The following is a 56735-nucleotide window of genomic DNA, read 5'->3' on the forward strand; positions in this document are numbered from 1 at the left end:
AGGGGTTCGGCTCGTGGTAGCGGCCGCGCAGGTCCACCGCCATCATCAGCCGGTCGCCGGGCCGCGCGTCGAAGCTGGTCAGCAGCGGGCCGGCGCGCCCGATGATCGATACCGCCAGCTGCGGCCGGTCGCAGCGGGTGTTGGAATGGCCGCCGACGATGGGCACGCCGTAGGCTTCCGCCGCCGCGCGCAAGCCCTCCAGGATGGGCTTCGCCTCCGCGGCTCCGTCGCTCCACAGGGCGTCGACCACGGCGACCGGCCGGCCGCCCATGGCGGCGATGTCGCTGATGTTGACCATCACCCCGCACCAGCCGGCGAACCACGGCTCCGCGGCGACGAAGCCGTTCACGAAGCCCTCGATGGCGAACAGCAGGTGGCCGTCGCCGTCCGGGATGGCCGCGCAGTCGTCGCCGACGGGGACCGCGGTGTCGGGCTGCCCGGCCAGGGCCAGAGCCGACACCACCGGGGCGATATCGCGCTTGTGGGCAAAGCCGGGGCTCGCCCGCAGCGTTTCGACCAGTTGCAACAGGCTCATGCCGCCCTCCGCGGCAGCGCCATGAAGCCCAGGGAGCCGTCGTGGATCGGCGGGTAGTGCGCAAGATCGGCCTGCATGTGGTGGTGCGGCATGCCGTGCAGCAGCACCTCCTCCACCGTCTTCCAGCGCATGCGGCGGAACAGCAGGGCGTTCTGGCTCTGCACATGCGCCGAGAAACGCAGGCATCCCATTGCCGTGGCGGTGCAGACGGCCATGCGGATCAGGGCCGGCCCCAGCGTTCCCGCCCGCCGGTGCTCCTCCGCCACCGCCAGCCGCGAGCCGATCCAGAAGCCCGGCTGCGGCTGGTGGATGCGCACCGTCCCCACCACCGCGTCCGGCATTCCGCAAAGGTCCGACAGCGCGACGATGGTGGTCGCGACATCGTCGATTGCGTCGCGGTCGCTGCCCTGGAACAGCCCCTGCTCCGTGCAGAAGACTAGACGGCGCAGGGCGGCGGCGCCGGCCTGTTCCCAGGCCTCGGTCGCGTGCTTGATGCGGTAGGCGCTTGTGACGAACGGAAACGGGGGGCTCTCGACCATGGAACACTCCCTGGGGGTGGGCGCAAATTTTCCCCTCTCCCAGCCCCGCTGGGAGAGGGAGGGACCCGCCGAAGGCGGGAGGGTGAGGGCTTGGTTTCTCGGGATGACCTTGCCCTCACCCTCCCACGCCACAGGCGTGGGCCCCTCCCTCTCCCGCCGGAGGCGGGCGAGGGTAGTTAGGCGGCGGCGGACTTGCGGGCGTGCAGGCGTTCGCTCATCACCCCGGCCAGGAACTGCGCGTCGTCCGCAACGCCGAGGAAGCGGCCCGACCCCCAGGTGTTCAGCCAGGGCAGCCCGATGAAATACAGCCCCTCCACCGGGGAGACGCCGCGCGTGAACTTCGGGGCGCCGCGCCCGTCAAAGGCCGGCAGGTCGATCCAGGCATAGTTGGGGCGGAAGCCGATCGCCCAGACGATGGCGCCGATGCCCGCCGCCTTGGCGTCGATTTCCGTCGGCGTGTCCCGCGGTGTCCAGACCGGGACGAAAGGCGGTTCCTCCGGCGCGTCGATGCCCTGGGCGGCGATGTATTTGTCGATGTCGCGGCGGATGGAGACGTAGACCTCGTCGGCGTCGTCCAGGTTCTTCGCCAAGTCGTCGGCGAAGCGGATGGTGGCACCATCCATGCCGGCGATGCTGCCGTACAGCTTGACGCCCTGGAGCGCGAAGCGGCGCAGGTCGATCTCATGCCCGCCGGCACGGCCGGACATGTAGTGGTTGGTCTTCTCCTTGGCCTTTTCGCCCTGCGGGTGGCGGTCGATGGTCAGCTCGTAATAGCCCATCTCCATCAGCCACTCCGTGGCGTCCTTGCCGCGGTACTGGCGCGGCGAGCGGGGCGCCGGGCCGACGCACAGATGGACTTGGCGCCCGGCGAGGTACAGATCCTCCATGATCTGAACGCCGGACTGGCCGGAGCCGACGACCAGCACCTCCCCCGGCGGCAGCTGGTCCGGGTTGCGGTAGTCGACGGAGTGGATCTGCGCCACGTCCTTGGTCAGGGCGTGGGCGTAGGGCGGGACGATCGGCACGTCGTAGCCGCCGGTGGCGACCACCACATGGTCGGCGGTCAGCCGGCCCTCGCTGGTCTCCACCTCGAAGCCGCCGCGCGGCCCCTTGCCGACGCGCGTCACCGACACGCCTTCGCGGATCGGCGGGTCGACCATGCGGGCGAAGCCCTCCAGATAGGCGACGATCTCGTCCTTCAGCATGAAACCCTTGGGATCAGTGCCCTGGTACGGGTAGTCGGGCAGGCGGCACTGCCAGTTCGGCGTCACGAGGCAGAAGGTGTCCCAGCGGTCGTTGCGCCAGGAATGGCCGACGCGGTTCTTCTCCAGCACCAGATGGTCGATGCCGAGCTTCTTCAGGTGATGGCTGACCGACAGGCCGGCCTGGCCGCCGCCGACGATGACGACCGGAACGTGGGTGGTGTGGGACGGGGCATTCATTGGGGGACTCCGGGGAATGCGGGGGTGGAGGAGGGGAGGGTCACTCCTCGAAGCTGGACAGGGCGGAGCAGGCGCCGCATTTGCCGCAGCCGGCCTTGCTGTCGGACGCGCGCATGCCGGCCCGCTTCAGCATGCCGCCGATGGCGGACAGCAGGTCGTGCATGAAGGCCGGGCTGGGGGCGGGGTGGTCCTCCAGCGGCGTGCCGGAGACGGGCACGAAGGGCACGACGAAGGGGTAGACGCCCAGGACGATCAGCCGCTCCGCCATCTCCAGGATCGCCTCCCGGCTGTCGCCCAGGCCGGCGAGGATGTAGGTGGACACCTGTCCGCGGCCGAAGACGGGGACGGCCGCCTCGAAGGCGCTGAAGTAGCGCTCCAGCGGCACGCTGGCCTTGCCGGGCATGACGCGGGCGCGCACCTCCGGCGTCACCGCCTCCAGATGCATGCCCAGCGTGTCGATGCCGGCCTCATACAGGCGGGTGAACCAGGCGTCGCTGTCCGGCGGCTCGCACTGGCCCTGGATCGGCAGGTCCACGGCCGCCTTCACCGCCTTGGCGCTCTCGCACAGGATGGCGGCACCACGGTCGGGGGTGGACGGGGTGCCGGTGGTCATCACCATGTGCCGCACGCCGTCCAGCAGCACCGCAGCGCGCGCCACCTCGGCCAGCTGCTCCGGCGTCTTGCGGGCGATGGTGCGGCCGGCCGCCAGCGATTGGCCGATGGAGCAGAACTGGCAGGTCTTGGTCCGGCTCTGGTAGCGGATGCAGGTCTGCAGGACGGTGGTCGCCAGCACGTCGGCCCCGTGCAGCACCGCGATCTTGGAATAGGGAACCCCGTCCATGGTCTGCAACGCGTAAAAGCGCGGCACCCGCGGGAAACTGACTCGGCCCAGCGCCACCCCATCGCGGCGCACGATGCTGGCGCCCTCGGCATCCGGCGCGTCGGCCATGTAGGGGGAGGCGAAGGCCCCGGCCGTGTGGACCGGCACCATGACGGTACGCCCGTCCACGGTGACGGCCTTATGGTCGCTGGGCCCGGCACCGCCGCGGCGGCTCGGCGCGCCGACGCGCGGGTCGGCCAGCCGGATGCCGAAGGACTGAAGCTCCGTGATCAGCCGGCTAGCGGGCAAGGAGGAGGGCATCGTCATGCTCGGCGTCGTCCTTCTGCGGGAGGGGGGCGGTCGGCAGGGTCGCGGCCATGGGGGCCGCCGGCCGGTTGTCCAGGCGCAGGGACAGAAGCTCCGGCCGCGCGTAGTGGCCGACGGAGTCCATCATCCGCTTGCGCTTGGTGATCAGGGCCATGTCCAGGTCGGCGACCAGGATGCCCTCGCCGGAGGTCAGCGGCGGGACGACGTGGTTGCCTTCCGGCGAGATGATCGCGGTCATGCAACCGCCGCGCAGCGCCTTCTGCAAGCCGGCGTCGGGCGTGATGCCGGCGATCTGCTCATCCGTCAGCCAGCCCGTGGAGTTCACCACGAAGCAGCCCGACTCCAGCGCGTGGTGGCGGATCGACACCTCGATCTGGTCGGCGAAGATTTGTCCGACCATGGATCCGGGGAACTGCGCGACGTGGATCTCCTCGTGCTGGGCCATCAGGGCGTAGCGGGCGAGCGGGTTGTAATGCTCCCAGCAGGCCAGCGCGCCGACGCGGCCGACAGCGGTGTCCACGACGGCCAGCCCGCTGCCGTCGCCCTGGCCCCAGATCATGCGCTCGTGATAGGTCGGGGTGATCTTGCGGCGCTTCAGGACCAGCCGTCCGTCGGCGTCGAAGACCAGTTGCGTGTTGTAGAGCGACCCGTGGTCGCGTTCGTTGACGCCCAGCACGACGACCACGCCGTGGGCGCGGGCCGCCGCGGCCACCGCGTCGGTGACCGGGCCGGGCACCACCACCGCCCGCTCGTAGAGCTTCAGGTGGTCGGCCCCGGCCAGGACGGGCGGACGCACGAAGGAGAAGTAGGGGTAGTAGGGGACGACGGTTTCCGGGAAGACGACCAGCGTCGCCCCCCGTTCCGCCGCGTCCGCGATCGCCCGGCACACCCGGTCGACCGTCCCGTCGGCGCTGTCCAGGTCGGGGGCGATCTGGACCGCCGCGACCCTGACCGTTCGTTTCTCCGTCATGATCCGCCCTCCGATCCGGCCTTACAGGGTCCAGGTGTTCAGGATGAAGGCGTTCGCCTTGCGGTGCAGGAGGACGATGTCCAGCACGTCGAGCGGGCTGATCGGGCGGATGCCGGGGATCAGCGCGCCCTCGCCGTGGCCGTACAGCGCCTGGAGCGCGAAGCGGCAGGCGTAGACCTTGCCGCCTTCCTCCATGAACTTGACGATCTGCTTGTTCATCGCCTGGTGGCCGGGGAAGGCCTCGTCGCCCAGCGTCGGGAAGCCGCGCTGCACGCCCAGCGTCACGCCCGGCCCGTAGAGTAGGACCGACGTCTCGAACCCCTTGCGCAGAAGCCGCGTGGCCTGGAGCAGGTTGACGAGGCCGATGGAGCCTTCGAACGCCACGGTGTGGAAGGTGACGAGCGCCTTTTCGCCCGGCTCCGCCTTCACGTCCTCGAACACCTTCTCTTCGTAATCGACCAGGACATCGCCCTTCTGGTTCTGCGGCTTGGTGACGGCAGGCATGTCTCGCTCTCCTATGGGATCGTGAATGCCGCATCCTTCGCAAAGCGCGTGCCAGTCACTTCTCTGGACAGGTGAATGGCGCAATACCGTCATTTTGCAGTCAATATGCGATCAATCACCACATTCAGTGTGCGGTCATGACAATCCTAAGCGCCCATTGAACGGGCGTGTGGTGGCAAGTTTTTCATCATTCTGGGCGAATGATTATGTCTTGTGCAGCAATTCGGCCCCGTTGCCGGTTGCCGGCAAAAGCGTTGGAACGGCTGAACGCGGCCCTTTACGCGCCTTGCGGACGGGGCGGAGACTCTGCCGAAAGTGGCGGGATTCCGCGGTGCCGTTACGGTTTCACGCCGCCGCTGCGGTCATTCTTGCCAGGGAAGGCAGGGACGCATAGGATGCGCCTCCAGGGACGGGAAGCGACTGCTGAAGGAAGAGGCGCTGCCCATTTCGGATCCATGCGTCGGGCGCCCATTGAATGCAGTCTTTGAAGGCCAATATCCAGTCAATGCACCAGTCCCCGCACCCCTGGCATTCCCCGATCCACAGCAGCGACAAGCCGCTCTATCTCGCCATCGCCGACGCGATCGCGGACGACCTGCGCGGTGGCCGGCTCGTGCCCGGCGACCGCCTGCCGGCCCAGCGCGCGCTGGCCGAGGCGCTGTCGCTGGACTTCACAACGGTGGCGCGCGGCTACCAGGAGGCGCAGCGGCGCGGCCTGATCGAATCCCGCATCGGCGCCGGGACCTTTGTGCGCGATGCCGCACCGGCGCCCGCCGCTGCACCACGCCCGGAACCGTCGGTCCGCAACGCCCCGGCGCGCAGGCGGGCCGATTTCTCGATGAACCTTCCCCCGGAGATCGAGGATCCGGTGCTGGTCGCCCGCATGCAGGACGGTCTGGCGGAGGTCGGGCGGGACCTGATCGACCTGCTGCGCTACCAGGAGTTCGGCGGCTTGCCGGAGGACCGGCAGGCGGGCGCCGACTGGCTGGCGCGGCGCGGCCTGCCCGTGCCGGTGGACCGGCTGCTGGTCTGCGCCGGCACCCACAGCGCGCTTCAGGGCGTGCTGGCGTCGCTCGCCAAGGCCGGCGACGTGATCTGCGCGGAGGCGCTGACCTACCCGGGCCTGCGCGGGCTTGCGGCGCAGCAGGGACTGGAGGTCGTCGGGCTGGCCATGGACGAGGACGGCATCCTTCCGGACGCCTTCGAGGAGGCGTGCCGGACGCGCAGGCCGAAGGCACTCTACTGCAACCCGACCCTGCAAAACCCAACCACCATCACGGTGCCGCTGGAACGCCGCCGCGCCCTGCTGGAGGTCGCGCGGCGCCACGGCGTCGCGGTGATCGAGGACGACGCCTACGGCGCGCTGCCGGTCGACGGGCCGCCGCCGCTTGCGGCGCTGGCGCCGGAGCTGGTCTTCTACATCGGCGGGCTGGCGAAGGCGCTGGGGGCCGGCCTGCGCGTCGCCTATCTGGTGGTGCCGGAGGCGCGGCGCGTCTGGCAGTTGTCGGCCTATCTGCGGGCGACGACGGTCATGGCCTCGCCGCTGACCCTGGCGCTGGCGACGCGCTGGATCGTCGATGGCACCGCCGACGCCATCCTGGACGCCGTCCGCGCGGAATCGGCGGCGCGCCAGGGTTTCGCGCGCAGCATCCTGCCCCACGCCGGCCAGCGGTCGAAGCCGGAGGCCTTCCATTTCTGGCTCCGCCTGCCGCCGGACTGGAGCCGGTCGAGCTTCGCCGCGACCTTGCGCGGTGCCAACCTCGGCATCGTCGTCAGCGACGCCTTCGCGGTCAACAACCCGCCGCCGGAGGCGGTGCGCCTGTGCCTGGGCGGCTGCGACGCCGTGGAGACGCGGCACGCGCTGGAGATGATCGCCCACACCCTGTCCCAGCCGCCGGCCTTCGCCGCCGCGTTCCTTTGAGGGGCGGCGATCAGGGAAGAATACGCTTCCGTTTCAGGCTATCGATCGCGGAGATCGACGAGGCGGCTCCCACGCGGTCGGCCTGCTGGCGCACCTCGTTCGCCAGCGGGTGCAGGGACGCCGACGGCGCGTCCGCCACGAGGCTGTAGCCGATGCCGCGGTCGGCCCAGGCGTAGCCGGCAAGCGGCCCCTCCCGGTGCGGGGACATCGGCGTGTCGCCTTCCACCTCCATCGGGCGCACCAGGACGGCGACGCGCGTGCCGCGGTCGTCGTCGTAGAGGAACAGGGCCGCGGCGCCGTGCGGCGTCGCCACCAGCCGGCCGCCCATGAAGCGATAGCCCGACCGCGACAGGTCCGGAACGGCGACGGGGTGCTTCAGTCGCTGCGAGATCCATGTCACCAGCTCCTCGCGGTCGCCGGCGCGGAGTTCGACCGGACGGATGTGGTCCGCGGCGTAGACCTGGTAATTGGCCGCCGCTTCCTCCTTCAGCGCGGCGATGCCGCTCGCGGCCGGTGCGGTCCCGCGAGCGAACCAGCCACCGATGCCCCCCAGCCCGACCATCAGGACCGCCGCGGCGGCCGACCGCCAGGTGGGAACCCACCGGCTGCGCCAGCGGGACTGCCGCGCCTCGATGATGCGGGCGAGGCTCAGCTCCGGCGGGACCGGCTCCTCGGCGACGGGCGCCAGCGCGGACCGCAGGGCGCGGCGTTGCGCGGCCATGGCGGCGACGCGCCGTTCGACCTCGGGGTGGGCGTCCAGATAGGCCAGCACCTCGCCCCGCCGTGTGGGGTCCAGGGCCTCGTCGATGTAGGCGTGCAGATCGTCTTCGGTGATCGGACGGCCGGTCATTTCACCCTCCGCAGCCAGGGGCGGGGCCCGGTGGCTGGCGCCTTCTCCTCCATGGCCGCCTCTGTCGCCCGCAGCAGTTTCTCGCGCGCCCGCGACAGGCGCGACATCACGGTGCCGATGGGAATGTTCAGCACGCGCGCCGCCTCGGCGTAGCTCAAATCCTCCACCGACACCAGCAGGAGGACGCTGCGCTGCTCCTCCGGCAGGGTGTCGAGCGCGCGCATCAGGTCCTTGTGCATCACGCCATGCTCCTGCGTCGGCGGGGCGGCGGTCGCCGCCTCGTCGGCGTCCTCCAGCGCGACGTGCCAGCCACGCCGGGAGCGGCTGAGCCGCGTCATGGCGAGGTTGTGCAGGATGGAGAACACCCAGGTGCGCGCGTCGCCGTCGGCCCGCCGCTGGTGCCAGCGGGCGACGACGCGCTCCAGGCAGTCCTGCACCAGATCGTCGGCCCCGGCCCGGTCGCGCAGCAGCACGCGCGCGTAGCGGCGCAGTGCCGGGATCAGGGGCTCGACGAGGAGCATCATGTCCTTCATGCCTAACGGCCTCCGCGGCCGGGCTTCACCGGCTCTGGACCTGGACGGGGGCGCCCGGCTGGTCCGGCGTGCCCAAGGCGATCACCAGATACCGGCGCTCGTCCTTGGCGTTGCCCTGGACGATCTGCCGGATGGGGCCGACCGCGTTGACGATCGCCGAGCCCGCCGGGTTGGTCATGAAGGCGGTCAGCGGTTCCACCTTGCCCTTGCCGTCGGGATGGTCGGACAGCGCCAGCACATAGGGGGTCTTCGGCTCCAGCCCGGTGACCGAGGCTTGCAGCACCTGGGACAGGCCCTGGCTGAACAGCGACACGTTGGTCGGCGGCGTGCCGTCCTTCGCGGTCTTGCCGGCCATTGTATTGCCAACCGGGCCGAGCGTCAGGTGCGCGACGTCGCCCGCGACCCCGAGTGGCTGGAGGTTGGCCCGCCCGTCGCCCTCCGGCACCGCGTTGGGGACGTAGACGACGGCCTGCGGCGCCTGTCCGATGGGAGTCGTCGCGATCACGCGGTTGGTCAGGGTGTCGATGGCGGCCATGGCGTCGGCGTTCTCCAGCCCGACATAGATGCGGCTGCCATCGCCGGACGGCCACAGCCCGTGGGGCAGATTGCCGACGGGGATGGTCGCGACCTGATCGAACGTGTCGGTGCGGAACACCTTCACCTGGTTCAGGCCCCCGACCGTCACGTAGGCGAAGCTGCCTTTCGCGTTGCGGACGATGTTGACATGGTTGGTGATGGGGCCGGTGTCGATCGTCTTCAGCAGGCCGAATGGCGGCCGGGCGTCGAAGACCTGGACCTTGCCGACGTCCTTCAGGGTGAACCACACCTGGTCGCCGTCCGGCGTCGCGGCCAGGTCGGGGCAGAAGGGGCTGGCTTGGCGGACCTTGCCCACGATCTGGTGGTCGGCCACGGAGACGACCACCGTCTCCGGATTGAAGGACGAGCAGACATAGCCGTACTTGCCGTCCGGCGAGAAGATCTGCATGCCGGGGCCGGCCGGCACCTTGATCCGCGTCTTCTCCTCGAAGCTGTGGCCGTCGAGCACGGCGACGTAGTCCTCGCCGCGCACGGTCACCCAGACCTCGCTGCCGTCCGGGGTGAAGAAGGCCTCGTGCGGCGCGCGGCCGACATAGGTGACGTGCCTCACCGCGTTGGTGGCGGTGTCGATGAAGCTGACGGAGTTGGTGCCGATGGACACCACCGCCAGCGTCCGGTGGTCGGGCGAGAAGCCCATGCCGTGCACCAGGACCTGCCCGCGGTAGAGCGGGCTGAGGTTGCCCGGCTGCGGGTCGCCCAGCCGGATGACGCCGAGAAGCCGGTTGTTGGCCGGATCGGTCACCGACACGGTGTTGGAGAACTGCTCGGCGGCGTAGACGCGGTCGCGGTGGCTGACCGGTATGTCGGCGTCGGAGGCGGCGCCGGGCGCCTGTCCGGCCCAGGCGGCGCCGAAGGACAGGAAGGTCGTGGCGGCGAGCGCCGCGGTGAGGAAGGAACGGGGCACGTCAGGGCTCCTGTTGGGCGGAATGGGAATGATGGTGGGCGGCCATGGCGTCCGCCGACGGCGGGGGCACGTCCGGGCCGGTTTGCGTGGGGCCTGTTTGCGTAGGGACCGGCGCCGAGGGGGGCAGGGGAGCGCCGATCGCGAGCTTCATCGCGGCGATCTCCTGCTGCTGTTCGACGATGATCTCCTGGGCGATGCGGCGAAGCTGCTCGTTGCGCCCATGGCGCAGCAGGGCCAGCGCCATGTCGATGGCGCCCTGGTGGTGGGCGGTCATCATGGCGACGAAGTCCTGGTCGACGTCGCCGCTCGGCTTGACCGCCATGCCGTTCATCATCGTCGTCATGGCCGCGTCGTTCTCGGCCAGGAAGCGTGCTTCCCCGCTGTCGTCGGCGAGGGCCGGGGCAGCGCCCGCAAGGGCGAGGGCCAGCGAGGCGGCCGCGACGGACGGTAAGGATCGCGCGATCCTGCGTGGCGAAGGGAACATGCTGTCTCCGGTAGGCTTTCGTTGTCCGGTGTGGTGATGACTCGCCACCGGCGGACTTATTCCGATCCCCTCGGCGCATTTTTTCGCGGTGCCCGCCGCCACCGGAGGAATGTCCCAAACGGTGGCTTTAAAGTCCTTTAAGCCGTTCCGGGGGCGCCGTACCGTCCGCGCTGCCGCTTTCCGGCTTCCGGCATACTGAACGGACAAACCCCGATGAGCCTTTCGCTTTACAGAACTTCCGTCCCGGTCTTCGTCCGTGGGCTGACCATCCTGTCCACGCTGCTCGACAAGGGGGCCGGGCACGCGGCGGAGCAGGGCCTTGACCCGTCCCGGCTGATCGACCTGCGCCTGGCGCCGGACATGTTCCCGCTGACCGGCCAGGTGCAGCGGGCGAGCGACACGGCGAAATTCGCCGTTCACCGCGTCACCGGCCTCGCCGCGCCCCGCTTTGAGGACAATGAGGCGAGCTTTCCGGAACTGCAGGAGCGTGTGGCGAAGACGATCGACTTCCTGCGGTCGGTGGACCCCGCCGCGGTCGAGGCGGGCAAGGACCGGGAGATCACGCACCCGTCCGGCGCGCTGCTGCGGGCCGACGATTACCTGCTGATGCACGCCCTGCCGAACTTCTTCTTCCACATCACGACGGCCTACGACCTGCTCCGCCACGCCGGCGTCACGCTGAGCAAGACCGACTACCTCGGCTCCTTCGCGCACGAGGACGGGGCGGCCCGTTAACGGGACGGCGTGCCCACCCTATCTTCTGGCGTGATGACCAATCGTAGAGTGGACGAGCATGGATTGCTTTGCCGTGCCGGGTTCCGGCCTTCTGCCCCTGGACGACGCGCTCGCCGTGATCCGGGAGGGCGTGCGCCCGGTGGCCGGCGCCGAAACCGTCGCCCTGCACGACGCGCTGGGCCGCTTCCTGGCGGAGGACGTGACGGCAGGCGTCAACGTGCCGCCGATGGCCGTGTCGTCCATGGACGGCTGGGCCTTCCGCGCCCCGGCGGACGGATCGCCGGATGAGCCGCGCCGCCTCGCGGTGGTCGGCCGCGTTCCGGCGGGGACGGTTTTCGCAGGCACGGTCGGGCCGGGGGAGGCGGTGCGCATCTTCACCGGTGCCCCGCTGCCCGACGGCGCCGACACCGTCGCCATGCAGGAGGAGTGCGAGGCCGGCGACGGCACCGTCCTGGTGCCGCCGTTGGAGCGCGGCAGCAACGTGCGCGCGGCCGGGGAGGACATGCGCGCTGGCGCCGTCGTCCTGGCGGAGGGACGGCGGCTGCGCGCCCAGGAGGTCGGCCTTGCCGCCGCGGTCGGGCGCAGCACGCTGCGGGTGCGCCGCCGGCTGCGCGTCGCGCTGTTCTCCACCGGGGACGAGCTTCGCGAGCCGGGCGGCGGCAAGCCGGACGGCGCCATCTTCGACGCCAACCGCTACACGCTGGCCGCCCAACTGCTGGCGCTCGGCGTCGAACTGCGCGACCTCGGCATCCTGCCCGACCAGCCGGACGCGGTGCGCGCCGCGCTGGCCGCCGCCGCTGACGAGGCCGACCTGATCGTCTCCTCCGGCGGCATGTCGGTGGGGGAGGAGGACCATGTGAAGGCCGCGGTTTCGGCACTGGGTTCGCTCCACCTGTGGCGCCTGGCGCTGCGCCCCGGCAAGCCGCTCGCCCTGGGCCAAGTCGGCCAGACCCCGTTCCTCGGCCTGCCCGGCAACCCGGTGTCGGCGATGGTCACCTTCATGCTGGTTGGGCGTCCGCTGGTGCTGCGGCTGTCCGGCGGCGAGTCCGTGGTGCCGCGCAGCCTCGTGGTGGCCGGCTTCTCCTTCACCAAGAAGCCCGGCCGGCGGGAGTTCCTGCGCGCCCGGCTGGAGACGGGCCCCGACGGCCGCCCCGTCGCCCGGAAGTTCCCCAACAACAGCTCCGGCGTGCTGACCTCCATGGCGGAGAGCGACGGGCTCATCGACATGGCGGCGGACGCGACGGAGATCCGGGCCGGCGATCTTGTGGACTTCCTGCCCTTCACCGGCCTGCTCGGCTGAGGCGGGCGTTACGACCGGCTGTAGGGGGTCGTCTCGTCGGCGGCCGGCCCGCGGGCGGTCTTGAAGGCCGGGTCGCTGACCGGCCTTCCGCTGACGCGGTCGACCAGGATGGGGTCGGCCTCTTCGCCCGTGTCGGTGTTCATCAGGACGACCGCCTTGCCGTCGGGGGCGAAATGCCGGTTGCCCCAGGCCAGCATGGCCAGGATCACCGAGCGGAAGTCGCGGCCGATCTCCGTCGGCACATACTCGTCGCGCGGCGGCGCGTCGCAGTAGCGGCGCTTTTCCAGCAGCCCGTGCTCGACCAGATCATTCAGCCGGCGGCTAAGGATATTCGGAGCGATGTCGAGACTTTTCTGGAATTCGTCGAAGCGCGAAAGGCCGCGCAAAGCATCGCGCATGATCAGAATGCTCCACCACTCGCCCACGCGCTCCAGGCTTTGGGCGACCGGACATTTCATCTCGCTGAAGCTCTTGCGCCGCATGATCGGGCCGTACCTGACGTTTGTGGAGTTGCACCGCTGCCTCGCTCGGCTGGCTGATATAGGCGCCCGCAGGGAGGCACGCAATCCGATTCCGCCAGCCAGCAACTTGCATGATAATAGTTAACATATTGCAAGATCGATGTCATGCGCGGAGGCAGGCACCCACTTGCGTGTTTACCAGGACAGCCGTGTTCACACGCCGACGCCGTGAGCCGTCTTCTTTCCCTGTGGAGACATCGACATGAGTCTTGAACGCGCCCGCCAGATCGTCCTTGCGTCCCGGCCACAGGGACGGCCCAGCCTCGCCGACTTCCGGCTGGAGGAGACGCCGATGCCGGAGATGCCGCGCGGCGGCCTGCTGCTGCGCGTGCGGACGCTGTCGCTCGACCCCTACATGCGCGGCCGCATGGACGACCGGAAGTCCTACGCAAAGCCCGTGGGCATCGGCGAGGTGATGGAGGGTGAAAGCGTCGCGGAAGTGCTGGAATCCGATCATCCCGGCTTTGCCCGGGGGGAGCTGGTCCTGGCCCGGACGGGGTGGCGCACCCACGCGCCGTCCGACGGCCAGGGCCTGCGCAAGGTGGACCCGGCGCTGGCGCCGCCGTCCACGCGCCTCGGCGTGCTCGGCATGCCTGGATTCACCGCCTATTCCGGCCTGAAGGTGATCGGCAAGCCGCGCGCGGGGGAGACCGTGGTCGTCGCGGCGGCGAGCGGGCCGGTCGGGTCGCTGGTCGGCCAACTCGCCAAGATGGCCGGCGCGCGGGCCGTGGGCATCGCCGGCGGGGCGGACAAGTGCCGCTACGTCAAGGAGGAACTGGGCTTCGACGAGGCGCTCGACCACCGGGAGCCGGGGCTGCCGGAGCGCCTTGCCGCCGCCTGCCCGCAGGGCATCGACGTCTATTTCGAGAATGTCGGCGGGGCGGTCTGGCAGGCCGTTCTTCCCCTGCTGAACCGCTTCGCCCGCGTGCCGGTCTGCGGCTTGATCGCGCAGTACAACGGCGTCGCGGACAACCCCACCGACGCCCTGCCGGCCACCATGCGCGCGATCCTGACCAAGAGCCTGACGTTGCGCGGCTTCATCAATTACGAGTTCGAGGCCGAGCATTACGGCGACTTCCTGCGCGAACTGGCCCCGGCCGTCGCCGACGGCCGCATCCGTTACCGCGAGGACGTGACCGAAGGCTTGGAGAACGCGCCGGCTGCATTCCTGGGCATGCTGGAAGGCCGGAATTTCGGAAAGGTGCTGGTGCGGGTCGACGCCTAGCGCTGGTCGGCCGGTAGCCTTCATTACGAAATCAACCTAAGCAATCACTTTCATTGTGAAAGCCATGCCGCTGGGCGCGTTTGGGGCCCCCTGCGCCAAAGGGCATAGGTCGGGCGTCATGGCCTGGGTCAAGCGGGCACGGACCAAAATGCAGGTACGCCGCTCCACCGCCTAGGCTGGGGCGGTAACGCCCTTTCGCAGGGATGAAAATCGACGCGGGATACGTTCGCCGTCGCACTGGAACGGCCTGGGGGAAACGCGCCCGGCGAGCGCGGACAGAACGCGAAGGGGGAACGGAATGACGGCGCTGAAAGCCGACGCGAGGCAAGGACTGGGGGAAACGCTGGATCGGCTGCTTCATGGTGGCACCGACCGGCCCATCGCCATCCGGCCCACCGGAGTTGCCGCCGGTGTTCCGGTGATCGGGGCCTACGGCAACGCGCGGGACGGCGTGTCGCGCCTGCACCGGTTCGATGCGTCAGCAGATCGGGCGGCAGATCGGGCGGCGGACCGGACGCCTTCCGATCTCCGCCGTCCCGACCTTCTGCTGGTGGATCTCGCCGGGACGACGATCGATGCCTACGAAAATTTGCGCTGTCTTTGCGCCCGTGCTCCCGGCGCCCGTCTGGTCGTGCTGGAGGAGCGGCTGTCGATCCGACGGCTTTGCGCGGCGCTGCACGCGGGGGTCAAGGGCTACCTGCTGAAGGACACGGCGCCCGACGCCCTGATCCAATCGCTCAGCGTGGTCCTGGCCGGGGAAACCGTGTTCCCGACGCGCCTGGCGGACTGGCTGCGGACCAGCGACATCGTCGCCCCGGATCCCGACGCGGCCGTGGAGAGGGCATCCTTATCCTGGCGCGACACCGATTTGCTGCATGGATTGCAGTCCGGGAAATCCGTCCGCGGCATCGCCGAGGATCTCCACATCTCCGAGACGGAGGCCAGGGCGAGCCTGCGCAGCCTGCTGCGCCGGCTCAACCTGTCCAACCGGACCCAGGCGGCGATCTGGGCCGCGAACAACGGCATCCGGCCGTCGCCGCACCCGCCGGCCGGAAGGATCGCGCGGGTGTGACGCGGGCATTCCCCGCGTCACATCCGACTTCCGATCAGCCGCGAGGGCGGTGCAGGGCGAGCGCGCTGCGGTCCTTGCTCTGCGGCGTCGCCCCGGCAAAGTCCTCCGCCTCCTTGCGCAGCGCGTCGATCAGCTGCGCCGGGGTGGCGGACAGCAGCGCGTCCAGCCGCTTGCGCAGGCGGTTCTCGCCCAGCTGGGCCGCGGACGCGTCGGTGGTCTCCGCGAATCCGTCCGTCAGGACCAGCAGCGTTTCACCCACATTCACCTGGAGGGGGTGAGTCGTGTAGACCGCCTCCGCGTAGGCACCGAGCGGACGCCCGCGCGGGGCCGACACCGGGGCCACGCCGCGCGCCGGCCCAAGCGCCAGGGGATCGGAGAAGCCGGCGTTGGCGATCTGCACCGCGCCGCTTTGCGGGTCGAACAGGCCGAACAGCGCCGCGACCGTTCCGGCCGGCGCCCCATCCTGTTCGCCACCCTCCGGGTCGGCGAACAGGGCTGCGTTGACCCGCTGGAGCACGGCGTCGGGTTCCGCGCGGCCGCCGGTCAGCGCGGCGTCCTCAACGGCGGCACGGACCAGCGTGCGGACGCGCGCCACCGCCAGCGTCGCCGAAACGCCCTCGCTCCCGGCTGTCGCGGCAAGGAAGGCCACGCGGCCGTCCGCGGTGCGGAACAGTTCCACCAGATCGCCGCCGATCGTCGGGGCCGGATCGTGGCCGAGCGCGCAATCGCAGGGAAAATCCGGGGCCTGCGGCGGCAGGCTGGCCGTCGCCATGGCGCCGAGCAGGGCCCGCGCGGCCTTGCGGTCGCGCTCCTCCCGCGCGGCGGCGGCCTGCGCTTCGCGGCGCAGGCGGTGGCGTTCCAGGCAGTCGTTCACGCGGCCTTCGAGCAGGCGCACGTTGAAGGGCTTCGGCAGGTAGTCCTCCGCCCCCAGGTCCAGGCACTGGACCGTTTCCTCCATGTTGGTGAGCGAGGAGATCACGACCACCGGCGTGTTCGTCAGATGACCTTCCTTCTTCAGCCGGCGCAGCACGTCGGTCCCGCTGATGCGGGGCAGGTTCAGGTCAAGCAGGACCAAGTCGTAGTGCGCCGCCTTCGCCAGATCGACGGCCTGCCGTCCGTCCGTCGCCGCCGTGATGTCGTGAAAGCCGGCCTTGCGCAGATAAAGGGCGATCAATTCCTGGCTGAACGGATCATCTTCGACCACCAGCAAGCGCTCGTTGCGTGAACCGTTGGTGGACTGCGTCATGATTTTGAAATCTCCATCGGTCTCTGGGCATGAGACGCGCGCACGCGCGCAGAATCTGTGAAGCGTGGAATCAAGTTTTTCAGCGGATTTCTCGTCGCGTGCGTGAGCCAGTGGGCAAAGAGCACGATTGTATGACCAACCGAAGCTCGTGACGCGATTTCAGAGGCATGTATTCTAGGCTAGATTCTCATTGCGAGCAATCGACAAATTTGACACTCTCGACAGCTGAGCGCATGGCAACTGTGCGTGCATAAACCTTGAAAAACGTACAAGCGCTATCGTTCCGATTGTAAGCTGCCGGACGGCACCATCGGGAGGCGCAGAATCCACATGACCAGCTTTGCAACGATCATCCGGGCGACCTTGACCCTGTTCGCGACGCTCGCGGCGATGGCCACCGCCATGCCGGGCCCGGCCTCGGCCGGAACGGTGCGGGAGTTGAGCCTGGCCTCGACCACGCTTGGGGCCGAATACCGCTACACCGTCTACCTGCCCGACGGCTACGGCGACGACGGGACGACCTACCCCGTCCTGTACCTTCTGCACGGTTCCGCCGGCAACGAGCGGGACTGGCTGGACAAGGGCGGAGTCGCCGCGACGCTCGACCGGCTGATCGCCGGCCGCAAGGTGCCGGCGACCGTGGTGGTCATGCCCGGCCACCGCGCCATGTGGTGGGTGGACGGCCACGCCGGCAAGTCGGAAACCGTGCTGCTGAAGGAACTGCTGCCCGAGGTCGAGCGCCGGTTCCACGTCTACGCCGACCGCACCGGGCGCGCGTTCGGCGGCCTGTCGGCCGGCGCCCATGCGACGATCCGCCTCGCCTTCACCCGGCCGGACCTGTTCGCGGCCGGAATCGCGCTGAGCCCGGCAATCTACAGCCCGATGCCGCCGCCGAACTCCTCCATCTGGAAGGACCCGCCCTTCCTCAAGGACGGCCGCTTCGACGAGGAGATGTGGACGCGGCTGAACTGGCCGGCTCTGATCGACGGGTACCGCGCCCAGCCCCTGCGCATCCCGCTCTACCTCAACAGCGGGGATCGCGACCGTTTCGAGATCGCCTACCACGCTGCGGTCCTGCACCGCGAGCTGTTCCGCCTGCAACCGGACGCCGTGCGGTTCCGCATCGTCGACGGCGACCATGAATGGCGGGTGTGGAACCAGACCATCGGCGACGCGCTCGAATACGCGCTGCCCTACCTCCGGGCTCCGGCCAAGGCGGAAGGCCTGCCCGCCCCGGCAAACTGACCGTCCCAACGACAACCCCGACAACAACCCCAACAACAACCGTGGAAGCAACGCCCATGCCCGCCAATCCGGCACCCGTCGATTTGAACAACGCCGATGATTTGACCGCGGAATTCTTCGTCCGCGCGCGGATGCACGCGCTCTATCAGATCATGAACAGCCCGGTGCGTCCCTGGCCGCACAAGCACCTGATGATCGAGAACGTCTTCCCCGACGACTTCTACGCCGAACTGCGGCGCTGCATGCCGGAGCAGGGCGCCTACACCCCGCTGGCCAAGACGGGCAAGGTGGCGAAGGGCGATTACGAGATGCGGGCCGGCTTCCTGCTGAACGAGGACCACCTGTCTCGCGTGCCGGCGCGCGTCGCGCGATTCTGGACCGGGCTGTTCGAGGAGGTGCTGAACGCGGAATTCGCCGAGGTGCTGATGGGGCGGCACGCCGCGGACGTGCAGGATCGCCTGGACCGCGAAGGCGCGGTGCTGACGGAACCGCCGCGCCGCGACATGATCCTGGTGCGCGACGGCACGTCGGATGGCGTGAAGATCCACACCTCCGACCCGAAGAACCTGCTGACCCTGCTGTTCTATCTGCCGGAGGACGAGCGCTACGTCGAGTGCGGCACGACCTTGTACTGGCCGAAGCACCGGGACATGCGCTGCTGGGGCGGGCCCCATCACGACTTCGAGGGCTTCGATCCGGTCTGGACCATGCCCTATCGGCCGAACTCGCTGTTCATGTTCGTGAAGACCGACGATTCCTTCCACGGCGTGAAGCCGATCCAGATCGACAATCTTCGGCGCGACCTGCTGCTCTACTACATCCACCGCTGACCGGACGCCACCGCCGACCAACCGCCCGGTTCGCCGGGCGGCTGGTCGGCTGGTTGCCGGTCAGTTCTCCAGCACGGCGTCGGCCGGGGGCGTCACCGATTGCCTGGCGGCGGCGGACTTGGACACGAACAGCTTGGGCTGCGGCAGAACGACCGGCAGGGTCGCGGCGCTTTCGCCCTTCAGGACCTTGGCCATCTGCTCGGCCGCGGCGATTCCCATGTCGGCGACCTGCGGCGTGTAGGCGGCCAGCCAGCCGGCCCAGACATAGGTCTGCGTGCCGCCGTACAGCGTCACGTTGTTGCCGATCTTCGCGTTGATCTCCTTGGCCACCGAGGCGAGATAGTTGTCGGCACCGGAGTAGGTGGTGTCGACCTCGATCTTGCCGCTCGCCACCTCGTCCAGCACTTCGGCCAGCGAGTTGTTGTCCGGCGCGACGCGGCGGGAGACCATGGCGACGCCGTTCTTCTCCGCCCAGGCGGCGACTTCCTTTTCGATGAAGTTCGAATTCGGCTCGCGCGCGTTGAAGATGACCAGCAGCTTCTTGATCGGCTTCAGCTTGGTGAAGGCGTCGAACTGCGTCGCGATGGGAACGCCGTTGGTCACGCCGGTCACGTTCACGCCCGGCTGGTCCTTGGACTTCACCAGCTTGGCCGCGACGGGGTCGAAGACGATGTTGAAGACGACGGGCGTCGCATCCAGGGTGAAGCCGGTCGTGACCTGAGTCGCCACGGTGCCGTAGCTGTAGACGCCGTTGAAGGCCTTCTTCGAGATGTCACCCTCGATCGCGCGCAGTTCGTTGGCGAGCTTCGCGCGGTCCTGGTCCGCGTTGACCTCCTTGTAGGTGACCGAGACGCCCAGTTCGGCCAACCTGGCCTTGAAGGCCTTCTCGGCTTCCGTCTGTCCTTTCCACAGAACCATCAGAACGGAATTGTTCGCCTGCTGAGCCATCGTGCCCGAAAGGGGAAGCACGGCCATGGCACTTGCAAGCAGAGCGGAAAGGATCTTCGCCTTCATCGCGCGTCTCCAAAGGTTGTAACACAAACACTGCCGCCATTCGTGCCGACACCATATTTGGTTCGCGTGCGGCGAGCAATCGGTTTATGCCCGTTGACATACAAGCCCGCGATGCACTTTAATCGCTCCACCGGCAGCGGTGGCGCGCGTGGTTTCACAACCCGCATTTCCGAGGCGTCCTCCCGCAAGACAACCTGCGCACCACAGCATTGGTCATGATGGAAGAGGCCAGACCACAATCCGGCGCCGACGACGGCCGGCGAATCCGCTGGCTTTTGTGCGCGTCGTTCTTTCTCGCGACCGCGGCGGACTCCTCGTCCAACGCCTTCCTCCCGGTCTTCGCCCGGGCGTTGCAGCCGGCCACCCCCGGCCTGCCCGCGGACATGGCCGCCGGCCTGCCCACGGCCGCCTACTGGCTGATGGTGGCCGCGGCCCAGCTGACCGCCGGCCGGTGGGAGCGGGGGCGGGACCACCGCGTTCTGCTGGTCGGGGCGCTTCTGCTCACCGCGCTGGCGCTCGCGCTGTCGGGGCTGGCGGCGAACGTGCCGATGCTGACGCTGTGGCGCGGCCTCGGCGGATTCGGGGCCGGAGTCACGATGATCCTGGTCCAGGACGGGCTGCTGCGGCTGGTGGGGGCGGGCGCCCGGACGCGCGCGTCGGGCACCTATCTCGGGTTCTTCTTCGCGGGCACCATCGCCGGCACGATGGCGGGGGGCGCGCTGGCGGTCGCCGCCGGTCCCATGGCGGCCTTCCTGGCCGCCGCCGCCGCCGCCGCCCTGGCGGCCCTGGCGGCCATGGCCCTGCCGGCCCACCGGGAGGCCACCGCCCCGCAGCCCTTCCGGGTGCGCGAACTGCTGCGCAACCCGGCCTTCGTGTCTTTGGTGCTGTTGGGAGCGGTGCCGTCGCGGCTGCTGATCGCGGCCTTCCTCTATTGCCTGGTGCCGTTGCGCCTGCACGACCTGGGGATGAGCGCGGTCGAGACAGGCTGGGTGCTGACGCTTTACGCGCTGACCATGGCCCTGACCGCACCACCCTGGTCACGGCTGATCGACCGCAGCGGGCGGCCCTTCCTGTTCACCATCATCGGCCTTGCGCTGTCCGCGGCGGCCATGGCGACCGTTCCGGCCGCCGGCAGCCTGGGAATCGACGGGCTGGTTCCCGTGGTCGCGGCGGTGGCGCTGCTGGGAACCGCGCAGGCGCTCGGCATGGCGCCGCAGGTGACCGTTCTGTTCCGCGTCACCCCGGGCGAGATGGAGCGGTTCGGGCGGACGCCCGTGCTGGGGCTGTTCCGCGTCTTCGAACGGCTCGGCCTGTTCGTCGGCCCGCTGCTGGCGACCAAGCTCGCCGGGCCCGGGGCCGCGTCCGGGCCGGGCGGCGACGCCGCTCTGATCGCGCTGGCCGTGCTGGCCGCCGCCGCCGCAGTCGCCCTGACCATCGCACTTACAGTGTACGGGCCTTCGCCCGCCAAGCCGGAGATCATTCGATGACCGGGTTACCAGACACTCTGCCGGTGGTCCCCGCCGGTCCGCAGGGCGCCGACGGCCCGTCCCTGTGGTCGTGGGGCGACGCCATGACCTGGGAAGAATACGAGATCATGGTCCGCCGTACCGCGGAGCCGTTCGAGGGGCGCTTCGAGCAGCGCTTCTTCAACTACGTGCACCCCACGCGGCTCCAGGGCCACTGGCCGTCGCACCAGGTCAAGCCGACCGAGGTGCGCATGGCCTACACCGATTGGGGCGATCCCGACGGTCCGCTGGTGATCTGCGTCGGCGGCATCGCCAACACGGCGCGGCGCTGGGACTACATGGCGCTCGGCCTGTGCGACGACTTCCACGTCGTCTGCCTGGATTGGCCCGGCCGCGGCATGAGCGGCTGGATGCCGACCCAAGGCGACTACAGCATCGCCACGAACGTGGAGGTGCTGCGGCAATTGATCACGCACCTCGACTACGAACGCGCGAGCATCATCGGCTCGTCGCTGGGCGGCAGCTCGGCGATCGCCTTCTGCGCGGAGCATCCGGGCGTCATCGACAAGCTGATCCTGAACGACATCGGCCCCTACATCCCGGCGGAGCGGCGGCGCCGCCGCGCCCAGGCTGTGGCGCGCCACTACATCTTCCGCCGGCCCGCCGACCTGTTCCGCCGCCTGGGCGCCTCCGCCAAGAACGAGGGGCCGGTGACCGAGGACGAGCTGCTGCACAACACCTACTACCAGACCCAATGGTCGGACGGGCATGGCGGACGCATCTACCGCCACGACCCGCGGGCGCTCCAGGCCTACGCCGAGGAGGCGCAGGACAGCCTGACCCAGTGGGAGGAGTGGGCGGGCATCGACATGCCGGTCCTGGTGATCCACGGCATGCTGTCCGACGCGCTGCTGCCCGACACGGTGGACGAGATGATCGCGAAGCCGGGCGTGACGGCCATGCATGTGCCTGAGACCGGCCACACCCCGGCGCTGAGCGACGCGAACCAGATCCATTTCCTGCGCAGCTGGCTTTTGGGCGAGGGGCCGGAGTCGCACTTCACCAGCCTGAATCCGCCGGCGACGCCGCGCCACCTGTTCGGCGCGGCACCGGCACCGGCACCGGCGAAGCCGGCTCCGGTTTCCGGACGATGAGCGGGGACGGCGCCGCGGCGGTGCTCGACGGTCCGGCGCCCATGCACGATGCCGGGACGCCGGCCGCCACCCTCGCCGAACTGCCGGGCCACCATCTGTCGGTCGAAGCCGACACGCCCGAGGCGGTCGTCCAGGCGCTGTTCGCGTCCAACCCGGCGCTTCCCGGCCTGATCCTGACCCGCGGCGGCGCCTTCACCGGCCTGCGCGCGCGCGGCGGAGCCCTGGACACGGAACCGCTCCGGCTCAATGCCGCCGACGCCATCGGGACGGCGGCCGAGCGGATCCTGGCGCGGCCGCCCGAGCGCCTGCTCGACCCCGTCGTCGTCGCCCACGCCGGCGGGCACCTCCAGCTGGTGGAAGCCTCGGCGGTCCTGCGCGCGGTCGCCCGGACGGCGGAACGCGCCGGCGCGGAGGTGCGGAGCCTGCGCGCGGAGCTTCAGTCCTGCGCGGAGAGGCTGGACGCCACAGGGCGGACCCTGCAGGACATCCAGCAGCGGCAGGCGGATGAAACCCAGGGGCACGCCCGCACGGAGCAGGCGCTGCGCGACCACCGCCAGCGGCTGCTGCGGCAGACCATGGCGCTGCACGACATCGCGCGGCTCGAATCGGTCCGCGGTTCCGATTTCGACCAGGCGCTGCGGGACATCGCCCTCATCATCGCCTTCACGCTGAACGTCGACCGCGTCGCCGTCTGGACGCTGTCCGAAACCTCGGAGGGGCTGGAGGCCACGCCCGTCGCCGGCCATGGCGTGCGCGCCTGGAACGCCGAGCCTTTCCCGATCGCGCGCTTCCCGCTGTACCTGCAGACCCTGATCCGCGAACGGTCGCTGGTCGCCAACGACGTGGCGGAGGACATCCGGCTGGGCGAACTGCTGGAAACGGTGCTCCGCCCGGCCGGCGTGATGTCGCTGGTGCATCTCTGCGTCAAGGTGGAAGGGCGCCCGCTCGCCCTGCTGCGCTGCGAGCACCGCCGCCTGCCGCGGCCTTGGTCCGACGACGAGGTGAACTTCATCGAGGCGGCGACCACCTTCGTGGCGCTCGTCGCCATCGGGCAGGAGCGCAACCGCGCGGTCCAGGCCCTGCACGACAGCGAGCAGCGCCTGCGCCAGGCCAAGGACCAAGCGGAGGCCGCGACCCAGGCCAAGTCGGATTTCCTGGCGACGATGAGCCACGAAATCCGGACGCCGATGAACGGCGTGCTCGGCATGCTGGAAATCCTGGGGCGCAGCCGGCTCGACGCGGACCAGGAACGGTCGGTCGCGGTGATCCGCGAAAGCTCCCTGTCGCTGATGCGCATCATCAACGACATCCTCGACTTCTCGAAGATCGAGGCCGGGAAGCTCGACCTCGACCTCGTGCCCATGCGGCTGCGGGAGGTGGTGGACGGCGTCGTCGCCACGCTGGGCTCGACCGCCCAGAAGAAGGGGCTGACCCTGACGGGGACCGTGGACCCGGCGATTCCGCCCTGGCTGGTCGGCGATCCGATGCGGCTGCGGCAAATTCTCCTGAACTTCGCCAACAACGCGATCAAGTTCACGGGCGAGGGGCGGATCACGCTGGACGCGCGGGCGCTGCCCCCTGGCGATGGTGACGGCGATGGACAGGCGGTCCTGCGCATCACGGTGAGCGACACGGGCATCGGGCTGACGCGGGAACAGGTGGATCGCCTGTTCCAGCCCTTCGTGCAGGCGGAACAGTCGACCGCGCGCCGGTTCGGCGGCACCGGGCTCGGATTGTCGATCTGCCGCATGCTGGTCCATCTGATGGGCGGGCGCATCGGCGTGGACAGCGAACCCGGCCGGGGCAGCGCCTTCTGGATCGAACTGACGCTTCCGGTCGCGGAGAAGGGCGCCGAAACCGGTGCGCGGGGAACCGGCTCCGCCGCGCCCTGGGGCGATGCGCTGCCGAAGCTGGCCCCGGACGGGCCGATCCTGGTCGCCGACGACCATCCGATCAACCGCGAGGTGATCGCGCGCCAGCTTCAGCAGCTGGGCTGTACCGCCGACACCGTGAACGACGGGCGGGAGGCTTTCGAGGCGCTGGAGCGCCGGGACTATGTCCTGCTGCTCACAGACTGGGACATGCCGGAGATGGACGGGCTGGAGCTGACCCGCGCCATCCGCGCGCGGGAGGTCGCGCGCGGGCAGGGCACCGGCCGTCTGCCCATCGTCGGCATCACCGCCAACGCCTTCGCCGGCGAGGTGGAGCGGTGCATGGCGGTCGGCATGGACGACTGTCTGACCAAGCCGGTGGACACGGCGCGCCTCGGCCAGTGCCTCGCGCGGTGGATACCGCTGGCGGACGCGTCCGCGGCGGCCGATGACGATGATGACGAGGAGGAGAACGCGTTTCCGCCCTCTCCCCCGCCGCCGGAACCTCCGCGGGGCGAAGGCGCCGCCATCGACGTCCGCGGCTTCCGCGACCTGCTGGGGGACGACCGGGACGCGATCCGTGGCCTGCTCAACCGCTATCTTCAGGCGAGCGCGCCGGTCTACGCGCAGTTGCGCGCGGCGATGGAGGCCCGGCAGTCCGCCGACGCGGTGCGGAGCCACGCCCACGCCCTGAAGGGCGCGTCGGGCATGGTGCGGGCGTCGGCCCTGGCCGCGGTGTGCCTGACCATCGAAAAGGCGGCGGGATCGGCGGATTGGGCCGCCATCGACGCCTCGTCGCCGGCGCTTGCCCAGGCTTGGGACGCGGTCGACGCCTTCGTCGCCGCCTTTTGACGAGGCCGGCCGGCGGCAAGCCGCGCCGCCTCCGGCCCGGCCCTGAACCCCATCACTGCGCGCGGCCGGGAGATCTGCGGTGGACGATCGGTGCTTCCTGTTCATGCGCCATGGCGAAACGGACTACAACCGGCGCAAGGTCCGGTGCGGCGGTGACGTCGACATCCCCCTGACCGAGGCCGGGGAGCGCCAGGCGCACGACACCGCCCGGCTCCTGGCCGACGGCCCCGACCGCATCGACGCGGTCATCGCCAGCCCCTTGATCCGCACGCGTCGTACGGCGGAGATCGTGCTTTCGGTGTTGGGCGACGTTCCCCTCCATCTCCACGACGGGCTGATCGAGCGCCGACTCGGTGCGTGGAACGGGATGGGAATCCCGGAAACCCAGCCCCTCATCGACGCGAAGGCGACGCCCCCCGGCGGCGAGGGCGAGGAGGAGTTCCGTGAGCGGATCCGCCGCACCCTGGACGACATCGCGGGCCGCGGCCACCGCCTGCCGCTTCTGGTCGGCAGCAAGGGGGTGGGGCGCATGCTGGGGCTGATCCTGGGCGACGAGCACCCGCCCATGGGGAACGCCGCGGTGCTGCGGTTCCGCTTTCCATCGACGGTTGCGTAGCACGCGGCCGGATACGCGACAACCGAGGGTTATAATCCGGGTAAACAGCGCATGACGCAGACGAGTCATGTTTATCTGAGACGCTTTATCCGCTACCCTTATTCGTAATATGACCGTTTAATGGTTGGTGAGATATCGGTCGTTCTCGCACGCGAGGACGTGTTGTGCCAGCGGAAGGAAAACTGCCATGCCGACCTTCATGAGCCGAAGCCTGACGGTTCGCGTCCTGATGCCGATTGCCGTGCTGCTCGCGGCGATCGCTGTGGCGGCGATCGCGGGCGTGGCGTACATGAACATGACCTCGGTCCGCGAGTCGTTGTCCAGCCGCGCGCAGATGATGACGACCGTCCTCGTCGGCGGCGCCGGGGAAGCCCTGTGGGGAATGGACACCGGGGCCGGGACCAACCTGCTGTCGGCGCTGGCGTCCGACCCCGACTATCTGGGCAGCACGATCACGGCCAAGAACGGGCGGGTCTTCGCCACGCATGGCAAGGCCGCCGATCCGGACGCGACCGCGAAGGTGATCTCCGCGTCGGCCCCCGTCCTCTACGGTTCCGGCAGCAAGAAGGAGCAGATCGGCACGATCGAGGTCCGCCTGACCGCGGACCGGGCCTATGAAGCCCTGTGGGCCGAAACGATGATGATCGCGGGCATCGGCGCCCTGGCCCTGCTGCTGGTGTGCGGGGTGCTGTACATGATCGTGCGCGGCGTGACGCGGCCCATCGTCACGATGACCGCGATCATGGACGAACTGGCGGCGGGGCGGACCGACGTGGTGGTCCCGGCGCTCCACCGGCAGGACGAGGTCGGGCGCATGGCCGCCTCGGTGCAGACCTTCCGCGAGAACGCCCTGGCCAAGCTGCGCCTGGAAGCCGACCAGATCCGGATCCGCGAAGAATCGGAACAGCAGCGGCGCAAGGCCCTGGCGTCGGTCGCCGACAACTTCGACGCCGAGGTCGGTCACCTGCTGTCCGCGGTCAACAGCACGGCGGTGGAGATGAGCGCGGCCATCGGCGCGGTCGCCGACAGCGCCGGCGACAACGCCAACCTGAGCCGCACCGTGGCGAGCGCCGCCGAGGAAGTGACGGCCAGCGTGGAGACCGTCGCGTCGGCCGTGGAGGAGCTGGCGGCGTCGATCCGCGAGATCTCGACCCAGGCGCAGGCCTCGTACGCCGCGTCGGACAGCGCCAACCGCCGCATCGACGAGACGGTGAACCGGATGAAGAAGCTGGTCGGGGACAGCGCGAAGATCGGCGACGTCCTGACCCTGATCTCCTCCATCGCCGGCCAGACCAACCTGCTGGCGCTGAACGCCACCATCGAAGCCGCCCGCGCGGGCGAAGCCGGCAAGGGATTCGCCGTGGTCGCGACAGAGGTCAAGAACCTCGCCGGGCAGACGGCCAAGGCGACCGAGGAAATCTCCACCCTGATCGGCGCCATCCAGACCTCGTCGAACGGCGCCGCCAGCGAAATCGACCAGATCACCAAGGTGGTGACCACGCTCAACGAGATCAGTGCCTCCATCGCCGCCGCGGTGGAGCAGCAGAACTCCGCGACCGTGGAGATCAGCCGGGCCGTGCAGCAGGCCGCCCACGGCACCGAGCGGCTGCGCGAGAACATCGAAGGGGTCGCCCAGTCGGCGGAACGCAACGACGAGTCGGTCGCCCGCCTGCATTCCGGCATCCGCAGCCTGGAGGCGAGCTTCCACGGCGTGCAAACGCAGGTCGACCACTTCATCGACAAGCTGAAGCAAGGTTGACGCGGTGTACGGTTGGTGAGCGGCCTGTCAGGGCCGCCCGCCAGCTGTGGGTTTGTCAGCCGCCCAGGCGCCGGGTGGTCACCGGGCCGAGCGTGCCGCGCCAGTCGCGCAATTCGGCCTCCACCCGGTCGGCCGCCCGCTGGTCGCGGTAGCGCTTGCGCGCCCGCCCGGCGTCGCCGCGCATCTGCATCTCCAGCATCCGCTTGGCCACTTCAGGCTCCGAGGCGACGGCCTGCCGCCAGCGCTCCAGCCGGGTTTCCGCCACGGCGTCCACGATGGCCTGCATCGCGGGCATCCGGCCGAGCTTGTCGACGCTCGGCGCCAGACGCGCCGCGGCCGCGGCGGCGGCCTCCTTGGGAATGCCGGGAAACACGCGCTGCACGCTGTCGGCGACCGACTGCTTCACCGTTTCGCCGCGCTCCTTCGCCTGGGCGCCGCGGCTGGTGCGGGCCGCCGTCCGCGTCTGCTTTCGGACGTGCCAGTCCAGGATCTCCGCGGCGACGGCCTTGCCGTCCTCATCCATCCACAGTGCCGGTCCGACCCCGGCGTGCAGGACGGACCGAATCGCGTCGGGAAGCTCGGTCGTCTCACCTTCGGTCACCTCGAAGGCCAGCCGCAGGGCCTTCAGCGAGCGCAGGGACCGCGCGCGGGCCTCGTCACCGGCCAGCAGGTCGCCGGCTGCGAAGACGCCGCCGTCATGAAGAATCTGCAAGAGGTCCAGGTCGTTGCGCGTCCAGCGGCGTGACGCCAGCAGGCGCTCCGCCCGAACCGCCAGCAGGTCGCGGACCGCGGCGGGCCGGTTGGCCGCAACGCTGCGCTCCACGCGCCAGACTCCGCCATCGAAGCGGGCGATGGTCCAGTGTGTGCCGTTCTCGACGGGTTGGTCGGTCGGGAAAAGGTTCCACTGGTCGGCCGCGCGCAGGCATCCCTCCGGCGGGCTGGCCCAGGGCGTTCCGGGCTTCGAGTAGAAGCTGGGCGCGGCCGGGCTTTTCAGGACGAAGCGCCAGCCGGCGACCTCGGCGGCGAGGCCGTCTGGCATGGCCGCGGGGCGGTTCCAGTCGCCCAGCTTCAGGATCGGATCGGCGGACGGGGATTCAGGCTGCGGAAACTCGGACTTTGGGGACTCGGGCGGCATAAAACAGGCTCCTTCCGCCGGCACCTTACATGGGGGCGGGATCCCGCGTCACGCCCCTCGTCACGCCCCTCGTCACGCCCCTCGTCACGCCTTGTCGAGCAGTCCATGGGCGCGGTGCCACTCCTCCAGCGACTGGTCGGGGTATTCGTCGAAGGTCGCCTCGCCCGGCCGCACCTCCGATCGCACCCAGTTGGCCTTGGAGCCCAGCATCATGTGCACCTGCTCCGGCGGCACGGGCAGGGGGGTGTCGATGACGCTCGCGAAGGGGTGGAGCAACTCGGGCCAGCGCGGGTCCCACAGCCAGAGGGCCGAGCCGCAGCGCCCGCAGAAGCGGCGCTCGGCCGGGCTCTTCTCGCCATCGACGGTCGCGTGGAAGACGCTGATGTGCTCCTCCCCCTCGACCTTCAGCGTGTCGGCCCGGGCGCCGAGGTTGATGGCGTAGCCGCCCCCGCCCGCCGTCTTGCGGCAGATGGAGCAGTGGCAGCGCAGGAACGGCACGGGCGCGTCGGCCTCCACCGAGAAGCGCACCGCGCCGCAGTGGCAGGAACCGTCCAGGTGCATGGGTCTTTCCCCCTTGAGTCTACGAACTGGCCTCCACCGTACCGGGCGCCTTGGCCGGTTCATGGTGGCGACGGCGGGTCAACCGGTCGAAGGCCAGATAGATCACGGGGGTGGTGTAGAGCGTCATCAGCTGCGACACCAGCAGCCCGCCGACCATGGCGTAGCCCAGCGGCTGCCGCAGCTCCGACCCTGTTCCCGTACCCAGCATCAGCGGCACGCCGCCCAGCATGGCCGCCATGGTGGTCATCAGGATGGGGCGGAAGCGCAGCAGGCAGGCCTCCCGGATCGCGTCGCGCGGCGACATGCCGCGCTCCCGCTCCGCCACGATGGCGAAGTCCACCAGCATGATGCCGTTCTTCTTCACGATGCCGATCAGCAGGATCAAGCCGATCAGCCCGATCACGTCGAAGCCGAACCCGCCCAGCCACAGCGTGGCGAGCGCGCCCAGCCCGGCCGAGGGCAGGGTGGACAGGATGGTCAGCGGGTGGATGACGCTTTCATAGAGGACGCCGAGGATGATGTAGACGACGACCAGCGCCGCCAGGATCAGGTAGGGCACGCTGCCCAGCGAGTCCTGGAAGGCCTGCGCCGTGCCCTGGAAGGACCCGATCAGCGCCGCCGGCGCGCCGATCTCCCGCATGGCGTTGTCGATCGCCTGCGTCGCCTGCCCCAACGAGACGTTCGGGGACAGGTTGAAGGACAGGGTGATGGCCGGGAACTGGCCCTGGTGGTTGATCGACAGGTAGGTGATCGGCCGGGTGGAGATCTTCACCAGCGTGGACAGCGGCACCTGCTGCCCGGTGGTGGGGGACCGCACGTAGATCCGCTCCAGCGTGCTCGGCAGGCCCTGAAGCTCCGGCGTTACCTCCAGGATGACGTGATAGCTGTTGGTCTGGGTGAAGTATTGGGCGATCTGCCGCTGGCCGAAGGCGTCGTACAGCGTGTCGTCGATCAGCTGCGGCTGGATGCCGAAGCGGGAGGCCTGGTCGCGGTCGATGGTCAGGGTGGCGGTGGTCGCCTTGGTCTGCTGGTCCGACGACAGGTCGCGCAATTCCCGCAACGTGCCCAGCCGCTCCAGCACCTTGGGCGCCCATTCGTTCAGCTCGTCCAGGTTCGCGTCCTGGAGCGTATACTGGTACTGAGCGCGCGAGGCGCGGCCGCCGACGCGGACGTCCTGCGACGCCTGGAGGTAGAGCCGTGCGCCCTCCAGCTTCGCCACCTGCGGGCGCAGGCGGTTGATCACCTCGTCGGCGCTGGCCGTTCGCTCGTTGCGCGGCTTCAGCGTGATGAAGAAGCGCCCGGTGTTGACCGACTGCCCGTTGCCCGACCCGACGAAACCGACCCAGGTCGCCACCGCCGGATCCTTGCCGATGATGGTGCCCAGCTGTTCCTGCAACCGGCTCATCGCCGCGAAGGAGATGTCCTGCGGGCCTTCCGACTGGCCAACGATCAGGCCGGTGTCCTGCTGCGGGAAGAAGCCTTTGGGAATGTGCACGAACAGCCATCCCGTCGCCGCCACCGTGGCGACGAAGAGGAGCAGCGTGGCGACGTTGTGCCGCAGCACGATGTCGAGTCCGGCACGGTAGGCGGCCAGCAGCCCGTCGAACCCCCGCTCCACCACGCGGTAGAGGGCGCCGTGCCGGGTCTCGTGCTCGTCCTTCAGCAGCCGCGCACCCATCATCGGGGTCAGAGTCAGCGAGACGATGGCCGAGACCGCGATGGTCATGGTCACGGTGACCGCGAATTCGCGGAACAGGCGGCCGACGATGCCGCCCATCAGCAGCAGCGGGATGAAGACGGCGATCAACGACAGGCTGATGGACACGATGGTGAAGCCGATCTCCCCCGCGCCCTGCAGGGCCGCCTTGAAGGGCGGCACGCCGTCCTCGATGTGGCGGTGGATGTTCTCGATCATCACGATGGCGTCGTCGACGACAAAGCCGACCGCGATGGTCAGCGCCATCAGCGACAGGTTGTCCAGGCTGTAGCCGCAGACATACATCAGCCCCAACGTTGCCGCGAGCGACAGCGGAACCGTGATGCTGGGGATGATGGTCGCGGGCACGTTGCGTAGGAACAGGAAGATGACCATCACCACCAGCGCGATGGTCAGCAGCAGCGTGAACTGCACATCCTCCACCGAGGCGCGGATGGTCTGGGTGCGGTCCGACATGATCTCCGTGTGGACCGACGGCGGGATGGAGGCGGTCAGGCGCGGCAGTTCCGCCTTGATGCGGTCGACCGTGTCGATCACGTTGGCGCCCGGCTGTTTGAAGACGATCAGCAGAACGCCGCGCCGGCCGTTCTGCCAGCCGGCGACCTTCGCGTTCTCCGGCCCCTCCACCGCCTGGCCGATGTCGCGGATGCGCACGGGCGCGCCGTTGCGATAGGCGACGATGACGTCGTTCCACGGCTCCGCCGCCGTGATCTGGTCGTTGTCGTAGATGGTGAAGCTGCGGTCCGGCCCGTCGATGCTGCCCTTGGCGCCGTTGACCGTGGCGTTCACCATGACGCCGCGCAGATCCTCCAGCGACAGGCCCATGCCGGCGATCTTGGCCGGGTCCACCTGGATGCGCACGGCCGGCTTCTGCTCCCCGCCGATGGTCACCTGCGACACACCGCTGATCTGGCTGATCTGCTGCGCCAGCATGGTGTCGGCGTATTCATCCACTTGGGTGATCGGCAGCACGTCGGAATGCACCGCCAGGATCAGGATGGGACTGTCGGCCGGGTTGACCTTGCGGTAGGTCGGGGGGCTCGGCAAGTTCTTCGGCAGCTGGCCGCCGGCGGCGTTGATGGCGGTCTGCACGTCCTGCGCCGCGCCATCGATGTTGCGGCCGAGGTCGAACTGGACCGTCACCTGCGTGTTGCCGAGCACGCTGGTGGAAGTCATCTGCGTGACGTCGGCGATTTGCCCGAACTGGCGTTCCAGCGGCTGCGCGACGGTGGAGGCCATGGTTTCCGGGCTGGCGCCGGGCAGCGAGGCGGAGACCTGGATGGTCGGGAAATCCACCTGCGGCAGCGGCGCCACGGGCAGGAAGGGGTAGGCCGCCACGCCGGCCAGCAGCAGCCCGACCATCAGCAGCGCGGTGGCGATCGGGCGGCGGATGAAGGGGGCGGAAATGTTCATGGCGCCGCCGCCTCCGTCACCGGCTTGGACGCCGATAACGGGGCCGGGGCCTTCCCGTCCGTCGTCCGCGCCTCGACCCGCATCCCCGGCTGGATCTTGAGCTGGCCGGAGACGACGACCCGCTCACCCTCCTGAAGGCCGCCGCTGATCACCGCCTCCCGCTCTCCCAGCCGGTCGGGCTGGACGGTCCGCACCTCCGCCGTGTCGTCGGGCTTGATGACGTAGACGTACAGTCCGTTTGGGCCGCGTTGCACGGCGTTCGGGGGAACGGTCAACACCCCCTTGTCGGTGCGCAGCAGCAGTCGGACCTGAACGAACTCGCCGGGCCAGAGCGCGTTGTCGATGTTGGGGAACTCCGCCTTCAGCCGGATGGTGCCGGTCGTCTGGTCGACCTGATTGTCCACCAGCTTCAGCACGCCGTCGGCCAGATGCTCCCGATTGTCGCGGCTGTTGACGGACACGGTCAGCGGACCGCGCGCCATCGCCCGGACGACGCTGTGGAGCTGGTCTTCCGGCAGGGTGAAGACGACGTTGATGGGGTGCGTCTGCGTGACGGTGACGATTCCGGACGTGTCGTTGGCGTGCACGATGTTGCCGGCGTCGACGTTGCGGAAGCCGACCCGCCCGTCCACCGGCGAGCGGATCATTGTGTAGCCGAGCTGGACCTGCGCGTTGTCGATGGTCGCCTGGTCGCCCTTGATCTGCGCCTCAAGCTGGGCCACCTGGGCGCGCTGGGTGTCTCCTTGCTGGCGGGAGGAGAAGTCGCGTTGCGCCAGCGTCTCGTAGCGGGCGAGGTCGCGCTGCGCGTTGGCGAGCATGGCCTCGTCCTGCGCCTTCTTGGCGGTGGCCTGGTCGAGCGTCGCCTGGAAGGGGCGCGGGTCGATCTGCGCCAGTGGGTCGCCGACCTTCACCTCCTGCCCCTCGGTGAAGAAGATCTTCTGCAACTCGCCATCGACGCGGGAGCGGACGGTCACCGTGTTGAGGGCCTGCACCGACCCGATACCCGGCAGCCAGAGCGGCACCTCCTGCCGCGCGACGGCGGCGACGGTGACGGGAACGGGCGGGGGCTGCGCGGGCACCTGCGCCTTGGAAGGTCCACCAGCGCCGCGGGCGCCGACCACGTACCAGCCGCCGGCCAGCAGGAGAATCGCGAGGATGACGCCGACCACAAGCCTGCCGCGTCGGGGCTTGTCCGGCGCCGTCCATGTCGTCGTTCGGTCCATGAGCAGGCTTTCCCGCAAAAGGTCAAAGCGGAGGGCTCTTCCAACCCGGTGGCCGTGCCCGCTGTTTGCCGGGGGCCGGGACTGTTCGTTGGGTCGGTCCGAAGATCGGCCAGGGTCAGAATCATCGTTCGACCGTGACCCCGGGCTAACCGGAACATGAAATCTGGGTCATCTCCGCCCGCCGCCAATGGAGGGGGCGGGGAATTGCGGGGAGGGGGAAGATTGGGGAGGGGGCCCGGTGCGACACCCCAGTATGGCGTCGATATGGCTCGCCGGTCAGGTGAACGTCTTGAAAAAGGGAAAGCCCGTCAGGGGGCGGCGGGCGACATGGCAGGAGTGGAGGGGCTCGAACCCCCAACCCCCGGTTTTGGAGACCGGTGCTCTACCAATTGAGCTACACTCCTGTCGCCGCCTGTCGGCGGGAAGGCGCTTGTAGGCGATTTCGGCGCCGCCCGCCAGAAAAATTTGCGGTTGGCTTTTTCAATCACAGTTCCCGGCGCAGGCCCGTTCCAGGAACTTGTGCAGTTCGTTGGGGCGGATCGGCTTGCTGAAGAAGGCCCCGACCTCGCGCGTCGCCTGGTCGCGGATCGGCTTGGCGACGTCGCCGGAGATCACGCAGGCCGGCACCGGCCCGATGAGCCGGCGGATTCGCGCCACCGTCTCGATGCCGTCCAGGTCGCCCGGAAGGCGGTAGTCGGCGATGACCACATCCGGCCGGAGGCCGTCCTCCAGCAGGTCCAGGGCGGACCGGCCGCAGCCGGCTTCCAGGACGGTGCAGCCGAGGCTGGTCAGTGCCGTCTCCATGGCGCTCATCACGCCGGGGGCGTCCTCCACCACCAGCACGGTGCAGTTCAGGGCCGGCACATCCTGCACGCGCTTCGCCGCCATCGCCCGGCGCTTGCGCGTGCGGCCGGCGACCGGCACCAGGATGGAAAAGCGCGCGCCGCGGCCGGGGACGGACGCGACGTCCAGCGGATGGCCGAGCAGGCCCGCCGCCTTCTTGACGATGGCGAGGCCCAGGCCGTGCCCCTTGGCCCGCCGCCGTTCCGGGTTGCCGATCTGGTACAGCTCGTCGAACAGACGGTCCTTCAGCTCCGGGTCGAAGCCGACGCCGTTGTCGATCACGTCGATGCGCAGCTGGTCCCGCCAGCGCCGCGCGCCGATCAGGACCCTTCCGCCCTGTGTGCGAGTGATGGGGGCGTGGATGATGGCGTTGGCGACGAAGTTGCGCAGGATGCGTTCGAGCAGCACCGGCTCCGACCGGACCACCAGGCTGCAGGGGACCACCCGAAGGGCCACGCCCTTGCCCTCGGCGACGCCGGTGTATTCGGATTCGAGCCGGTCGAACACGCTTTGCAGGGGGAAGGTGCCGTGCACCACCTCCGTCACGCCGAGTTCCAGCTTCGACACGTCGAGCAGGCCGTTGAACATCTCCACCAGCGCGTCCAGCGCGTCGCGCATCTTGCCGAGCAGGGTGGCTTCCTCCAGGCCGTGGGGCCGCGCCGACAGGACGCCGTGGAACAGGGACAGCGCGTTCAGCGGCTGGCGCAGGTCGTGGCTGGCCGAGGCGAGGAACAGGCTTTTCGACTGGTTGGCGGCCTCGGCGACGCGCCGCGCGTGGTCGGCCGCGCGCCGCGCCTCCTCCCGCTCCTCCACGCTGGCGCCCAGGGTCAGGCCGGACAGGGCGAGCACGGCGATGAAGGCTTGCAGGGACAGGATGCCCAATGGCGGGGGATTCGCGCCGAACGGGCCGAGCCCGCGTTCCGTCCCGGCGACCGCCACCGCCGCGACCAGCAGGCAGGCCGCCGCGGCACCTGGCGTGCCAAGCCGCGCCGCCGCCCAGAGGACGAAGGGAAACACCAGGTAGGTCCATTTGGGAAAATACGTCTCGAACCGCAGGGGCGAGGCGAAGACCAGCGCCGTCGCCAGAAGGAGCAGCACGCCGATCAGCGCGGCCTCGCCCCAGCGCCTGGCGGACAGGCCGCCATCGGCCTGTTCGGACGAGATGGTCACCAGCGTGCCGACCACGATGACGCCCAGCGCGTGCCCCAGCCAGATCAGCAGGCCGTTGGTCCAGAAATCGGCCCAGGGCATGACACCGGCCACGCACAGCACGATGGTGGTCAGGGCCGCGCCGACCAGCGTCGCCGCCTTGGAGCCGAGGATCACGAACCACGCCACGTCGCGCAGGCGGTCCAGCGGGCGCCGGATGGGCACCACGCGCGTCAGGAGGTACCAGCCGAGCACCGCCTCCACGGTCGCGGCCATGGCCATGCCCAGGCTGCCGGGCAACGGCATCCCCCACCACAGGCACGTCACCAGCGAACCGCCGGCGGCCACCGGCCAATAGACCGGTCCATACCCGACCAGCAGGCCGAGCGCGAATCCGCTGGCCGGCCAGACGGGCGTGACGAAGGGAGCCGGCATCTCCATCGAGAGGCCGACCGTCGCCAGGGCGACATAGGCCGCCGTGGCGACGATCAGCACCACGCCATGCCGGCCCTCACCGTTCATGCTGTGGACGAAGCTGGGCAAGGCGAGCCGAGCCATGGCGTCACCACGTCCTTTAGGAAACAATCAGTCATACGGACATATGCAACAGGCGTGGCGCGAAATGTGTCCGCACCCCCCTTGGACTAGGGGCGGATCTGCCAACTTTGCGCAGGCGCTGGCATGCCATTTGCGTCATTTTGACGCATATCTGTGTATGTTGGAGTTGAGCAATGTCGATTCTATCGCGCGCCGTGGTCCGCGGCGCGGCCGCCGCCCTGTCGGCCATGGTGCTGCTGGGCGCGACCGCGGCCGCCACGGTCGCAACGGCGGCCGAGCCGGTCAAGGTGAAGGTGTTCGTCGGCGCCATGTTCGAGATCGGCAAGAACACGGGCGACCGGGCGGGCGAGTTCCAGAACTGGTACGAGCGCTATTGGCAGAAGGCGGAGCCGATCACCGTCAAGGGCGCGCTGAACCCCGTCTATTGCAACGCGGACGGTGTCTGCGGGGCGGTGCTGGGCATGGGCAAGGTCAGCTCCTCGGCCTCCATGCAGGCGATCCTGCTGAACCCGCAGCTCGACCTGTCGCAGGCCTATTTCATCATTTCCGGCGTGGCCGGCACCCCGCCGTCGCGCGGCACGATCGGGGAGGTGAACTGGGCGACCTGGCTGGTCGACTACGACCTCGGCCACCGCTGGGCGCCGGAGGAGAACAAGCCGGGCGAGCCGACCTTCATGCCGCGCAAGGGCTATGAGTCCGTGCGCCTGTTCCAGCTGAACCCGGCGCTGGTGTCCTGGGCGATGCGGCTGACCGCCGACACCCCGCTGAAGGACAGCGACAGCGCCCGCGCCTACCGCCTGCGTTATCCGCAGGATGCCGCGCAGCGTGCTCCTTTCGTGGGCACCGGCACGCACATGACCGGCGACACCTTCTTCCACGGGCCGGGCATGTCGGCCCAGGCGCAGTACATTGCCAAGCTCTACGGCGCCGACGACTACGTGATCACCGAGATGGAAGCGGCGGCGATCACGCTGGTGATCAAGCGCCTCCAGGGCTCCGACCGGGTGATGAGCCTGCGCGGGGCGGTGAACTTCGACCAGGGCAACCCCAACGAGACCACGCTCCAGCACCTGGACCCCAAGCCGGGCGAGACGGCCGGCGGCTTCGCCGAGACGGTGGAGAATGTGGCTCTGGTCGGGTCGCGGATGGCCGACCACATCGTCGCCCATTGGGACCAGTGGCAGGCGGGCGTCCCGGCGCTGCCGGCGCAGTAAGGGCCTGATCGCTTCTTCTGCTCCAGAAGGACCGGTCCCCGCGAGATGCGGAATGCGGGGACCGGGGGCCATCTCAATAAGGGCTGCGCAGACGGCAGCTGCGTTCCAGCGCCTGGGCGGCCCAAGCGCCGCGGATGGCGTGCAGCGCGTCGTGGCACAGGCGCACCTTGGCCCCGGCGAAGGACGGCAGCAGACGCGCCCGGACGACGCGGTAGTCCTTGGGCCCTCCATCGAACTGCACGAGGCCGGCTTCCGACGTCGCGACGCCGGTCGAGAAATCGACGGCCCAGGTAACAGAGCGGTCCATGGTCGCCTCCATACGCCGTCACAGGGTCCAGGGCAGGTGGAGAAGGGTTCCGGCGGCGATGGCGACGCCGTAGGGCAGGGGCGCGCCGTCGCGCAGAACCTCCGGAAGCGCCGCCTCGCCGCCCGCAGGCACGGGCAGGGCGCGCCGGACGATCCACCGCAGCGCCGCGACACCCACGGCCAGCAGGGCGCCGGTGGTGCTCACCGCCACCATCTGCGGCAGCACCGCGGCCGGGGGCACCCAGAGCGTTGCGGCGGCCAGCAGCTTCACGTCGCCGCCGCCGATCAGCCCCCGTGCGAACAGCAGGGCGGTGACGGCGAAGACGATGCCGGCCGGCAGGAGGTGCCGCATCTCCTCCGCCGCATCCGGCAGCACCACGGCGCGCAGCGCGAACAGCCCGGCCAGCGCGGCGCAGAGCAGGTTCGGGATCCGGAAACGTGCGACGTCCCACGTGGCGGCGACCAGCAGCAGGCATCCGGCGACGGCGACGAAAGGGTCGATCATGGGAACGCTCATGGCCGTTGGTGTGGCTTGGGGGGCGGTCAGTGGCCCGACAGGGCCGGCAGCAGGACGCGCAGCACGCGGATGACCGTCGGGATGCAGATGACGATCAGGAAGGACGGCATGATGAAGGCGGCCAGCGGCAGCACCATGTGGACGGGCAGCTTGTTGGCGTGCTCCTCCGCCTTCACGAGGCGCTTGCGCCGCATGTCGGCGGCGTAGACGCGCAGGGTCTGGGCGATGCTGACGCCCATGCTGTCGGCCTGGACCAGCAGGGTCACCAGCGCGTTCACCTCGTCCAGCCCGATGCGGGCGCCCAGGTTGCGCAGCGCGGCGTCGCGGGCGATGCCCGCCTGCATCTCCAGGCCCAGGATCAGGAAATGCTCGCTCAGCAGCGGGTGGGCGTCCTTCAGCTCGGACGCGACGCGGGCGATGGCGGCGTTGAGTCCCAGCCCCGCCTCGACGCAGACCAGCAGCATGTCCAGCGTGTCGGGGAAGGCCTCCCGCACCGCCTTCTGGCGGATCTCCACGCGCTGGGACAGGAAGACCGCCGGCCCGAAGAAGCCCAGCGCTGCGGCCCCCACCCCCACGAAATACATGGTCCGCACGGACATGGAGCCGCCGAGCAGCGGCCAAGCCGCCAGCGCCAGCACCGGCAATCCCAGCGCCAGCGCGCAGCGCAGCGCGTAATAGACCGGCAGCGCCCGCGGGTGGTAGTAGCCGGCCTGCACCAGCCGCTGCTGGGCATAGCTGCGCTTGCGCCCGTCGGTCGGGACCAGCGTGCGCTCCAGCTTGCGGATCAGGTCGCGCGTGCCCTCGCCGTCCAGGCCGTGGCGCAGCGTGGCGCCGGTCCGGCCGCGGATGGCCAGGGCGCGCATCCGCGCCGTGGCCGCGTCGGGACGGCGCAGGGCGGCCGCGGCGGCCAGCACCGCCAGGAAGACCGACAGGAACACGGCGCCCAGGATCAGCGCCCGCTCGTCCACGAAGGCGTAGCGCAGGTCGTTGAAGACGTCGAACAGACGGGAGTCGAACAGGTGGGAGTCGGGCATGGCCGGCGTGCCTCCGCTCTCAGATTCGGAAATTCACGAGGCGGTGGATGATCAGATGGCCGATGGCCATCAGCACGCCGGCGACCACCATGCCCGGCATGAACAGGGGGTCGGTCATGACGTCGCCGAAATACCCCTTGTTGACCACGTTGATCAGCGCGGCGGACACCAACGGCATCAGCCCGATGATGAAGGCCGAGGAGCGGCCCTGGGAGGTCAGCGCCTTCACCTTCGCCTTCATGGCGAAGCGGTCGCGGATGACGGTGGCGAGGTTGCCCAGCGCCTCCCCCAGGTTGCCGCCGGTGTTGTGCTGGATCTGCACGGTGACGACGAAGTAGCGCAGGTCCGGGTTCGGCACGCGCACCGCAAGGTTCACCAGCGCGCTGTGCAGGTCGAGCCCGTAGGTCATCTCGTCCACCACCAGCCCGAACTCCGTGCCGATGGGGTCGGGCATCTCCGTGGCGATCATGCCGATGGCGCTGTTGATGGGATGGCCGGCCTTCAGGCAGCGCACCATCATCTCCAGCGCCTCCGGGAATTGCAGCACGATCTTCGCGATGCGCAGGCGCCCGCGCACCGTCAGCGCCAGCATTGGCCCGCCGATGCCCACCGCCAGCGCGCCCAGCAGCGACGGCAGCGGGGGGAGCCCGGCGGCGAAGCGCAGGGCGAGCAGCGCCAGCACCACCAGACTCACGCAGATCGCGGCGAGGCGGCGGACGGAGATGGTGAGGCCGGATTCCCGGATCAGCCGTTCGGTGACGGGCAGGACGCGGATGATGGCGGCGGACAGCCGGTCGGTCTCCGCCCGGCGCAGCCGGTTCAGCGCCGCGTCGCCCGCGGCCCCGGCGGCGAGCAGCCGCATGCGTCGGTTCCGCCCGCCATTCTCCCCCCGCCGCACGTCGACGGCGAGGTGATACAGCCCTTCGACGAGCAGCAGCCCCGACACGAACAGCAGGATGTAGGCGTACTCGATGTCGGTGAATCCCATGGTGCGCTTCCTTTGGTGCTGTGCGGCGGTGCTGGTCTGGGGAGTGGTCGCGCTGGGCCCCCCTCCCAACCTCCCCCCACTTCGCGGGGGGAGGAGTTGAGCGCGGGAGGGGCGGAGTTCCCTCCCCCGTCGAAGATGGGGGAGGGTTAGGGTGGGGGCCCAACGCGACCACTCATCACTCACCCCAGCGTGTGGTTCGGGGCGAACAGGCGGCTCGGCAATTCCAGGCCGCAGGCGGCGGCGTGCTCGAAGAAGCGGGGCCGCACGCCGGTGGCGATGTGGGCGCCGCGCACGGTGCCGTCCGCGTCGACACCGTGCTGGTCGAACCGGAAGATCTCCTGCATGGTGACGATCTCGCCCTCCATGCCGGTGATCTCGCTGAGGCTGACCAGCCGCCGGCGGCCGTCGGAGAAGCGGCGGATCTGCACGATGACGTGGATGGCCGACGCGATCTGCGCGCGCATGGAGCGCGGCGGCAGGTTCATCCCGGTCATGCCGATCAGCTGCTCCAGGCGGCCGAGCGCATCGCGGCAGGTGTTGGCGTGGATGGTGGTCATCGACCCGTCGTGGCCGGTGTTCATGGCCTGCAGCATGTCGAAGGCCTCGCCCGCCCGGCACTCGCCGAGGATGATGCGGTCGGGGCGCATGCGCAGCGCGTTCTTCACCAGCTCCCGCTGGGCGATCTCGCCGCGGCCCTCGATGTTGGCGGGGCGGGTCTCCAGCCGCACGACGTGGGCCTGCTGGAGCTGAAGCTCCGCCGCGTCCTCGATGGTGACGACGCGCTCCCGCTCGTCGATGAAGCTGGACAGGGCGTTCAGCATCGTCGTCTTGCCGGTGCCGGTGCCGCCGGAGATCAGCACGTTCAGCCGCGACTTCACGACCGCGCGCAGCACCTGCGCGATCTCCGGCGTGATGGAACCGGTGGCGACCAGCCGGTCGACGCCGAGCGGCGTCCTGGAGAATTTGCGGATCGACACGATGGACCCGTCGATGGCCACCGGCGGCACCACCGCATTGACGCGGGACCCGTCGGGCAGGCGGGCGTCCACCATCGGCTGGGATTCGTCCACCCGGCGGCCGACCGCGGCGACGATGCGGTCGATGATGCGGCGCAGGTGCCGCTCGTCCCGGAACTTCACGCTGGACAGCTCCAGCGTGCCGCGCCGCTCGATGAAGACCTGGGCGTGGGTGTTGACCAGGATGTCCGACACCGTCGGGTCCTTCAGCAGCGGCTCCAGGGGCCCGAGCCCCAGAAGCTCGTCGATGATGTCGCGGGTCAGGCGGCTGCGCTCCCCGGCGTTCAGCGCGATCTGCTCGTCGGCCAGCAGGTCGCCGAGGATCTCGTTGACCTCGCGGGCGATGTCGTCGCGCTCCATCTTGTCGAGTGCTGCGAGGTTGATGACGTCGATCAGCTTGCGGTGCAGGCTGACCTTCAGGTCGATGTAGCGCTCGCTGTCCTCGAAGCTGACGGGACGCGCCGGGGCGGTGGGCTCCGGGGCGGGGGCGGGCCGGGGTTCCGCCGTGGGCGCAGGCTCGACGAGGGCGGCGGCACCGCCGCGGAAGCGACCGAACATGGCTCGACCTCTTTCGTTCGAATGTGTCAGCGGGCGCCGAGCGGCGCGAGGGAGAGCAGCCGGCGGAGCGCCGACCGCGGCGCCTCCGTCACCTGGGGGGCCGGGAAGAGCGTGGCGAGCGCCAGCGCCGTGAAGGCGCGGACGTCCTTGACGATGACGCTGCCGGGGGTGGCCTCGGCCAGCGGGCGGCCGGCTTCGCGCGCCGCGAAGGCAGCCTTCGCGTCGGCGCGGATGCAGGCGTCAATGGGCTGGCCCAGCGCCGCCTGCGCGTCCTTCAAACTTTGTTTCAGCGCGGAGCCGGACTCCGTCTGCCCGGCGACCAGCAGGCGCGGCACGTCGTCCAGCTGCTCCTCCGCCATCAGCTTCAGGTGCGCCTGGGTGCGCAGCAGGCCGGTGACGTCGAGCCGCAGCAACAGCGCCACCAGCGCGGACCCGGCCAGCACCGGGGACGTCCAGGCGGTCCAGGCGTGCGGCATGTCCACCACGACGACGTCGTACCGCTCGCGCAGCAGCGCCAGGATGCGCGCCGCCATGTCGGGGGTCAGCGTGTCGAAGGGCACGATCTCCGACGGGGCGGCCAGGACATCCAGGCCGGAGGGATGGCGGGCCATCGCCGACGCCAGAAAGGCGGCGTCGAGGCGGGCCGGCGCATCCAGGATCTGGGTCAGGCCGGCCGCGCCGCTCAGGTCCAGCGACAGGGCGGCGTTGCCGGTCTGCAGGTCGAAATCGACCAGGCAGACGCGCGCCTTCTTCCCCCCAGCGGGGCCGGGCGCCTGGTCGATCAGCGACAGCGCCGCCTGGACCGCCAGCGTGGTGGCGCCGATGCCGCCGCAGCTGCGCATGATCGTGATCACGCGGCCCTCCGGCCGTGCGTCGGCGGCGGCCTGGGCGCGGGCGTGGGACAGCGCGTTGACGAGGTCGCCGACGGCGACCGGGCGCGGCAGCACGTCCAGCGCGCCGGTCCGCATCAGTTCGCGCACCAGCGGAATCGTCGCCTCGCGGACGATGGCGATCACCGGGCGCCCCTGCGCCGTGCCGTGCAGCAGGGCGCCGAGCGCGTTCACTGCATCGGCCGCGTCGGACGGCAGCTCGGCCAGCAGGACGTCGAAACCGGCCGGGACGCTAAAGGGCTCAGCGTCGGCCATGCGCAGGTCGAGGCGGCCGGCGTCGGCCTTGTCGAAGGCGGATCGCAGCTCGTCGGCGCAGGCGGCGGTGCGCAGGAGGGCAAGCGTGTTGATGCGACGGCTCATGATCGTACCACCCGTTGGAAAGCCCGATTGAAAGGCGTGATCAGGACAGGTCTTCGCCGGTCAGCGTGGCCCGGAAATCCGGCATGGCGATGGGGCCGAGGCCGAGCAGGCCGTTGAGCACGACGAAGTCGAAGGTCAGGTTGCTGAGCGACACGGTGACGTTCGGGACCGGGGAGCCCCGGCCGACGAAGCCCAGCCCGGTGCCGCTGTACCGGACGGTCACGTTGGCGGCGGTGATGCGCGGGTAGATCGCCTGCATCCGGGCAACGATGGCCGTGAAGGCCGTGGCGTCGCAGCCGGTGCCGCTGCCCGACGTGCAGGTCGTGCTCCAGCCGGCCGATCCGGCGACCAGGCGGCAGGGCGTGCCGGCGGTGGCCGTGGTGGCGACGCCGCAGTCGGACAGGCCGGTCGCGACGATGGGGGCGGTCACGGCGAAGCGCACGCCCATCTCCGTCGCCTTCTCGGCGATCAGCCACTGGTAGAAGGCGTTGCCGAACTCCAGGATCGCGAAGGTCAGGGTCAGCAGCAGCGGGAAGACCAGCGCCATCTCGACCATGGCGGACCCGCGGGCATCAATGCCCAGCCGGCGGAGCAGAGAGGGTTTCATCCGTCGCTCCTCATTCACCGATGTGGATTTCCTGGTGGCTGGCCTGGAGCCGCAGTGGCGGCAGGTTCAGCAGGGAGAGGAAGCCCATGCTCTGGTAGTCGACCGATCCGGTGACGGTCATCACCTGCACCGGGCGCCCCATGATCGTCTGGCAGGCCGGCGCGCCGACGGTGAAGGCGGCGGCCGTCCAGTAGCCGACCAGCGGCGTGGTGCCGCCGACCTGTCCGGTCAGCGCCAGGGTCGTCGCCGCGCTCTGCGCGTTCGCCCAGTTGGCATCCCCGGTCGCCGGGCAGGCCAGGGAGACGCGGGCGAGGTAGCGGGCGGAGTCCCGCACGGTCTTGGTCAGGACATGCTGGTGGTGCAGGGCCCGGCCCAGCTCCGCCAGGCCGAAGGCCAGGCTCATCACCACGGGCAGGACGATGGCCGCTTCCAGCAACGCCGAACCGCGGCAATCCTTGACGAGACAGGGCAGGGGGCGCATCGGATCACCGGTAGAGCTGGACGATTTCGTGGAGCACGCCGTCGTCGGCCCCGACCTTCACGACGTCGATGAACTCGACCACCACCTCGTCGTCGCCGCCCTTGTTCACCACGGGTTCGGGCAGGAAGGCCTTGCCGAAGGCGGCGACCGGCACGTCGTCGCGGTTGCCGTTCAGCGCGTGCTGCGAGCAGTTGACGATGGCGAAGTAGATGACGCGGCGGTCGGGGCTGTCGCTCGGCGGAGTGCCGGCGTTGCTGTAGCAGGCGGGATTCCCGTTCTCGCGCCCGGCGCCGTTGTTCGGAATCATGTTGTTGTCGATTTCGTAGCGGTACATCTCGTACCGGGTCATCCCCGACGGGTTGGTGCAGTTGGCCGGGGCGGTCTGGCCGGGGTGGTTGACCGCCCAATAGGACGGGCAGTCCCACTGGCCGTTGCCGAAGCGGTTGGAGGTCGTGAGGTCCTTGTCGCGCGGCAGGCCCATGGCGGTCGGCGGGGACGAGGCGGTGAGGTTGCACGCGTTCCCGCCGCCACCCCCGCCGCCGCTTCCCTTCCCCTTGCCCCCGCCGCCGCTCGCCTGGATGTAGCCCTTGGTCACGTTCACGGCGGGGCGATAGCTGGGGTCGGTCTTGGCAGTCCCGTTGAAGAAGGGCGCCTCGTACATGTCGAAGCGCGTGTTGAAGGCGGTGCGGACGGAGCTGGCCCCGCCCGGCCGCAGGTCGACTCCCTCCGACTTGAAGCAGGCGTTCGGCGCGACGGAGGCCAGAAGGTCGGCGACCGCGCTGGCCCCCTGTCCCGCGGGTGCGTCGAGCAGCCCGAAGTTGCCCGGCGTCCAGGAGGCGTTGGCGCCCGACGCCTTCAGCAGCGCCTCGCGCCCGCGCCACGTGGACCCGTCGAAGATGGGGTTGGTCGTCGTTCCGTTGTCGGCCGGGTTGCAGATCCAGACCGGCGGGATGCGGCACACCACCTGGGTCACGCCGGCCACGGCGACCGCGTTGGTCTGGCTGGTGCTCGCCGCACCCACCACCGGGGCGAACATGGAGGTGGTGGTCAGCGATTCCGTCGTGACCTCGACGAAGCGGGCCTGCCAGGGGTCGGTCGTCTCGTAGGCGGCGCTGATCGGGGTGGAGGATGAGCCGCCGTTCTGCTCCGGCAGGCCGGTCAGCATGCGCACCCTGGTCACCTGCACCGCGCCGCCGGTCGACGCCGACGCGCCCCCGGCCGCCGACGCAAAGGTCTGGCGGTTCACCGCGATGGACGAGGCGGCGTTTGCCACCGCCGTCCGGATGCTGGCGGCGTCCTGGCCGGGCGTGCGGATGGCCGAGGCGAGGATCGCGGCGGCGCTGAGCGCCGCGGCGTCGGCGGCCGACTTGGCCTCCGTGTTGGTGCCGACCATGCGTCCGACGTCCACCGACAGGCCGACCGAACCGACGAGGACGGCGGCCAGCACCGCGAAGTACGGCAGGACGCTTCCGTCCTCGTTCCGGGCGAGCGCGCGCCGCGGACGGCGGGAATCCCCGGGGGATCGTCGAGCGTGGGTCATGGCAACCTCCTCGGCGTCAGGCGTGACGTGGACTCTGGACCCGGGTCAGCGGGCGGCGACGCGGTTTTCGCGGCCCCGCTCGGTCCGTTGCGAGCCAGCCTTGGGAGCGTTCGGGCGATCCGACGGGACCTCCTGCATCGACTCCTCCAGGGCGCGCACGATGCGGACGTTCGCCTGCGCAGGGAGGATCGGCTGCACCGTGGGCGGGTCGGCGGCGATGGGGAGCGGCATGGGCTCCGGCCCGTGGTTCACGAGATTGCCGACACGGATGGTGTCGGCCGCGACCGGCTGGACGCCGCCCGTCTGGCGGAGCGCAAGGCCAAGGCTGCCCATCTGGCCGGCCAGCGCCAAGCGCTGCGCGTCGTTCGCCGTAACCTCCAGCGTCACGGCCTTGGCCGGGATCGGCTTGTCCTTGTCGCCGGTGGTCTGGTCAACCGCCAGCACCTTGACGCTCTGCAGGAGAATGTCGGTCATCGGGGGGGACTGGACGCCGGGGGTCGGATCCTCCGGCCGGGTGAACACCACGTCGACCATGTCGCCGGGCAGCACGAAGCCGGCAACGCCCAGCACGTCGTTGACGCGGATCGTCGCCGCCCGCATGCCCTCGCCGATCACCGCCGAGAGCGTCGCCTTGCCGCCGAAGCCCGAAACGCGGGCCTTCAGCACCACTTCGTTCGGCCCCATGTCGCGCAACGCCACGCGGCGCTCGCCGCTCAGCAGTTCGTCCATGGTCTTGAAAGACCCATCCGGTGTCGCGTCGGCCGGCCAGGCGATTTCGCGCAGGCTTTCGCGGCTCAGCTCGTCGCCGAACTTCAGGGGGATTTTGGCAACCACGACGGTGGTCATGGCCGCGGGCGGCACGGCCGGAAGCGTGGCGATCTGCGGCTGGGCCTGCCGCGCGATCCAGTTCCGCGCAAGATAAACCGCTGTCCCGCCCGTCACGCAGGCGAGAGCGAGCATGAGCAGCGCACGCTGTCTCATGGGACCTCCGGGATTTCAAGATCGGAAGGAAGCGGTGGCGACGGTGGGAATGCCGTCGCCACGCGGCGACCATCTCACATCATCACGGGGCGGGAGCGGCCGGGTTGAAGGCGTTGGACACGGTGGTCAGGGCGTTCTGCACGTCGGTGCCGATGGCGGTGACCGTGCCGACGACCAGCGCCGTGATCAGGCCGATCCACACCGCCGTTTCGACCAGCTGCGTGCCGCGCTCGTCGGCAACGAAGCGAACGATCGACGCGTTGATCGTGTTCACGAACTTATTCATGACTTCTGTCTCCTGTTAAACGTCTGATGGGTGTTATTGCCGTGCGGTTGCGGTTTCAGTTCGTCACGGGGCGGGAGCGGCCGGGTTGAAGGCGTTGGACACGGTGGTCAGGGCGTTCTGCACGTCGGTCCCGATGGCGGTGACCGTGCCGACGACCAGCGCGGTGATCAGGCCGATCCACACCGCCGTTTCGACCAGCTGGGTGCCGCGCTCGTCACGGGCGAAACGGGCGAAGGAGGAGTGGATATTTGCAATGACCTTGTTCATGTCTTCTATCTCCTGATCGAGTATGGATTTTTCGGGGATCGCCAAGGCTTCACCGCCCCGGTGAATTAGAATTTATTTCGAATTACTGAAAGGCGCGACATCACGGAAGACTCGTTCCAGAATTCAATCGGTTCACTCCTTTGCAGAGGAGTGACGCGAATGGATCCGGAAATTCGGTCCGATGATTAACCCTTAGGGACCGAAGCATTGTGTACGAACGCAGAAAGCAAGAGGAAAAAGCATTGCTGCGCAACCAGTTGTTGGGATTGGTCCATCTCTGGTGCAAATCGCGGCGTGGTCGCCGGGCCTGCGCGAGGCAATCTTTGAGTGTCAATGATGCTATTGCGGACACCAATAAAAAGCGCGGCGCACAAAGTAAAAGGCCGTCGGTCACAATGTGACCGACGGCCGGTACGTAAAGTGCCGATTTGGCGGGGGTTACTGCCTTTTGGAGTTGGCGGATTCGGTGCGCAGCGGCGTCACCTCGCCCTTCATGTAGCGTTCGATGGCGAGCGTGGTCCGCTGCGCCGGCACCTCGATGGGCATTCCGGCCTGCGGCGAGGGCGGGACCGGCACGATCTGCGCGGCCATGTTGGCGCGCACGGCTTCGCCCAGACCAGTCGACCCGGTGATGGGGATTTCCGACGAACAGCCGGTTACGACCAGGGCTGCCGCGGACAGGGCAAGAAGGCTTTTCATGGTGTCACCTCAGCGCAGGACGTAGCCGACATCGCCGGCCAGGCCGGCACCGGCGGGCATGGCAGCCGTGGGGGCTGCGGTGGACGCCGCAGCGGCGGGACCGGGGCGTGCCCCCTCGACCCGGCCCTTCAGGAACAGGTCCATCTCCTGCGGCGGGGTGAAATTGTCCGTCGGCAGGCGCAGCTGCCCGGCCAGGGCCGGCCGCACGAGATAGGGCGTCACGATGATGACCAGCTCCGTCTCCTGCTGCTGGAACGAGCTGCTGCGGAGCAGGGCGCCCAGGACGGGGATGTCGCCCAGGCCCGGAACCTGGTTGACGCCGTCGGTGAAGTTGCTCTGGATCAGGCCGGCGATGGCGAAGCTTTCTCCGTGCCGCAGGTCGACGGTGGTGCGCGCCCGCCGGGTGGTCAGGCCGGGAATAACGGTGCCGGAAAGGACGACGGCGTTGGTCTTGTCGATGGCGCTGACCTCCGGCTCCACCAGCAGGTTGATCGTCCCATTGCCCAGCACAGTCGGGGTGAAGGCCAGCTTCACGCCGAACTGCTTGAATTCGATGGTGATGAAGTTGGTGCCGTTCTGGTAGTTCGTCCCGACCGGGATCGGGAACTCGCCACCGGCCAGGAAGCTGGCCGTTTCGCCGGACATGGCGATCAGGTTCGGCTCCGCCAGCGTCTTCACGATGCCCTTCTGCTCCAGCGCGTCGAGCAGCAGATCGATGCTGACGCTGCCCCAGTTCAGCATCCCCGCCGCCGCGGCGAAGGGCGTCAGGTTGGGGACGGAGCCGGACCGGAAGGCCAGCTGGTCGTTGCCCCGGCCGACCAGGATGTTGGTGTTCAGCCCCAGCTGCTTGGCCAGGTTCCGCTTCACCTCGGCGAAGCGCACGGCCAGCATCACCTGCTGCCCGCCGGCCATGCCCAGCATGTTGGTGACCTTGCCGGGCGCGAAGTTCTCCGCCACCGCGACGGCCCGCTTCATCAACTCGCCGTTGGACACCGTGCCGCTCAGCACCACTGCGTCGTTGGCCCCGCGCACCTCCACGCGCTCGTTCGGCATCAGCTCGTGCAGCCGCTGCCGCAGGGTGGGAAGGTCGGGCGTGACCGTCACGTCCATCAGCGAGATCAGCGACCGGTTGGCGCCGTAGAGGACGATGTTCGTGGAGCCGAGGCTTTTGCCCAGGACATAGATCGACCGGTCGGACAGGGCCATCACGTCGGCGACTTGCGGGTTGCCGACCAGAACGTCCGTCACCGGGCGGTCGACGCGGATGACCCGCGACTTGTTCAAGGGAAGCTGCACTTCGCCCGAGACCTGGGCGGCGGCGGATTCCACGCGAACCGCGGTCTGTGCCGAGAGTTCGCCGGCGAAGCCGCCGGACAGGGCAAGCGCGGACAGAAAGATCGCGGAGACAGGTTTCACGGTTATCCCCCTCAACCCAGGATTTCCGAAGAAAATGTGCACGCAGAGTCTGCGTGAATTATTGGTGTACACATAAAGCTTAGATTTCGAAGTAAATGTGACCGATCGGGGTGCGCTCAAACAGCTAGACGAACGTGATCAGCCATTACCCGGATCCGCCGCCGCGGCGGGGTAGGCGGGGATTGTCGAACGTCCGATGGCTATGCAGAAGGGCTCAATCGCCCGTGCAGCCCGTCGCGGAGAGGCAATGGAGGCCGGGATGCCGGCGGCCGGTGCCGACGAAGCGGCCGATCGGCAGTGGGGACGCGACGACGGCGACGCCCGGGCTGTCCGATGCCGGCGGCCCGATGTGCAGCCAGCGCGGGCCGGTCCCGATGCCCGCGGGCGGGAGCGCCGGCGCCACATCCGCGGGCACGCCCGCGCCGGACGCCGTGATGATGGTGGGCGCCGGTGTGGGCGCCGGGGCGGGCAATCCCGCGGCCCTCCGCAGAACGTCGATCGCGACGGCGACGTCGAGCGTGGCCGCGTAGCCGTCGGCGGCGATCGTCTCGTCGATCAGGTCGATGTGGCGGACCGCCTCGGCGATCAGGCGGTCGGACAGGTGCGGCGGCCGGACGTTGGGATAGCGGCGGCGCCAGGCTTCGGCTGCGGCGACTCGCCCGGCGCGGGCGAGAGTCCCGTCGCGGACGCCGGGGTGAAGCGGGCCGGGCGTTTCCAGGCGCAGGCCATGGATGTCGATGATGTCGGCGCGTCCCTCCGCCCCAGCGGGACGGCCGCACAGCAGCAGGCCGGCCGCGATGCAGCCGGCGGTCAGCCTGCCCAGCGTCGATGTGCGCCTGCCCATCCGCGCCCTGTTCCGGAAACGGTGCCCCCGTTCCCGTACAACGCGCGGATGGGCGCAGCGGCGCGGAGCCCGCCGGGTGTAATCAGCGAGCGTCCGGGCCGTTCTTGCGGAGGTAGGTCAGCCAGCGCAGGTTTTCGTTGGCCGTGCCGAAATGGCGGGAACTGTCCTGCACCGCCCGGATCAGGTAGCCCTCCGCCGTGCCGTAGTCGCCGCGCGCCAGGGCGGCGAAGCCCACGTTGTTCAGCGCGGTCGGCGCGCGCTCCGCCGGGACCGCCGCCAGCGCGCGGTCGTACTGGCCCATCAGGGCGTTCGCGAAGGCCAGGTTGTCCTGGGCGGCGGGCATGCCTGGCTCGTGGCGCAGCGCCAGATCGAACTGCGTCGCCGCCTCCGCGTACCGCCCGCGCAGAAGCAGCGAATAGCCGAGATTGTTGTAGACCGCGGCGGCGGACGGATTGATCGCCAGCGCGCGCCGGTAGGCGGCGTCGGCGCGGTCCCACGCCTGCTGGAGGTCGTGGACGCGGCCCAGCGCGTTCCAGCTTCGCCAGAGCGAAGGGTCGGCCGCCACCGCGGCGGCGAGCGGCCCTTCCGCCGCGTCCGCCTTGCCTTGCTGGGCAAGCGCGATGCCGCGGCCTTGCAGAAGGGTCGCCTCGTCCGGCGTTTCCGCCAGCAGGCCGTCGAAGCCTTTCAGCGCGAGTTCCGCGTTGCCGCTCGCCAGATAGGCCTCCGCCATGCCGACGCGCGCGCGCCGGTTCTCCGGCTCCGTCTGAGTCACCGTCGAAAAGCCGGTCAGCGCGTTCTGGAAGCGGCCGTCGCGCAGGTCGCTTTCGGCTTGGGCGAGCAGGCCCTGGACGCGTTCCGGCGGGGTGTGCCGCAGCATGACGGCGCCCGACGAATCCGACCCCGTCAGCCCCGCGCATCCCACCAGCAGCAGCGCGCCCGCGGTGGCCGCCGTCATGCCGATCGTCCGAACCAGACCTCGCCCCGCCGTAGCCCACGCTGTCATAGAGATGCTCCCGCTGGCTGAATACGCGCCTGAAGTTCCACCAAAACGATGACCAGGCACGCGCAAAGGGGTCAATTCGGCAAAACAGGATCAGTTCGCCTCACCGAAAAGGGTAGCGCCAGACAACGATCTACTCCCAATGTGCAGCGGTCGGCGTCCCATCCTAGAACAATTGAATCCGCGACAAATGCGACCGACCGTTCCTAAAGTGCCACCGGGTTCGCGACGAACACCGGCAGGGAGGCCATGGAGCGCATGCGGCGGGGATCGTGGATCGGCATTGCATGGCTGGCGCTTCTCGCCGCGCCCGGCACGGCCAGCGCCGACCCGTTCCAAGGCGTCGATTGCGCAGCCCGCCGCCAGGACGAACTGACCTGCCTTGCCTGCAACATCTACCACGAGTCCCGCGACCAGCCGGAGCAGGGGCAACTCGCCGTCGCCATGGTGACGCTCAACCGGCTGCGGACGGCGGACTTTCCGAAATCCATCTGCGAGGTCGTGTGGGAGAAGGGGCGCGACTACCGGACCGGCCGGACGGTCGCGCAGTTTTCCTGGACGCTCGACGACCGGTCCGACCGCGTGACGGAGCCGGCCGCCTGGGACAAGGCGAAAAGCCTCGCCGCCCGCGCGATGGCGACCCTCGCTCCCGCCCCTGTGGCATCGATGCCCGACCCCAGCCTGGGCGCGCTCTATTTCCACGCGGACAGCGTAACCCCGGACTGGAGCGGCGACGCCGGCCTGCGCCTCGTCACGCGGATCGGCAACCACCTGTTCTACGCCCGGACGAAGGACGCGCCGGGCCTGACGCTCGTGTCCGGCCGCTCCGGGAAAGTGGCGGTGGGAGAGCCGCTCCGCATGGCCGGTCCGGTGGATCGCGACGGCGTTCACGACGCCGACCTGGCGGGGCATCCGGCCCTCGGTGCGGTCCGCCGCGGTGCGAAGCTGATCAGCCTGTCGCGCGACGGCGGCGGCGCGATGGCCGAGGCCAAGGTCTACCAGGGCTCCCGCAGTTGGGTGGTCCGCGTGCGGCGCGAGGGGCTGTAGCACCACCCCCGACCCCAACCCGTTGATCGGCGGGGAGCCGCTCAAACGGGAACTCCAATCCATTCCGGCGTGTGGGACGCGATGCCGAGCGCCGCCGCCGCGATTGTTGCAAGCGGTTTGCGACGCGTGAAATGAGAACGCTTCGTAAAAAGCGCCACCAATGGATCTGTCGACGAACCCCCAAGGGAAAACAAGGCATTCCGTTTCGCGCGTCGCCGTGGCAAGCTCATGATATAAGAATAACAAAGCGGGGAGGCGTTCGTGAATTCATCCGATATGGCCAGCCGCCCCGGATGGTCACTAAAGCACTTCCTGGCGTTGTTCCTGGTCGTCGTTTTTCCGCTTCTGGTCTTCGGGATTCTGGGAATCGTCCAACTCCGCGACGCGCGCGAGGCGGAGGTGCGGCAGGAAGCGAGCCGCCTGCTGGACTTGGTCGAGGCCGAGCAAGAGCGGATCATCGAGGATGTCCGCCATCTCCTCGTCGCGCTGGTGGAAACGGGCGCCGGGCGCATGCCGGCACCGGTGTGCCAGGACACCATGGCGCGCATCCGGGCGAGGTACCCGAGCTACCTGACCATCCACCTGTCCGACGAGGCCGGCGTGGTCTGGTGCTCGACGGAGCCGTCGGCGCTGGGCAAATCGGTGGTCGACCGCCCCTACCGCATCGAGGCCCTGGAAACCGGGGAGGTCGCGACGGGCGCCTTCATGCAGGCCCGGACCACCGGCCGTCCGGCCATTCCCTTCGCGCTCGCCTACACGGGGCCGGACGGGGCGCGGGTCGGGGTCGTGACCGTCCTGCTCGACGTCGGATGGTTGGAACAGTATTTCGCGCAGAAACCGCTTCCGCAGAACGCCGCCGTGCTGTTCGCCGACCGGAACGGCACCATCATCACGCGCGTTCCGGAACTCCCGAGCCTTGCCGGGCAACCGCTTCCGGAGCGTTTCAAACCCATGCTGGGCGGAACCTCCAAAGGCATGGAGGAAGCCGAGGGGCTGGACGGCGTCCAGCGGATCACCGCCTATTCGCCAATTCAGGCCGGCGTCCGGGACCTCTACATCCACATCAGTCTCGACAAGGCCGTGGCGATGCGCTCGGTGAACGCGGCGACGCTGCGGACGAGCGCGATCTTCCTGGTCCTTCTTCTGGCGGCGGGGCTTGCCGCACTGTGGGGGACCCGCCGGTTCCTGCGCGTGCGCATGCAGGCGGAACAGAGCGCGCTCAAGGCCGCAAGGGTGCTGGCGAGCACGGTGGACGGCGTCCTCGAACTCGACCGGGACTGGCGGATCACCTATCTGAACGACCGGGCCAAGTCGCTGCTGGCGCAGGATTTCAGCCTCATCGGCAAACGGATGTGGGACGTTTTTCCCGAGTTGAAGAACGATTCCGTGTACGCGAAGGCGATGGAGGCGATGACGCGGCAGGTGCCGACCGATTCCGAGTTCTGGGGCGTGCGGACACAGCGCTGGTACTGGATGCGCGCCTTTCCCACGGACGACGGCCTGGCGGTCTATCTGCTCGACATCAGCCGGCGCCGCAAGGCCGAGGAGGACCTGCGCCGGAGCAAGGACCATCTGAGCCTCGCCCTGGAATCCGCCAAGGCCGGGACGTTCGACTGGGACATGACGGCGGGCCGGGGAACATGGTCGGAGGAAAGCTGCCGCATTCTGGGGCTTGATCCGCGAGAGAGCGAGGCGACCACGGAAACCTGGATGCGCATCGTCCACCCCGACGATCTCGTGCCGCACGGCTTTGCCGAATGGGACCGGCTGGTCGCGGAACGGAAACGGGACGCCCGCCTGGAATACCGGATCGTCCTGCCGGACGGCGGCATCCGCTGGGTGACGTCCATCGGGCGCATCCGCTACGACGAGTCCGGCATGCCCGTGCAGTTCAGCGGCCTCATCCTCGACATCACCGACCGAAAGTCCCTGGAGGAGGCGCTGCGCGACGCCAAGGCGAAGGCCGACGCGGCCAACCTGTCCAAGTCGAAGTTCCTGGCCGCCGCCAGCCACGACCTGCGCCAGCCGCTCCAGTCCGCGCTGTTGTTCGCGGGCGTGCTGCACCGCCACGTCAATGACGACAAGGGCCGTATCCCCCTGGCCTCGCTGGAACGCGCGCTCGACACGCTGAAGAACCTGCTCGACAGCCTGTTGGACGTGTCCCGGCTGGACGCCGGCGTGATCGTTCCGCAACTCGCCGACTTTGCGCTCGGCCCGCTGCTGGACGAGATCAACGCCTCCTACGCGCCGATCGCCGCCAGCAAGGGGCTGGCCTTCCAGGTCGATCAGCCGACAAACGGCCTCGCGGTGCACAGCGACCGGCTGCTGCTGGGGCGCATGCTGCGCAATCTGGTGGAGAACGCCATCCGCTACACCGAGCGGGGGCACGTGCGGGTCACCTGCAAACCCGTCCGGGACGGGATCGCCATCCGGGTGCGCGACAGCGGCATCGGCATCGCGACGGAACAGCTGGGCAAGGTGTTCGAGGAGTTCCACCAGGTCGGCAACCCGGAACGCGATCGCAGCCAGGGGCTGGGGCTGGGGCTCGCCATCGTCCAGCGGCTGTCGCGGCTGCTGAACCACCCGGTGTCCGTCACCTCGGAACCGGGCCGCGGATCGCTCTTCTCGGTCGAGGTTCCGGGCGCGGTCGGGGAATTCGTGCTCCCGCCGCCAGCGGTGCCGGAACCGATGCAGCCGGCCGAGGGCAGCGGGCGCCTGGCCGTGCTGATCGACGACGACGTGATCGTGCTGATGGGGCTGCGGACGACCTTCCGGGAATGGGGCTACGACGTCATCGTCGCCGGTTCCGCCGACCAGGCGCTGGAACGCCTGCGCGGCACGGAGCGGCCACCCGACCTCATCGTCGCCGACTACCGCCTGCGCGACCGGCAGGTCGGGACCGACGCCATCGCGCGCATCCGCGAGCTGGTCGGCCACCCCGTGCCGGGCATCATCCTGACCGGCGAGATCGGCGTGGAGTGCGAACGCGACGCCGCCCGTCTGGGCGTCACCATCGTGCACAAGCCGATCACGCCGCGCCTCCTGCACCGCGCGGTGCAAGCCCTCCTGGAGGCGGAGGCGCATTGAGGCGGTGCGCCCTTCCCTGGGGGAGCGCTAGAATGTGCCCGCATTTCGCCTGTGCGGTAAGCGCCTGACATAATGAAGAAAAGCCCCTCTCCCTTGAGGGGAGAGGGGTTGGGGGTGAGGGTGGCGCCGGCCTCCGGCCGGCCGGAAACAGATGCACTCTAGTGAAATTGAGTTTTCTCCGGGCTGCCGCCCGTAACGACCCCTCACCCCAAAACCCCTCTCCCCCAAGGGGAGAGGGGTTTTTCCTGCGTTCTCGGAAACTTACCGCATAGTCATATGTGTGAACGCCGTAGGGGAGAGCAGGGCCTTCGTCCTTTAGGGTCTCGCTAAGCGGCCCGCCGCCGGCCTACCAGCTGGAGGGCGGTGGCGACCGCCGCCAGCGCGACTCCCAGCCCCGACACCGCGGTCCAGCCCCCCAGGTTCCAGGCGAGCGTCGCGGTGCTCGACCCGATCGCGCCGCCCAGGAACATGGTGCCCATGAAGACGGTGTTGATCCGGGCGCGCGCCTCGGGGCGCAGGGCGAAGATGATGTGCTGGTTGGACACCAGCGCCGACTGCATCGCGAAGTCCAGCAGAACCACGCCGACGATCATCCCGGTGATGGAGGTCCACAGGCCGAACAGCAGCCAGGACACCAGCGTCAGCACCGTGCCCAGCACGATCACGCCATGCGGGCCGCGCTTGTCGGCGATCCGGCCGGCGACCGGCGCGGCGAGGATGCCCACTGCTCCGACCACGCCGAACAGGCCGGCCACGTCGGCGCCAAGCTGGTACTGCGGCTGCTCCAGGCGCAGGGCGAGGATGGTCCAGAAGACGGTGAAGGCGGCGAACAGCAGGCCTTGGGTGATGGAGGCCAGGCGCAGCGCCGGGAACTCCAGCCACAGGTGGACGATGGACCGCATCAGCGCCGGGTAGCGGATGTCGGCGTTCGGATGGCTGCGCGGCAAGGTGGCCGCCATCAGCGCGCCGGCGCCCAGCGCCAGCGGGACGCCCAGCCAGAACATCTCCCGCCAGCCGCCATGGGTCGCCACGAAGCCAGCCAGCGTGCGGCTGAGCAGGATGCCGGTCAGCAGGCCGGCCATCACCGTCCCGACCACCGCGCCCCGCTTTTCCGGCGACGCCAGATGCGCGGCGAAGGGCACGATCTGCTGCGCCACCGTCGCCGACAGCCCGAGCAGCAGCGACGCGGCGAGCAGCAGGCCGGCGCTGCCCGCCGTCGCGGTCACGGCGAGCGCCGCGGCGAGCAGCAGGAACTGCCCGACGATCAGCCGGCGCCGCTCCACAAGGTCGCCGAGCGGCACCAGAAGCACCAGCCCGACCGCATAGCCGAGCTGCGTCGCGGTGGGGATCATGCCCGAGAGCGAGCCCGGCAGGTCACGCTCGATCAGGCCCAGCATGGGCTGGTTGTAGTAGATGTTGGCGACGGCCACGCCCGTGGCGGCGGCAAGGGCGAAGGTCAGCCCCCGCCCGAGGATGCTCTTGCCCGGGCGCTCTTCCTTCTGCGCGCGGAGCGGCATTGTGTCGGAGATGCTCATGATGCGGTGTCCTTGGGTCTTGCGGGGAACCGGTCAAAACCCTGAAGGGGGCCGGAGCCTCGCGGTCCAATCTCGTGAACACCAACCTAATCCGCTTTCGTGATTTGATTTAGTGCGGCAGTATGAAGTGC

General features: G+C 69.4%; 50 protein-coding genes and 1 tRNA gene (1 of these 51 cut by a window edge). 15 read left to right on the top strand and 36 right to left on the bottom strand.

The annotated features are described in order from the left end of the window. The 6 genes from J2851_RS17395 to J2851_RS17420 all read right to left on the bottom strand — a co-directional run. On the bottom strand, positions 1-535 hold the 5' portion of the coding sequence (locus J2851_RS17395; protein WP_209767651.1) for a sll0787 family AIR synthase-like protein. Its footprint begins 434 nt before the window's first position; only the first 535 of its 969 coding nucleotides appear in the window; the start codon lies at positions 533-535; its stop codon lies off the left edge, out of view. Continuing rightward, on the bottom strand, positions 532-1074 hold the full coding sequence (locus J2851_RS17400) for an MSMEG_0567/Sll0786 family nitrogen starvation N-acetyltransferase (RefSeq protein ID WP_209767652.1): 543 nt from the start codon (positions 1072-1074) through the stop codon (positions 532-534). The genes J2851_RS17395 and J2851_RS17400 overlap by 4 nt, the downstream gene beginning before the upstream one ends. 176 nt (positions 1075-1250) lie before the next feature. Then, positions 1251-2516, bottom strand: coding sequence for an MSMEG_0569 family flavin-dependent oxidoreductase (locus J2851_RS17405; protein ID WP_209767653.1), 1266 nt, complete (start codon positions 2514-2516; stop codon positions 1251-1253). Positions 2517-2556: 40 nt separating this feature from the next. Continuing rightward, on the bottom strand, positions 2557-3663 hold the full coding sequence (locus tag J2851_RS17410) for an MSMEG_0568 family radical SAM protein (protein ID WP_209767654.1): 1107 nt from the start codon (positions 3661-3663) through the stop codon (positions 2557-2559). Then, the gene (locus J2851_RS17415; protein WP_209767655.1) at positions 3635-4633 is read right to left on the bottom strand and encodes a Nit6803 family nitrilase; all 999 of its coding nucleotides are present in this window, start codon (positions 4631-4633) and stop codon (positions 3635-3637) included. Before J2851_RS17415 ends, J2851_RS17410 begins: the two co-directional genes overlap by 29 nt. 21 nt (positions 4634-4654) lie before the next feature. After that, positions 4655-5137, bottom strand: coding sequence for an MSMEG_0572/Sll0783 family nitrogen starvation response protein (locus J2851_RS17420; RefSeq protein WP_209767656.1), 483 nt, complete (start codon positions 5135-5137; stop codon positions 4655-4657). A 505-nt stretch (positions 5138-5642) separates the two neighbouring features. On the opposite strand from J2851_RS17420, the gene J2851_RS17425 reads away from it, so the two are divergent. Further along, the gene (locus tag J2851_RS17425; RefSeq protein ID WP_209767657.1) at positions 5643-7058 is read left to right on the top strand and encodes an aminotransferase-like domain-containing protein; all 1416 of its coding nucleotides are present in this window, start codon (positions 5643-5645) and stop codon (positions 7056-7058) included. A gap of 10 nt (positions 7059-7068) precedes the next feature. Here J2851_RS17425 and J2851_RS17430 read toward each other — a convergent pair whose 3' ends face one another. Genes J2851_RS17430 through J2851_RS17445 form a run of 4 tightly spaced genes read right to left on the bottom strand, consistent with a single transcriptional unit; the run spans position 7069 to position 10426 of the window. Beyond that, the gene (locus tag J2851_RS17430; RefSeq protein ID WP_209767658.1) at positions 7069-7908 is read right to left on the bottom strand and encodes an anti-sigma factor family protein; all 840 of its coding nucleotides are present in this window, start codon (positions 7906-7908) and stop codon (positions 7069-7071) included. Continuing rightward, a complete protein-coding gene (locus J2851_RS17435; protein ID WP_209767659.1) occupies positions 7905-8441 on the bottom strand; it encodes a sigma-70 family RNA polymerase sigma factor in 537 nt (178 codons plus the stop codon). The genes J2851_RS17430 and J2851_RS17435 overlap by 4 nt, the downstream gene beginning before the upstream one ends. 25 nt (positions 8442-8466) lie before the next feature. Further along, a complete protein-coding gene (locus J2851_RS17440) occupies positions 8467-9942 on the bottom strand; it encodes a YncE family protein (RefSeq protein WP_209767660.1) in 1476 nt (491 codons plus the stop codon). Position 9943: 1 nt separating this feature from the next. After that, positions 9944-10426 carry a DUF305 domain-containing protein gene (locus J2851_RS17445; RefSeq protein WP_209767661.1) on the bottom strand — a complete coding sequence of 161 codons (483 nt, stop codon included), beginning with the start codon at positions 10424-10426 and terminating at the stop codon, positions 9944-9946. A 213-nt stretch (positions 10427-10639) separates the two neighbouring features. On the opposite strand from J2851_RS17445, the gene J2851_RS17450 reads away from it, so the two are divergent. Beyond that, positions 10640-11161, top strand: coding sequence for a DUF1993 domain-containing protein (locus tag J2851_RS17450; protein ID WP_209767662.1), 522 nt, complete (start codon positions 10640-10642; stop codon positions 11159-11161). A gap of 58 nt (positions 11162-11219) precedes the next feature. Beyond that, positions 11220-12461: a molybdopterin molybdotransferase MoeA gene (locus tag J2851_RS17455; RefSeq protein WP_209767663.1), complete on the top strand. Its 1242-nt coding sequence runs from the start codon at positions 11220-11222 to the stop codon at positions 12459-12461. Positions 12462-12469: 8 nt separating this feature from the next. Here J2851_RS17455 and J2851_RS17460 read toward each other — a convergent pair whose 3' ends face one another. Beyond that, on the bottom strand, positions 12470-12943 hold the full coding sequence (locus J2851_RS17460; RefSeq protein ID WP_209767664.1) for a winged helix-turn-helix transcriptional regulator: 474 nt from the start codon (positions 12941-12943) through the stop codon (positions 12470-12472). A 241-nt stretch (positions 12944-13184) separates the two neighbouring features. Between J2851_RS17460 and J2851_RS17465 the strand changes: the two genes are divergently transcribed. Continuing rightward, positions 13185-14207 carry an NADP-dependent oxidoreductase gene (locus J2851_RS17465; protein ID WP_209767665.1) on the top strand — a complete coding sequence of 341 codons (1023 nt, stop codon included), beginning with the start codon at positions 13185-13187 and terminating at the stop codon, positions 14205-14207. A 298-nt stretch (positions 14208-14505) separates the two neighbouring features. After that, the gene (locus J2851_RS17470) at positions 14506-15279 is read left to right on the top strand and encodes a LuxR C-terminal-related transcriptional regulator (protein ID WP_209767666.1); all 774 of its coding nucleotides are present in this window, start codon (positions 14506-14508) and stop codon (positions 15277-15279) included. Between the two features lie 34 nt (positions 15280-15313). On the opposite strand, the gene J2851_RS17475 is transcribed toward J2851_RS17470, so the two are convergent. Next, positions 15314-16525 (bottom strand): response regulator, encoded by a 1212-nt coding sequence (locus tag J2851_RS17475; RefSeq protein WP_209767667.1) that lies wholly within the window; start codon positions 16523-16525, stop codon positions 15314-15316. Positions 16526-16855: 330 nt separating this feature from the next. Here J2851_RS17475 and J2851_RS17480 point away from each other — a divergent pair, with 330 nt between their 5' ends. After that, positions 16856-17770 carry an alpha/beta hydrolase gene (locus tag J2851_RS17480; protein WP_209767668.1) on the top strand — a complete coding sequence of 305 codons (915 nt, stop codon included), beginning with the start codon at positions 16856-16858 and terminating at the stop codon, positions 17768-17770. A gap of 56 nt (positions 17771-17826) precedes the next feature. After that, complete coding sequence (locus J2851_RS17485) at positions 17827-18600, top strand: hypothetical protein (protein ID WP_209767669.1); 774 nt, start codon at positions 17827-17829, stop codon at positions 18598-18600. A 60-nt stretch (positions 18601-18660) separates the two neighbouring features. Here the strand turns inward: J2851_RS17485 and J2851_RS17490 are convergent, their stop codons facing one another. Beyond that, positions 18661-19614 carry an ABC transporter substrate binding protein gene (locus J2851_RS17490; protein WP_209767670.1) on the bottom strand — a complete coding sequence of 318 codons (954 nt, stop codon included), beginning with the start codon at positions 19612-19614 and terminating at the stop codon, positions 18661-18663. Between the two features lie 215 nt (positions 19615-19829). On the opposite strand from J2851_RS17490, the gene J2851_RS17495 reads away from it, so the two are divergent. The 5 genes from J2851_RS17495 to J2851_RS17515 all read left to right on the top strand — a co-directional run bounded on the left by J2851_RS17495 (position 19830) and on the right by J2851_RS17515 (position 27332). After that, positions 19830-21101, top strand: coding sequence for an MFS transporter (locus J2851_RS17495; RefSeq protein WP_209767671.1), 1272 nt, complete (start codon positions 19830-19832; stop codon positions 21099-21101). Continuing rightward, the gene (locus tag J2851_RS17500; RefSeq protein WP_209767672.1) at positions 21098-22234 is read left to right on the top strand and encodes an alpha/beta fold hydrolase; all 1137 of its coding nucleotides are present in this window, start codon (positions 21098-21100) and stop codon (positions 22232-22234) included. The genes J2851_RS17495 and J2851_RS17500 overlap by 4 nt, the downstream gene beginning before the upstream one ends. Continuing rightward, complete coding sequence (locus tag J2851_RS17505; protein WP_209767673.1) at positions 22231-24957, top strand: GAF domain-containing hybrid sensor histidine kinase/response regulator; 2727 nt, start codon at positions 22231-22233, stop codon at positions 24955-24957. Before J2851_RS17500 ends, J2851_RS17505 begins: the two co-directional genes overlap by 4 nt. 79 nt (positions 24958-25036) lie before the next feature. Further along, positions 25037-25573, top strand: coding sequence for a histidine phosphatase family protein (locus J2851_RS17510; RefSeq protein WP_209767674.1), 537 nt, complete (start codon positions 25037-25039; stop codon positions 25571-25573). 187 nt (positions 25574-25760) lie between these two features. Beyond that, positions 25761-27332 carry a methyl-accepting chemotaxis protein gene (locus tag J2851_RS17515; RefSeq protein ID WP_209767675.1) on the top strand — a complete coding sequence of 524 codons (1572 nt, stop codon included), beginning with the start codon at positions 25761-25763 and terminating at the stop codon, positions 27330-27332. Positions 27333-27387: 55 nt separating this feature from the next. On the opposite strand, the gene J2851_RS17520 is transcribed toward J2851_RS17515, so the two are convergent. From J2851_RS17520 to J2851_RS17545, 6 genes are all read right to left on the bottom strand, one after another. Next, entirely contained in the window at positions 27388-28467 is a 1080-nt protein-coding gene (locus J2851_RS17520; protein ID WP_246500733.1) for a hypothetical protein, read from the bottom strand. Positions 28468-28551: 84 nt separating this feature from the next. After that, the gene (locus J2851_RS17525) at positions 28552-29028 is read right to left on the bottom strand and encodes a GFA family protein (protein ID WP_209767676.1); all 477 of its coding nucleotides are present in this window, start codon (positions 29026-29028) and stop codon (positions 28552-28554) included. A gap of 19 nt (positions 29029-29047) precedes the next feature. Then, positions 29048-32158 (bottom strand): multidrug efflux RND transporter permease subunit, encoded by a 3111-nt coding sequence (locus J2851_RS17530; protein WP_209767677.1) that lies wholly within the window; start codon positions 32156-32158, stop codon positions 29048-29050. Continuing rightward, the gene (locus tag J2851_RS17535) at positions 32155-33381 is read right to left on the bottom strand and encodes an efflux RND transporter periplasmic adaptor subunit (RefSeq protein WP_209767678.1); all 1227 of its coding nucleotides are present in this window, start codon (positions 33379-33381) and stop codon (positions 32155-32157) included. Before J2851_RS17535 ends, J2851_RS17530 begins: the two co-directional genes overlap by 4 nt. Before the next feature lie 328 nt (positions 33382-33709). Next, positions 33710-33785: transfer RNA gene (locus tag J2851_RS17540), tRNA-Trp, on the bottom strand. A 76-nt stretch (positions 33786-33861) separates the two neighbouring features. Further along, positions 33862-35931 (bottom strand): MASE1 domain-containing protein, encoded by a 2070-nt coding sequence (locus J2851_RS17545; RefSeq protein WP_209767679.1) that lies wholly within the window; start codon positions 35929-35931, stop codon positions 33862-33864. 173 nt (positions 35932-36104) lie between these two features. Here J2851_RS17545 and J2851_RS17550 point away from each other — a divergent pair, with 173 nt between their 5' ends. Further along, entirely contained in the window at positions 36105-37145 is a 1041-nt protein-coding gene (locus tag J2851_RS17550; RefSeq protein ID WP_209767680.1) for a purine-nucleoside phosphorylase, read from the top strand. Between the two features lie 73 nt (positions 37146-37218). On the opposite strand, the gene J2851_RS17555 is transcribed toward J2851_RS17550, so the two are convergent. The 16 genes from J2851_RS17555 to J2851_RS17630 form a co-directional block, all read right to left on the bottom strand. Next, entirely contained in the window at positions 37219-37452 is a 234-nt protein-coding gene (locus tag J2851_RS17555) for a hypothetical protein (protein ID WP_209767681.1), read from the bottom strand. Between the two features lie 18 nt (positions 37453-37470). After that, complete coding sequence (locus J2851_RS17560; RefSeq protein ID WP_209767682.1) at positions 37471-37956, bottom strand: A24 family peptidase; 486 nt, start codon at positions 37954-37956, stop codon at positions 37471-37473. Between the two features lie 38 nt (positions 37957-37994). Further along, on the bottom strand, positions 37995-39002 hold the full coding sequence (locus J2851_RS17565; RefSeq protein WP_209767683.1) for a type II secretion system F family protein: 1008 nt from the start codon (positions 39000-39002) through the stop codon (positions 37995-37997). A 19-nt stretch (positions 39003-39021) separates the two neighbouring features. After that, positions 39022-39990 carry a type II secretion system F family protein gene (locus tag J2851_RS17570; RefSeq protein ID WP_209767684.1) on the bottom strand — a complete coding sequence of 323 codons (969 nt, stop codon included), beginning with the start codon at positions 39988-39990 and terminating at the stop codon, positions 39022-39024. A gap of 179 nt (positions 39991-40169) precedes the next feature. Next, on the bottom strand, positions 40170-41564 hold the full coding sequence (locus J2851_RS17575; protein ID WP_209767685.1) for a TadA family conjugal transfer-associated ATPase: 1395 nt from the start codon (positions 41562-41564) through the stop codon (positions 40170-40172). Positions 41565-41590: 26 nt separating this feature from the next. Then, a complete protein-coding gene (locus J2851_RS17580) occupies positions 41591-42814 on the bottom strand; it encodes a CpaE/TadZ family protein (protein ID WP_209767686.1) in 1224 nt (407 codons plus the stop codon). Between the two features lie 40 nt (positions 42815-42854). Continuing rightward, entirely contained in the window at positions 42855-43421 is a 567-nt protein-coding gene (locus tag J2851_RS17585; protein ID WP_209767687.1) for a TadE/TadG family type IV pilus assembly protein, read from the bottom strand. Between the two features lie 10 nt (positions 43422-43431). Then, entirely contained in the window at positions 43432-43902 is a 471-nt protein-coding gene (locus J2851_RS17590) for a TadE/TadG family type IV pilus assembly protein (RefSeq protein WP_209767688.1), read from the bottom strand. Between the two features lie 4 nt (positions 43903-43906). Further along, the gene (locus tag J2851_RS17595) at positions 43907-45442 is read right to left on the bottom strand and encodes a pilus assembly protein TadG-related protein (protein ID WP_209767689.1); all 1536 of its coding nucleotides are present in this window, start codon (positions 45440-45442) and stop codon (positions 43907-43909) included. 45 nt (positions 45443-45487) lie between these two features. Continuing rightward, positions 45488-46423 (bottom strand): Flp pilus assembly protein CpaB, encoded by a 936-nt coding sequence (gene cpaB, locus J2851_RS17600; protein ID WP_209767690.1) that lies wholly within the window; start codon positions 46421-46423, stop codon positions 45488-45490. A gap of 82 nt (positions 46424-46505) precedes the next feature. Beyond that, the gene (locus tag J2851_RS17605; protein ID WP_209767691.1) at positions 46506-46709 is read right to left on the bottom strand and encodes a Flp family type IVb pilin; all 204 of its coding nucleotides are present in this window, start codon (positions 46707-46709) and stop codon (positions 46506-46508) included. 63 nt (positions 46710-46772) lie between these two features. Next, on the bottom strand, positions 46773-46976 hold the full coding sequence (locus J2851_RS17610; protein WP_209767692.1) for a Flp family type IVb pilin: 204 nt from the start codon (positions 46974-46976) through the stop codon (positions 46773-46775). A gap of 438 nt (positions 46977-47414) precedes the next feature. After that, positions 47415-47675 carry a hypothetical protein gene (locus J2851_RS17615; RefSeq protein ID WP_209767693.1) on the bottom strand — a complete coding sequence of 87 codons (261 nt, stop codon included), beginning with the start codon at positions 47673-47675 and terminating at the stop codon, positions 47415-47417. 9 nt (positions 47676-47684) lie between these two features. Further along, complete coding sequence (locus J2851_RS17620) at positions 47685-49091, bottom strand: type II and III secretion system protein family protein (protein WP_209767694.1); 1407 nt, start codon at positions 49089-49091, stop codon at positions 47685-47687. 214 nt (positions 49092-49305) lie between these two features. Beyond that, positions 49306-49935, bottom strand: a complete 630-nt coding sequence (locus J2851_RS17625; protein WP_209767695.1) for a hypothetical protein — start codon at positions 49933-49935, stop codon at positions 49306-49308. An 82-nt stretch (positions 49936-50017) separates the two neighbouring features. Then, positions 50018-50890 carry a tetratricopeptide repeat protein gene (locus J2851_RS17630; RefSeq protein ID WP_209767696.1) on the bottom strand — a complete coding sequence of 291 codons (873 nt, stop codon included), beginning with the start codon at positions 50888-50890 and terminating at the stop codon, positions 50018-50020. 303 nt (positions 50891-51193) lie between these two features. On the opposite strand from J2851_RS17630, the gene J2851_RS17635 reads away from it, so the two are divergent. Both J2851_RS17635 and J2851_RS17640 read left to right on the top strand, forming a co-directional pair. After that, a complete protein-coding gene (locus tag J2851_RS17635) occupies positions 51194-51982 on the top strand; it encodes a cell wall hydrolase (RefSeq protein ID WP_209767697.1) in 789 nt (262 codons plus the stop codon). Between the two features lie 261 nt (positions 51983-52243). Beyond that, a complete protein-coding gene (locus J2851_RS17640) occupies positions 52244-55069 on the top strand; it encodes a hybrid sensor histidine kinase/response regulator (protein ID WP_209767698.1) in 2826 nt (941 codons plus the stop codon). Between the two features lie 326 nt (positions 55070-55395). On the opposite strand, the gene J2851_RS17645 is transcribed toward J2851_RS17640, so the two are convergent. Beyond that, entirely contained in the window at positions 55396-56604 is a 1209-nt protein-coding gene (locus J2851_RS17645) for an MFS transporter (RefSeq protein ID WP_209767699.1), read from the bottom strand. Between the last annotated feature and the right edge of the window lie 131 nt (positions 56605-56735).

This window comes from Azospirillum rugosum, from assembly GCF_017876155.1.
GTDB classification, from domain to species: Bacteria; Pseudomonadota; Alphaproteobacteria; order Azospirillales; family Azospirillaceae; genus Azospirillum; species Azospirillum rugosum.

Bases quoted from the DNA above. Each gene is read 5' to 3' on its own strand.
- J2851_RS17400 (WP_209767652.1), bottom strand. From the start codon at position 1,074: ATGGTCGAGAGCCCCCCGTTTCCGTTCGTCACAAGCGCCTACCGCATC.
- J2851_RS17405 (WP_209767653.1), bottom strand. From the start codon at position 2,516: ATGAATGCCCCGTCCCACACCACCCACGTTCCGGTCGTCATCGTCGGC.
- J2851_RS17410 (WP_209767654.1), bottom strand. From the start codon at position 3,663: ATGACGATGCCCTCCTCCTTGCCCGCTAGCCGGCTGATCACGGAGCTT.
- J2851_RS17415 (WP_209767655.1), bottom strand. From the start codon at position 4,633: ATGACGGAGAAACGAACGGTCAGGGTCGCGGCGGTCCAGATCGCCCCC.
- J2851_RS17420 (WP_209767656.1), bottom strand. From the start codon at position 5,137: ATGCCTGCCGTCACCAAGCCGCAGAACCAGAAGGGCGATGTCCTGGTC.
- J2851_RS17425 (WP_209767657.1), top strand. From the start codon at position 5,643: ATGCACCAGTCCCCGCACCCCTGGCATTCCCCGATCCACAGCAGCGAC.
- J2851_RS17430 (WP_209767658.1), bottom strand. From the start codon at position 7,908: ATGACCGGCCGTCCGATCACCGAAGACGATCTGCACGCCTACATCGAC.
- J2851_RS17435 (WP_209767659.1), bottom strand. From the start codon at position 8,441: ATGAAGGACATGATGCTCCTCGTCGAGCCCCTGATCCCGGCACTGCGC.
- J2851_RS17445 (WP_209767661.1), bottom strand. From the start codon at position 10,426: ATGTTCCCTTCGCCACGCAGGATCGCGCGATCCTTACCGTCCGTCGCG.
- J2851_RS17450 (WP_209767662.1), top strand. From the start codon at position 10,640: ATGAGCCTTTCGCTTTACAGAACTTCCGTCCCGGTCTTCGTCCGTGGG.
- J2851_RS17455 (WP_209767663.1), top strand. From the start codon at position 11,220: ATGGATTGCTTTGCCGTGCCGGGTTCCGGCCTTCTGCCCCTGGACGAC.
- J2851_RS17460 (WP_209767664.1), bottom strand. From the start codon at position 12,943: ATGCGGCGCAAGAGCTTCAGCGAGATGAAATGTCCGGTCGCCCAAAGC.
- J2851_RS17465 (WP_209767665.1), top strand. From the start codon at position 13,185: ATGAGTCTTGAACGCGCCCGCCAGATCGTCCTTGCGTCCCGGCCACAG.
- J2851_RS17470 (WP_209767666.1), top strand. From the start codon at position 14,506: ATGACGGCGCTGAAAGCCGACGCGAGGCAAGGACTGGGGGAAACGCTG.
- J2851_RS17475 (WP_209767667.1), bottom strand. From the start codon at position 16,525: ATGACGCAGTCCACCAACGGTTCACGCAACGAGCGCTTGCTGGTGGTC.
- J2851_RS17480 (WP_209767668.1), top strand. From the start codon at position 16,856: ATGACCAGCTTTGCAACGATCATCCGGGCGACCTTGACCCTGTTCGCG.
- J2851_RS17485 (WP_209767669.1), top strand. From the start codon at position 17,827: ATGCCCGCCAATCCGGCACCCGTCGATTTGAACAACGCCGATGATTTG.
- J2851_RS17490 (WP_209767670.1), bottom strand. From the start codon at position 19,614: ATGAAGGCGAAGATCCTTTCCGCTCTGCTTGCAAGTGCCATGGCCGTG.
- J2851_RS17495 (WP_209767671.1), top strand. From the start codon at position 19,830: ATGATGGAAGAGGCCAGACCACAATCCGGCGCCGACGACGGCCGGCGA.
- J2851_RS17500 (WP_209767672.1), top strand. From the start codon at position 21,098: ATGACCGGGTTACCAGACACTCTGCCGGTGGTCCCCGCCGGTCCGCAG.
- J2851_RS17505 (WP_209767673.1), top strand. From the start codon at position 22,231: ATGAGCGGGGACGGCGCCGCGGCGGTGCTCGACGGTCCGGCGCCCATG.
- J2851_RS17515 (WP_209767675.1), top strand. From the start codon at position 25,761: ATGCCGACCTTCATGAGCCGAAGCCTGACGGTTCGCGTCCTGATGCCG.
- J2851_RS17520 (WP_246500733.1), bottom strand. From the start codon at position 28,467: ATGCCGCCCGAGTCCCCAAAGTCCGAGTTTCCGCAGCCTGAATCCCCG.
- J2851_RS17525 (WP_209767676.1), bottom strand. From the start codon at position 29,028: ATGCACCTGGACGGTTCCTGCCACTGCGGCGCGGTGCGCTTCTCGGTG.
- J2851_RS17530 (WP_209767677.1), bottom strand. From the start codon at position 32,158: ATGAACATTTCCGCCCCCTTCATCCGCCGCCCGATCGCCACCGCGCTG.
- J2851_RS17535 (WP_209767678.1), bottom strand. From the start codon at position 33,381: ATGGACCGAACGACGACATGGACGGCGCCGGACAAGCCCCGACGCGGC.
- J2851_RS17545 (WP_209767679.1), bottom strand. From the start codon at position 35,931: ATGGCTCGGCTCGCCTTGCCCAGCTTCGTCCACAGCATGAACGGTGAG.
- J2851_RS17550 (WP_209767680.1), top strand. From the start codon at position 36,105: ATGTCGATTCTATCGCGCGCCGTGGTCCGCGGCGCGGCCGCCGCCCTG.
- J2851_RS17555 (WP_209767681.1), bottom strand. From the start codon at position 37,452: ATGGACCGCTCTGTTACCTGGGCCGTCGATTTCTCGACCGGCGTCGCG.
- J2851_RS17560 (WP_209767682.1), bottom strand. From the start codon at position 37,956: ATGATCGACCCTTTCGTCGCCGTCGCCGGATGCCTGCTGCTGGTCGCC.
- J2851_RS17565 (WP_209767683.1), bottom strand. From the start codon at position 39,002: ATGCCCGACTCCCACCTGTTCGACTCCCGTCTGTTCGACGTCTTCAAC.
- J2851_RS17570 (WP_209767684.1), bottom strand. From the start codon at position 39,990: ATGGGATTCACCGACATCGAGTACGCCTACATCCTGCTGTTCGTGTCG.
- J2851_RS17575 (WP_209767685.1), bottom strand. From the start codon at position 41,564: ATGTTCGGTCGCTTCCGCGGCGGTGCCGCCGCCCTCGTCGAGCCTGCG.
- J2851_RS17580 (WP_209767686.1), bottom strand. From the start codon at position 42,814: ATGAGCCGTCGCATCAACACGCTTGCCCTCCTGCGCACCGCCGCCTGC.
- J2851_RS17585 (WP_209767687.1), bottom strand. From the start codon at position 43,421: ATGAAACCCTCTCTGCTCCGCCGGCTGGGCATTGATGCCCGCGGGTCC.
- J2851_RS17590 (WP_209767688.1), bottom strand. From the start codon at position 43,902: ATGCGCCCCCTGCCCTGTCTCGTCAAGGATTGCCGCGGTTCGGCGTTG.
- J2851_RS17595 (WP_209767689.1), bottom strand. From the start codon at position 45,442: ATGACCCACGCTCGACGATCCCCCGGGGATTCCCGCCGTCCGCGGCGC.
- cpaB (WP_209767690.1), bottom strand. From the start codon at position 46,423: ATGAGACAGCGTGCGCTGCTCATGCTCGCTCTCGCCTGCGTGACGGGC.
- J2851_RS17605 (WP_209767691.1), bottom strand. From the start codon at position 46,709: ATGAATAAGTTCGTGAACACGATCAACGCGTCGATCGTTCGCTTCGTT.
- J2851_RS17610 (WP_209767692.1), bottom strand. From the start codon at position 46,976: ATGAACAAGGTCATTGCAAATATCCACTCCTCCTTCGCCCGTTTCGCC.
- J2851_RS17615 (WP_209767693.1), bottom strand. From the start codon at position 47,675: ATGAAAAGCCTTCTTGCCCTGTCCGCGGCAGCCCTGGTCGTAACCGGC.
- J2851_RS17625 (WP_209767695.1), bottom strand. From the start codon at position 49,935: ATGGGCAGGCGCACATCGACGCTGGGCAGGCTGACCGCCGGCTGCATC.
- J2851_RS17630 (WP_209767696.1), bottom strand. From the start codon at position 50,890: ATGACGGCGGCCACCGCGGGCGCGCTGCTGCTGGTGGGATGCGCGGGG.
- J2851_RS17635 (WP_209767697.1), top strand. From the start codon at position 51,194: ATGCGGCGGGGATCGTGGATCGGCATTGCATGGCTGGCGCTTCTCGCC.
- J2851_RS17645 (WP_209767699.1), bottom strand. From the start codon at position 56,604: ATGAGCATCTCCGACACAATGCCGCTCCGCGCGCAGAAGGAAGAGCGC.